This window comes from Scytonema sp. NUACC21 (assembly GCF_054684315.1).
The window spans coordinates 1-57,671 of record NZ_BAAFZH010000073.1 but is presented as its reverse complement, the minus strand read 5'-3'; the positions used below and the strand labels follow the sequence as shown (position 1 = coordinate 57,671).

Annotated in this window: 42 protein-coding genes, 3 pseudogenes and 1 CRISPR repeat array (1 of these 46 running past the window's edge); of the genes and pseudogenes, 16 read left to right on the top strand and 29 right to left on the bottom strand. The window is 41.9% G+C overall.

Translation table 11 applies throughout. The features are described from left to right. The 4 genes from ACYRY3_RS14315 to ACYRY3_RS14300 all read right to left on the bottom strand — a co-directional run. Positions 1-321, bottom strand: the 5' portion of a protein-coding gene (locus ACYRY3_RS14315) for a PEP-CTERM sorting domain-containing protein (RefSeq protein ID WP_460202317.1). It extends 342 nt beyond the left edge of the window; 321 of the gene's 663 nt are visible here — the first part of the coding sequence; its start codon is at positions 319-321; its stop codon lies off the left edge, out of view. Between the two features lie 87 nt (positions 322-408). Then, the gene (locus ACYRY3_RS14310; protein WP_460202316.1) at positions 409-3,588 is read right to left on the bottom strand and encodes a Calx-beta domain-containing protein; all 3,180 of its coding nucleotides are present in this window, start codon (positions 3,586-3,588) and stop codon (positions 409-411) included. A gap of 398 nt (positions 3,589-3,986) precedes the next feature. Beyond that, positions 3,987-4,724 (bottom strand): class I SAM-dependent methyltransferase, encoded by a 738-nt coding sequence (locus ACYRY3_RS14305; RefSeq protein WP_460202315.1) that lies wholly within the window; start codon positions 4,722-4,724, stop codon positions 3,987-3,989. Between the two features lie 59 nt (positions 4,725-4,783). Continuing rightward, positions 4,784-5,479: a glutathione S-transferase family protein gene (locus ACYRY3_RS14300; protein WP_460202314.1), complete on the bottom strand. Its 696-nt coding sequence runs from the start codon at positions 5,477-5,479 to the stop codon at positions 4,784-4,786. 566 nt (positions 5,480-6,045) lie between these two features. Here ACYRY3_RS14300 and ACYRY3_RS14295 point away from each other — a divergent pair. After that, the gene (locus ACYRY3_RS14295) at positions 6,046-7,443 is read left to right on the top strand and encodes an SUMF1/EgtB/PvdO family nonheme iron enzyme (protein WP_460202313.1); all 1,398 of its coding nucleotides are present in this window, start codon (positions 6,046-6,048) and stop codon (positions 7,441-7,443) included. Between the two features lie 94 nt (positions 7,444-7,537). Here the strand turns inward: ACYRY3_RS14295 and ACYRY3_RS14290 are convergent. Beyond that, positions 7,538-7,891 (bottom strand): annotated as a pseudogene (locus ACYRY3_RS14290) (AMIN domain-containing protein); the annotation flags it as partial. Here ACYRY3_RS14290 and ACYRY3_RS14285 point away from each other — a divergent pair. Next, entirely contained in the window at positions 7,859-8,023 is a 165-nt protein-coding gene (locus tag ACYRY3_RS14285; protein ID WP_460202361.1) for a hypothetical protein, read from the top strand. The pseudogene ACYRY3_RS14290 and the gene ACYRY3_RS14285 overlap by 33 nt on opposite strands. Here ACYRY3_RS14285 and ACYRY3_RS14280 read toward each other — a convergent pair. The 3 genes from ACYRY3_RS14280 to ACYRY3_RS14270 all read right to left on the bottom strand — a co-directional run bounded on the left by ACYRY3_RS14280 (position 8,020) and on the right by ACYRY3_RS14270 (position 12,544). After that, positions 8,020-8,553 (bottom strand): hypothetical protein, encoded by a 534-nt coding sequence (locus ACYRY3_RS14280; protein ID WP_460202312.1) that lies wholly within the window; start codon positions 8,551-8,553, stop codon positions 8,020-8,022. The two genes, ACYRY3_RS14285 and ACYRY3_RS14280, sit on opposite strands and share 4 nt — an antisense overlap. Before the next feature lie 15 nt (positions 8,554-8,568). Continuing rightward, positions 8,569-10,743, bottom strand: coding sequence for a cation:proton antiporter (locus tag ACYRY3_RS14275; protein WP_460202311.1), 2,175 nt, complete (start codon positions 10,741-10,743; stop codon positions 8,569-8,571). A gap of 520 nt (positions 10,744-11,263) precedes the next feature. Further along, entirely contained in the window at positions 11,264-12,544 is a 1,281-nt protein-coding gene (locus ACYRY3_RS14270) for a cation:proton antiporter (protein WP_460202310.1), read from the bottom strand. A 286-nt stretch (positions 12,545-12,830) separates the two neighbouring features. Here ACYRY3_RS14270 and ACYRY3_RS14265 point away from each other — a divergent pair, with 286 nt between their 5' ends. Together ACYRY3_RS14265 and ACYRY3_RS14260 are read left to right on the top strand one after the other, a co-directional pair. Next, positions 12,831-13,445, top strand: a complete 615-nt coding sequence (locus tag ACYRY3_RS14265) for an FHA domain-containing protein (RefSeq protein WP_460202309.1) — start codon at positions 12,831-12,833, stop codon at positions 13,443-13,445. 288 nt (positions 13,446-13,733) lie between these two features. Further along, positions 13,734-13,922 (top strand): hypothetical protein, encoded by a 189-nt coding sequence (locus ACYRY3_RS14260; protein WP_460202308.1) that lies wholly within the window; start codon positions 13,734-13,736, stop codon positions 13,920-13,922. Here the strand turns inward: ACYRY3_RS14260 and ACYRY3_RS14255 are convergent. The 4 genes from ACYRY3_RS14255 to ACYRY3_RS14240 form a co-directional block, all read right to left on the bottom strand. Further along, on the bottom strand, positions 13,910-14,344 hold the full coding sequence (locus ACYRY3_RS14255) for a hypothetical protein (protein WP_460202307.1): 435 nt from the start codon (positions 14,342-14,344) through the stop codon (positions 13,910-13,912). The two genes, ACYRY3_RS14260 and ACYRY3_RS14255, sit on opposite strands and share 13 nt — an antisense overlap. 135 nt (positions 14,345-14,479) lie before the next feature. Continuing rightward, a complete protein-coding gene (locus ACYRY3_RS14250) occupies positions 14,480-15,214 on the bottom strand; it encodes a GDSL-type esterase/lipase family protein (protein WP_460202306.1) in 735 nt (244 codons plus the stop codon). Between the two features lie 151 nt (positions 15,215-15,365). After that, positions 15,366-17,327 (bottom strand): FHA domain-containing protein, encoded by a 1,962-nt coding sequence (locus ACYRY3_RS14245; protein WP_460202357.1) that lies wholly within the window; start codon positions 17,325-17,327, stop codon positions 15,366-15,368. An 85-nt stretch (positions 17,328-17,412) separates the two neighbouring features. Continuing rightward, positions 17,413-18,771: direct repeats of the CRISPR family, unit length 37 nt; unit sequence GTTTCAATCCCTGATAGGGATTCAAAGTAATTGTAAC. Positions 18,772-18,983: 212 nt separating this feature from the next. Continuing rightward, positions 18,984-19,679: a TetR/AcrR family transcriptional regulator gene (locus ACYRY3_RS14240; protein ID WP_460202305.1), complete on the bottom strand. Its 696-nt coding sequence runs from the start codon at positions 19,677-19,679 to the stop codon at positions 18,984-18,986. A gap of 150 nt (positions 19,680-19,829) precedes the next feature. Between ACYRY3_RS14240 and ACYRY3_RS14235 the strand changes: the two genes are divergently transcribed. Next, positions 19,830-20,729: an SDR family oxidoreductase gene (locus ACYRY3_RS14235; protein ID WP_460202304.1), complete on the top strand. Its 900-nt coding sequence runs from the start codon at positions 19,830-19,832 to the stop codon at positions 20,727-20,729. 49 nt (positions 20,730-20,778) lie between these two features. Here ACYRY3_RS14235 and ACYRY3_RS14230 read toward each other — a convergent pair whose 3' ends face one another. Then, complete coding sequence (locus ACYRY3_RS14230) at positions 20,779-21,807, bottom strand: ParA family protein (protein WP_460202303.1); 1,029 nt, start codon at positions 21,805-21,807, stop codon at positions 20,779-20,781. Next, the gene (locus ACYRY3_RS14225) at positions 21,804-22,997 is read right to left on the bottom strand and encodes an ATP-binding protein (protein ID WP_460202302.1); all 1,194 of its coding nucleotides are present in this window, start codon (positions 22,995-22,997) and stop codon (positions 21,804-21,806) included. The genes ACYRY3_RS14230 and ACYRY3_RS14225 overlap by 4 nt, the downstream gene beginning before the upstream one ends. Positions 22,998-23,157: 160 nt before the next feature. On the opposite strand from ACYRY3_RS14225, the gene ACYRY3_RS14220 reads away from it, so the two are divergent. The 3 genes from ACYRY3_RS14220 (at position 23,158) to ACYRY3_RS14210 (ending at position 27,061) form a co-directional block, all read left to right on the top strand. Next, a complete protein-coding gene (locus tag ACYRY3_RS14220; RefSeq protein ID WP_460202301.1) occupies positions 23,158-23,487 on the top strand; it encodes a hypothetical protein in 330 nt (109 codons plus the stop codon). Between the two features lie 466 nt (positions 23,488-23,953). Further along, complete coding sequence (locus ACYRY3_RS14215; protein WP_460202300.1) at positions 23,954-25,882, top strand: hypothetical protein; 1,929 nt, start codon at positions 23,954-23,956, stop codon at positions 25,880-25,882. Between the two features lie 33 nt (positions 25,883-25,915). After that, positions 25,916-27,061: a ferritin-like domain-containing protein gene (locus ACYRY3_RS14210; protein WP_460202299.1), complete on the top strand. Its 1,146-nt coding sequence runs from the start codon at positions 25,916-25,918 to the stop codon at positions 27,059-27,061. Between the two features lie 207 nt (positions 27,062-27,268). On the opposite strand, the pseudogene ACYRY3_RS14205 reads toward ACYRY3_RS14210, so the two are convergent. From ACYRY3_RS14205 to ACYRY3_RS14155, 11 genes and pseudogenes are all read right to left on the bottom strand, one after another. Next, positions 27,269-27,454: pseudogene (locus ACYRY3_RS14205) on the bottom strand (hypothetical protein); the annotation flags it as partial. After that, positions 27,455-27,604, bottom strand: coding sequence for a hypothetical protein (locus tag ACYRY3_RS14200; RefSeq protein ID WP_460202298.1), 150 nt, complete (start codon positions 27,602-27,604; stop codon positions 27,455-27,457). A gap of 65 nt (positions 27,605-27,669) precedes the next feature. Next, on the bottom strand, positions 27,670-28,842 hold the full coding sequence (locus ACYRY3_RS14195; RefSeq protein ID WP_460202297.1) for a hypothetical protein: 1,173 nt from the start codon (positions 28,840-28,842) through the stop codon (positions 27,670-27,672). A gap of 484 nt (positions 28,843-29,326) precedes the next feature. Further along, positions 29,327-29,821, bottom strand: a complete 495-nt coding sequence (locus ACYRY3_RS14190) for a class I SAM-dependent methyltransferase (protein ID WP_460202296.1) — start codon at positions 29,819-29,821, stop codon at positions 29,327-29,329. 123 nt (positions 29,822-29,944) lie between these two features. Further along, positions 29,945-31,066 carry a UDP-galactopyranose mutase gene (gene glf / locus ACYRY3_RS14185; RefSeq protein WP_460202295.1) on the bottom strand — a complete coding sequence of 374 codons (1,122 nt, stop codon included), beginning with the start codon at positions 31,064-31,066 and terminating at the stop codon, positions 29,945-29,947. Positions 31,067-31,114: 48 nt separating this feature from the next. Next, a complete protein-coding gene (locus tag ACYRY3_RS14180) occupies positions 31,115-32,938 on the bottom strand; it encodes a glycosyltransferase (protein ID WP_460202294.1) in 1,824 nt (607 codons plus the stop codon). Positions 32,939-33,065: 127 nt separating this feature from the next. Beyond that, positions 33,066-34,031 carry a glycosyltransferase family 2 protein gene (locus ACYRY3_RS14175; RefSeq protein ID WP_460202293.1) on the bottom strand — a complete coding sequence of 322 codons (966 nt, stop codon included), beginning with the start codon at positions 34,029-34,031 and terminating at the stop codon, positions 33,066-33,068. A gap of 250 nt (positions 34,032-34,281) precedes the next feature. Further along, complete coding sequence (locus ACYRY3_RS14170) at positions 34,282-35,640, bottom strand: glycosyltransferase (RefSeq protein ID WP_460202292.1); 1,359 nt, start codon at positions 35,638-35,640, stop codon at positions 34,282-34,284. Positions 35,641-35,732: 92 nt separating this feature from the next. Then, entirely contained in the window at positions 35,733-36,992 is a 1,260-nt protein-coding gene (locus ACYRY3_RS14165) for an ABC transporter ATP-binding protein (RefSeq protein ID WP_460202291.1), read from the bottom strand. 26 nt (positions 36,993-37,018) lie between these two features. Further along, a pseudogene (locus tag ACYRY3_RS14160) lies at positions 37,019-37,555 on the bottom strand (ABC transporter permease); the annotation flags it as partial. Positions 37,556-37,592: 37 nt separating this feature from the next. Further along, positions 37,593-38,444 carry a prohibitin family protein gene (locus ACYRY3_RS14155; protein WP_460202290.1) on the bottom strand — a complete coding sequence of 284 codons (852 nt, stop codon included), beginning with the start codon at positions 38,442-38,444 and terminating at the stop codon, positions 37,593-37,595. Between the two features lie 100 nt (positions 38,445-38,544). On the opposite strand from ACYRY3_RS14155, the gene ACYRY3_RS14150 reads away from it, so the two are divergent. Further along, positions 38,545-40,365, top strand: a complete 1,821-nt coding sequence (locus tag ACYRY3_RS14150; protein WP_460202289.1) for an ABC transporter ATP-binding protein — start codon at positions 38,545-38,547, stop codon at positions 40,363-40,365. A gap of 254 nt (positions 40,366-40,619) precedes the next feature. Further along, the gene (ccmS, locus tag ACYRY3_RS14145) at positions 40,620-41,048 is read left to right on the top strand and encodes a beta-carboxysome assembly chaperone CcmS (RefSeq protein WP_460202288.1); all 429 of its coding nucleotides are present in this window, start codon (positions 40,620-40,622) and stop codon (positions 41,046-41,048) included. Between the two features lie 76 nt (positions 41,049-41,124). On the opposite strand, the gene ACYRY3_RS14140 is transcribed toward ccmS, so the two are convergent. Beyond that, the gene (locus ACYRY3_RS14140) at positions 41,125-41,394 is read right to left on the bottom strand and encodes a GlsB/YeaQ/YmgE family stress response membrane protein (protein ID WP_460202287.1); all 270 of its coding nucleotides are present in this window, start codon (positions 41,392-41,394) and stop codon (positions 41,125-41,127) included. 330 nt (positions 41,395-41,724) lie between these two features. On the opposite strand from ACYRY3_RS14140, the gene ACYRY3_RS14135 reads away from it, so the two are divergent. The 4 genes from ACYRY3_RS14135 (at position 41,725) to ACYRY3_RS14120 (ending at position 44,348) form a co-directional block, all read left to right on the top strand. Further along, on the top strand, positions 41,725-42,237 hold the full coding sequence (locus tag ACYRY3_RS14135; protein ID WP_460202286.1) for a hypothetical protein: 513 nt from the start codon (positions 41,725-41,727) through the stop codon (positions 42,235-42,237). Positions 42,238-42,317: 80 nt separating this feature from the next. Then, complete coding sequence (locus tag ACYRY3_RS14130; RefSeq protein WP_460202285.1) at positions 42,318-43,244, top strand: EndoU domain-containing protein; 927 nt, start codon at positions 42,318-42,320, stop codon at positions 43,242-43,244. A 330-nt stretch (positions 43,245-43,574) separates the two neighbouring features. Next, positions 43,575-44,084 carry a DUF4168 domain-containing protein gene (locus tag ACYRY3_RS14125; protein ID WP_460202284.1) on the top strand — a complete coding sequence of 170 codons (510 nt, stop codon included), beginning with the start codon at positions 43,575-43,577 and terminating at the stop codon, positions 44,082-44,084. 102 nt (positions 44,085-44,186) lie between these two features. Next, positions 44,187-44,348 carry a hypothetical protein gene (locus ACYRY3_RS14120; RefSeq protein WP_460202283.1) on the top strand — a complete coding sequence of 54 codons (162 nt, stop codon included), beginning with the start codon at positions 44,187-44,189 and terminating at the stop codon, positions 44,346-44,348. On the opposite strand, the gene ACYRY3_RS14115 is transcribed toward ACYRY3_RS14120, so the two are convergent. Together ACYRY3_RS14115 and ACYRY3_RS14110 are read right to left on the bottom strand one after the other, a co-directional pair. Beyond that, complete coding sequence (locus ACYRY3_RS14115; RefSeq protein WP_460202282.1) at positions 44,339-44,656, bottom strand: MGMT family protein; 318 nt, start codon at positions 44,654-44,656, stop codon at positions 44,339-44,341. The genes ACYRY3_RS14120 and ACYRY3_RS14115 overlap by 10 nt on opposite strands. A 237-nt stretch (positions 44,657-44,893) precedes the next feature. Next, a complete protein-coding gene (locus tag ACYRY3_RS14110; RefSeq protein WP_460202281.1) occupies positions 44,894-45,679 on the bottom strand; it encodes an MGMT family protein in 786 nt (261 codons plus the stop codon). Positions 45,680-46,302: 623 nt separating this feature from the next. Here ACYRY3_RS14110 and ACYRY3_RS14105 point away from each other — a divergent pair. Together ACYRY3_RS14105 and ACYRY3_RS14100 are read left to right on the top strand one after the other, a co-directional pair. Beyond that, the gene (locus tag ACYRY3_RS14105) at positions 46,303-46,926 is read left to right on the top strand and encodes a hypothetical protein (RefSeq protein ID WP_460202280.1); all 624 of its coding nucleotides are present in this window, start codon (positions 46,303-46,305) and stop codon (positions 46,924-46,926) included. A 3-nt stretch (positions 46,927-46,929) separates the two neighbouring features. Next, positions 46,930-47,220, top strand: coding sequence for a hypothetical protein (locus ACYRY3_RS14100; protein WP_460202279.1), 291 nt, complete (start codon positions 46,930-46,932; stop codon positions 47,218-47,220). Positions 47,221-47,590: 370 nt separating this feature from the next. Here ACYRY3_RS14100 and ACYRY3_RS14095 read toward each other — a convergent pair whose 3' ends face one another. Continuing rightward, entirely contained in the window at positions 47,591-57,634 is a 10,044-nt protein-coding gene (locus tag ACYRY3_RS14095) for a DNA/RNA non-specific endonuclease (protein ID WP_460202278.1), read from the bottom strand. Between the last annotated feature and the right edge of the window lie 37 nt (positions 57,635-57,671).

Sequence of the window (57,671 nt, the reverse complement as noted above, 5' to 3'; positions counted from 1 at the left end):
GGCAGAACCTTCTGTAGCATCAAGACCAAGCGTTCCCTGACTAACACCCAAAAAAGTCTCTAAATTGCTAATTCCGCTTGGGTTATTGCCAGAAACATTGTAGTTGATGACATCATCACTACCATCTGCTGAGGCATTGGTTAGTGTAGCTTGACCAGCAGTTTGAGAAACATCACCCGATCTTGCCCAACTACCAACATCAAGACTAGCAGCAAAAGAGGGGGAAGCAATACTGAAGCTACCCAAGCTAAATAAACTGAATGCTACAATTTTGTGAGATGAACGCTTGAGTAAAGATTTGAGCAAAGTTTTGCCTGACATTTAGAACTCCTTGAGTTGTGTCGAAGAAGTAAAGAATGAGTTGGTAGATGCTAGCTTGTCATTCGTCTAAAAAACTTGGTATCACGTTTAGAAAATAAAGTTGCTAGAGCTATTAAGGGTATCTGCACCAACTGTGTTCACAGTGATGAACGGTCTGAAGATATCCGCAACTCCGGAAGCATCAGAGTCAACTTCCACGCTAAAGTTATTAGAATTGCTGCCTTGCACAACTCTCACGTAACCGTCAGCAATGGCATTAGTCCCACCGTAGCCTTCGGGAATTAGACTGCCAAGTAGTTGGGTGAAGACGAGTTTATCGTTGCCTACCTCGAAGTCACTGATTGTGTCACCGCGATCGCGAATATTAGTGTATACAAAGCGGTCATTGCCAACACCGCCAGTAAGGGCATCTCCTCCCGAGCCACCAATGATAGTGTCATTTCCAGAACCCCCACTGAGAGTATCGCGACCTGATGTACCCCTGATAGATGGTAAATTGAATCGAGATACGATAGGGTCATGGTCACTGAGTTGGTCGGTAAACTCTGAGTTGATGTGTACTACATCATACCCATTTAGGTTATTGAATAAATTCTCACTAACCAGAATGTGATCCAGCGCTTGAGCATTGCCATCAAAGTAATAGGTGTAGCGCTCATTCACAGGTAGCGTATCAGTCAAGTTAGTAAGTACGGGCTGTTCGCCATTCACATTACCTTTAAGAATTTGCAGTGCGGGGAAGAACTGAAATTCGTTAAAGTCACCCAAAACAGCAACATTAGCGTTGGAATCTGCCGCCAAAACTCGATCCACAAAGTTATTTACTATTGCAGCTTGGGATTCGCGTTGATCCTGACCGCCCTGGGTTGGCGGTTGGTTGCGCCCGAAAAGAGGTTGACTCCCTCCCCGAGAAGTGAAGTGGTTTCCAATAGCAAATACAGTGTGACCGTTGAAAATAAATTCACCAACTAAAGGTTTACGGCTGCTATTGAAGGCGGAGTTAGTGGGGTCAATCAAACCGGGGCTGTCTGAAAGGAGGGGAGCTCCACTGGCGTTGGTGACTGTTGTGTTAGTTGTAGAGCTACCACCCGGACGATCGACGAAACTGACTCGGTTAGGATTAAACAGGAAGCCTACCCGGATATTACCACCAGGTTCTCCGCCGTTGGTGTCGTCTACTGGGTTAATTTGGCGAAATTGATATGTGGGACCGCCAGCTGCAGCGATCGCATCAATCAATGTTTGGAAGGTTTGGCTAGCATCAACAACACTGTCATTTGTTGCTCCGTTGTTGTCCTGAATCTCTTCCAAGCTGATAATGTCTGGTGACTGGAGGTTGCTAACAATAGCATTAGCGAGGGCGTTGAACCTGGTTGCACCATCGCCAGGGTCAAGATTTTCTACGTTGAAGGTAGCGATCGTGAGTTGGTCGCTTCCAGAAGTTAGCCCAGTGACTTCCTTGGTGAGGGGACTAGATATCGCAACAGTAGGTGATGTTGTAGGCAATACCTCGTAGCTACCAAAATCATAGTTTACTACCCCAACAATAGTATCCAGTTGAGTACCGACATTCACATTGGGAACAGTAATGCCACCAGGATTCAGGCTATCATCAATCTGAATGCGCTCTGGGTTAAAATCGCTGTTAGTAACCGCATTGCCGACATTTGTCTCGTTGTTACCACTAATAGTGATACCACCTCGAGAATTTTGACCTGTGACCCCTGCATCACTGTCAGGTATCACATAAAGCTCCTCAAAATTAGTTCTGAGACCGGTTGTCACTGGGTTATTGATTTGTACCCGCATCCCCTCTAAGCTTTCGTAAAAGTCAATTCCGTCCTGAGATGGGTCGAATAACGAACCTTCTACATCACCGTTCACCGCATCATTATTAATGACTTGGGTGGGGATGGTTCGGACATTATTGCCAGATGCGGCACTAATGACAGTGGGACTTGGGAGAGAATTATTAGACGATAGCGTGGTTATAGACGGCGTAATAATTTGAGTGGTAGAGAGGTTATTATTATTACCACCGGGGCGAAACTCGTTAACCGTACCGCTAATTAATACAGAGTCTCCAACAGCAACGGTTGGTGCAGAACTGGTGAAAACAAAAATACCTTCCGAGGTAGCATCATTGTTATCTGGGTTGGGATCTTCTAAGTAAAAGCCATTGTTCCGTACCACTGTCACGGTACCGGGGACATTAGTTACACTTTGACCGTTGAGTGGCGAGACATGAGCAGCACCTTGAATGTCATGGATGCGGATAGTAGGAGCAATTTCGTTGTCTGCAATAGTTACAGTTGCCGTGCTAGAATTACCCAAGTCGTAATCAGCAGTATCAGCCAGCGTGAGTGTGACTGTTTCATTGCCTTCTACTGCACTATCATCAACAGGTGTAATTGTGATATCTACAAAAGATTGACCTGCTGCGATGGAGGCAGTGCCAGTTAAGTTAGGTGTGTAATCAGTGCCATTTGTTGCCGTACCAGCAACAGAGTAATTGACAGATAGGGCAGCACTTGTGTCACCTGTGCGCGTGATTCTGAAAGTTCCCGGTTCGCTTAGAGCTTCTGCTGCGGCTGCGTTTGTGGCTTGAATCGTGACAGTTGGAATTGGAGGTGGAGTCACTCCTGTTGTGATACTAAAGTCATCAATCCCCAAACCGTGGTCGTTGTTTGCGTCATTTACGTCTTGCCAGCGAAGCCATATTTCTTGACCGGGAGCAAGGTTTATACCACTCAAAGTAGAAGACAAATTGACGCGATTTGCTGCTAAATTTCCATCTAAGGCGGTAGAAGTTGTTGTACCGAAAACGGGGCTGGTAAAGTCAAGTGTGTCGAAATCAACCCAAGTCCCTGAAGTTAAATTGGTTGCACCAATTTGATATTGAAAATCTAATTTTTGAGCAACACTTGGAGTGCTATTACTGCTACCGCCATTTCTCCATTGTTCACCCGTGTAACCGAGATTAAGGGAGGTAATAGTGCTGGTGGTATCGTTAACAAAGCGAGCTCCATAGTAAATTGTGTTTGTGCCGCCAGATGCTACAGATCCTAAAGCTCTCTCTGAACTTCCAGAACTACCAAAGCTGTAAAGCGTCCCTGTATTGTTTGAGCCAGTACCTGCTATATAGGATGGTCTGGTGGAGTACCAGCCAGAAATAGTGAAGTCATCAGTCCAGGTATTAGCAGTACCTGTACTGGCTAACAAATCAAAATTTTGAGTATAAGGACTGCTCAGATTTATTGCGGGCATGAAAGCACCTCATTATTTGCTGTAAAGGAAAAAACGAGTAGTTTCGGTTTGTCAAGTATCTATGTATGCAATCAAAACGTCTCAATCCACTCTTTTTTACTGCCCCGGTGTGATGTATATATTACTATATACTTTACCTGTGGAATTTGCTGAGTCTGATTAATTTTATAAACTCTTGGTAAATGCAAAATAGTTCTGTAAAGAGAATTAGACGTTGTTATTTATACAACTAAAAATAGTAATGATTGAAGATAAAGACAAAGTTAAGTTCTTTTTAAAAGTAGATTATAGAAATAGTTAATGAAGCAAATGGACGGGTGTACTGCTTTGCTAGCATCGCCTTTGCTATTCTCCCCATACTGAAGCGACTTGGGGAGTTACTCCATTGAAAAAGTGAATTATGGCAACTGCATTAGGTAAAAGACATATCCGTACCAGTCGGAATACTTGCGATAGAATTCTATTTCTAATAAAGAATTATCTAATTCCCGATTCATTGCTTCGTTATCTTTGTATTGCTCGCGTAAAAGCCCTATCCTCTTCTCTAAAGGTGTATAGTAGTTATCCCACCATCCCGACTCGGGAAGAACAAAGAGTCCTATTTTCCTGTAGCCTAAATCTTCCACCATCCTGAGATTGCTTTCAATTGATTTTATGCCGGGGTAATTAGCTTCCCAATATTTCTGGACTTCGGTAGGGGGATTGGACTTCAACCAAGAGATTTCTGACACAACTAAATGCCCTTTATCTTTTAAAAGAGGTCGCCAAGTTTGAAGACCCTTTTCAAAGCCTATGATATAAATAGCGCCTTCTGACCAAATAACGTCAAAACTCTTAGCTTCAAACTTCAGAGAAAACATGGATGCATTAGCTGTAACAACTTTCTCTGCCAACCCTTCAGCAAGTATCTGGCTATTTAACTGTTCTAAATAGGGTGAATGGTTATCTACAGCAGCGATCGTTCCATCCGTCAGTTTGGCTAATTCAAGGGTTTGCATACCCGATCCGCAACCAATGTCTAGAAGGGATGGTTTTGGTGGTAGGTCGGTTAGTAGTGAAAAAACTTTTCGGGTTGATTCATTGTTACCCGGACCCTGTCTGGGAAGGTCTTTATAAATCTCAAAAAAAATATCCATGCGGTTATAGTTTCGTTATTGTCAATATATAATTACGTGTCGAGCAAAGTTTTACAATATTAGTTGCGATAGCTTCGCTCCTGACTGCAGGACAGATCGCTATAAATCTCTTCAGCAGGAATAATTTCCGTTTCCAGTGAAGCAGCCTCCAGCCACTCCTGCATAGCAGGTAGCGCCAACACAGCTTCAACATATGTCGTGCAAACAGCATCTAATTCCACACCATAGGTTATGAAGCGTGAAACGACAGGAGCATACATAGCATCAGCAATAGTAAAGTTGCCAAACAGCATATCTCCAGCTGCTCCAAAATTTTGACGGCATTCTCTCCAGATATTGGTAATTCTATCAATATCCTTGAGCACTTCAGAAGTCATTCCCTTGCCAGGAAATCGACTCCGACAATTCATAGGCATCTTTTGCCGCAAGCTTGGAAAACCCGAATGCATTTCAGCACTGATACAACGGGCTATTGCTCGTGCAGCTTTTTCTTTAGGCCACCAGTGCAGATTGGGATGCTCTTCAGCCAGATATTCACAGATAGCAAGAGAATCCCATATAGTCAAATCTCCATGCAACAACACTGGAACTCTTCTTGTTGGAGAGTATTTCTGCATTTGTGCTGCAGTCTCTGATGTGTCAAGAGGAATGCGAATTTCGTTAAACTCTAATCCCAATTGCCTCATTGCCAACCAGGGACGCAATGACCAAGATGAATAGTTTTTGTTGCCAATGATAAGAGTCAGTTGTGCCATATCAGCAATCTACAAGCACCCTATGTAGAAACTTATTACTACAGGAAAGAACAAAGCATCCTGTTCTCTAGTCATCATAGCGGATAGTGCGTGTAGAACAATGGGTTACGGTTTCATAATCAACACGGTCGGGAACACTATGTGTCTGACCGGAAAATTCCTCACCAAAGTGACCATCTTCAAACCCGCGAGCAAATTCACCACCAGAGGTACGTGGTTTGTGTGCCTCCCCTTTCCGGGCACTAGCACACCCTTGGCGATAACCGTCAGCGTAAGCGCGAGGGTGATAAGCAGTGTCTCTGGAAACTCGTTTTTGATTTACGGGATAGCAATAACTTTCCTGACGTTCGCGGCGATCGCGTTTTCCTGCCTGGGCTGTCTCACTGAAAAATAAATTCGTAGGTAGGGTTATACCGCACGCCTCCTACTACTTCTGGGTATGCAAGATATCAGGAATCTTGTACCGAGAAGGGAGGAATGGGAAACAGTGTCTATCAGACTTAACAGTGACTGGTTTATTGAAATAATATAGAATTCAACAGCCTCCAATTACAGGAGTGGTGAACTTGTCTGTTCAGCTATCTCATCCTGATTTCCAACGCTTAACACAAATTGTACAGAAGTTACCAGATTTTTCTAATGTACGCGATCGCCGTCGTTTAATAGCGGGTGCATTAGAAGGTCTAACCGAAGCAGATGCTATCCTGGCTCAACTGGATTTAGATGGTAAACCGCAGGCTGTCTCTGTAGAGGTGGTAAGTTTTTTGTACAAATTTAGACAGGTAGCTAACGGTCAAGAAGTTTTATGGATTTTTCTCAACTACATTCAGTCCTTGACTGGTGATGAAGATACTGCCTTCATCCAGAATTTATTTCAAAAATATTCCACAGGTAAACCAGCTAGTTCCAACCCACAGATTGACTGCGATCCACTCGGCATTCTTGACCGCATTGTCGCAGGAAATTACACAGAATCTGACCTGAAACAGTTACGTCGGCTACTGTCTCCTAGTGGCAATCATAACGTGGTGCAGTTAGGCAAGTATAATGTCAACATTGGACAGGGACAGGGAGACATCCACATTGGCGATCGCATTTACCAAGGCCCTGATGCGGAAACAATACTCAATAAATTGCAACAAATAATAAATTTCCTTGAAAAGACATATCCGGAGAATGTCAAAGGTGGAAGTTCGGCTAGCTTTTCTCCTAATGCCATCAATGAAAATTCAGGAATAACGAGTTTTTTAAAAACACAAGAACCTGTACCACCCCCAGTTATTAAACCTTTTCAGTTTGAAGTAGTCACCGTAGATCTCCAAGGAAAAATTATTCAACGTTCTAATAAGCAAGCAGATTACTTCGAGGAAAATTTAGGTGATGGTATTGTACTGGAAATGGTTTCCATCCCTGGTGGTAAATTTCAAATCGGAGCACCTCAAAATGAACATGGAACAGTTGAGGATGAACGTCCCCAATGTATAGTCAATGTCACTCCTTTCTTTATGGGTAAATATCCTATCACCCAAATGCAATGGAGGGCAGTTTCAAACCTCCCAAGAATCCAACATCATCTTGATGAAGAACCATCCAGTTTTCAGGGAAATAAATTACCGATAGAGTCTATTTCTTTCTTTGAAGCACGGGAATTCTGTGCAAGACTGTCGCAAAAAACAGGACGAAAGTATAGATTACCAAGTGAAGCGGAATGGGAGTATGCTGGGGAGGATAAACACCAAGCGGTAAGTTACCCGATGGTTGGGGAGGATAAACACCAGGCGGTAAGTTACCCGATGGTTGGGGAGGATAAACACCAAGCGGTAAGTTACCCGATGGTTGGGGAGGATAAACACCAGGCGGTAAGTTACCCGATGGCTGGGGAGGATAAACACCAGGCGGTAAGTTACCCGATGGTTGGGGAGGATAAACACCAAGTGGTAGATTTTCTGGAAATGATGGACTAACGGTTGTTGGTGGGAAATTTCCAGGTGATAGTGGTAAGTTGCCCGGTGGTACGTAAGTATTATTAGAGATTGCAGGACGTAATACCCAACGAGTGGTATCTTGCTGAGAAATAGGTTGCAATCGCACTGCTGTTGGATCTATAAAAGTTCCTGCCGCTAAGTCCAAGACAATACGAGTTACCTGTGCGTTTAATTGGGACACACGGATGCTTTGGATTGCCCCATAATAATTTTGTTGAGTAGAAACCTTACCTAGTTTGGTATCAGGCAAATCTACGACAATACGAGGGGGTTGGCTAAGGTAGAATTGGCGGGGTTGTGAGGCGGCTGAGAGAAAAATTTCTAGCTGTAAAGTATCAGGATCGAAGCGCCAATCTTCAAGCCTTGCTATTGGCTGTGCGTAACTACTACCAGCATGAAGAGCGATCGCTGCATACGAGCTAAGCAAGCTAATTTGAAACAGATGCTTGCAGTCATGGAACGGTTGCCTATACTTGCCCATACACCTATTGCTCCTTTCTTTGACCTAATAGTAGGGTGGTTGATTGACCACTCTAATATGACATCAGTTGGTTCTTAATGGGGATTCAAGTGTTCGGTTTTTTCAGTGTTTTTTTCAGGGATTGCTGTTAAGTTCATAGCTTCAGAAATGGCATCCATATTGAGCGTTCCTACTAAATCCCGTTTATCCATCAGTTGGGCTTGTATTTTCACTAGACTCAAAGGATTATTTTGTGGTGTTGCAGAATTAGGAGTATGGCAAAGACTAGCTCTAGAAACTTTTCCTGATAGACTCACTTGTTGATAATTAAGTAACTTACCAGTGAGAGAAGGGAGGCTTTTACTTGCCGCAGTGCTTTTGTCGTTGGGGTTTGTTGATTGTATAGACCCATTCAAATAAACTCCTGACTGCTGAATGTTTAAGAATATGGCATCTGATTGTTTGCAAAGGTGCAAGTTGTCATTAAGTACTAGACGGTATCGACTGTTAAGCGTTGGAGCAGCCTTAAGATGAGTTTCGCCATAGGCGGTAACAACTTTAAACAAAAGCAGCACAGAACTTATTGCTATTCCGTAGAAAGCTAGGGATTTGAAGTTGAAATGGTGCATAATATTCGGGAGTAATTAAATCTTAACTTCGGTGGTTAGTATAGATGTGAAGTGAGAAGTGACTTGACTGTAACGACGGGTAATAAGCAGTGATGAACGGCACTCAATAGCTAATTCATCTGTGTATCTTCCCAATGTTTGACGTTCGATCCCCCAGGAACGGGTCGTACCTGCAATAGTAAGGTCAACACTCTCGGATGCTTCTACAACGGCGCGAATTGGTTCTGCGGCTTCAACAATCTTGATATCAATGCGATCGCTAACAGTATGAGGCAATTGCTCAATAATGGTGCGAAGTTCGTCAGTTAATTCGTTTTTAGCTCGATCCTTCTCCACTACCTGTAATATCAGCAAGCGACGAGTATCACTGCTGACTAGTAGTCTCAGAGCAAGTATCAGTGCTAGGTCATCATGAATATTTCCTGAATATGGCACCAATAAAGTTTCGAGGCGCTCTTCTCCGCGATCGACAAATATCGCAACATCAACGGGCGCAGTTGAAAGAATTTGACCTACTCTTCCACCCAAGCGATTTTTGCTAAAAGCAGGGCGGTGCCATCCCACTAAAATTAGATTAGCCTGCTCAAGTAAGGCGATTTGTGATGTTTCTCTCGCGACATTACTTGATACACGAACAATGGGATGGACATAGGAACGGGATATCGGAGGTTCTAGACGTTCAATTAATTCTTCGAGCTCGTGGCGGCGCTGTGCAATTAACTTATCTGCTTCAACTGGGGTACTTTCAAAAGCATAGTCCTCTTGAAGTTCAATTAGACTGAGAGGATAAACAACAGCAGGTTGTCGGTCGTTAACTGCAATTGCTACAGCTAACTGTACTAAACCCTTTTGGCTGCTAGGATTTGCCACTGGTACCAAAACTCGATAGGAGCAACCACGAACATCTTCAGTAGCAATGGTAGTTACACCTGTCTCTTTTTCTGGTTCTGCTTCCAAGACATCTAACACGATCAACTTCTTGGGATAAACCATCTCTAGCAGTGGCGATGTCATAAATGTTGTCACCAATGCCATGATGACGAGCATGGTAAACAACAAAGGTGAAATCACCCCGAGACTGAGACCAATGTTGAGAACTATGAGTTCGGTTAAACCCCGAGTATTCATTAACCAACCGAGTGCAGAAGCTTCCCGGTTATTTATCCCACACACACGAGCCGCTGTGTAAGTTCCAACGTATTTACCTACGATCGCTACTCCCAAGACAGCTAGGCAAAGTAACCACAACTCTGGTTTGTTAAGTAGACCAATTTGCGTTCGCAAACCACTGTAAGCAAAAAACACTGGAAGCAGAAATATTAAAACAAAATCTTCTGTTTTTACTGCCAATTCTCTCACTAGGGCAGCATTTTTGGGCATAATAGCCCCTAGTAAAAATGCGCCAAAGATTAAGTGAATGCCAATCAGTTCGGTAATAAGAGCAGACGCAACGACTCCCATGTAAATCCAAGCAAGAACTAACTGGCTGAGGCGTCCAGTTCGGCGGTAGTAAATTGCAAGGCGTTCCATGAAAGCCCGCCCCAAAGTTACCATAAAACCTATGTAAACTAGGGAATACAAAATTGTAGGAATAGCTTTGCTGAAACTCCCAGTATGGGCTACTGCGATTGCGACTGCTAACAAACACCAAGCAGTTACGTCATCGACGGCTGCACAAGTTAACGCCAAAGTTCCCAGACGCGTTCCCTGTAAATTATTCTCAGTGATGATTCGTGCTAGTACGGGAAAGGCAGTAATTGACATCGCTGCTCCCAAAAATAGGGCAAAAGCGGTAAAAGAAACACTGCCGTTAGACACTAAAGGATAGAGGAGTACTGCAAGCAGCGTTCCCAAAGAAAACGGCACTAAAATACTAACGTGAGATGTTAAGATTGCTACTTCTAAATTCCCGCTGAGGTATTTGGGATTTAGCTCTAATCCAATCAGAAACATGAAAAAAATCAGCCCTACCTGAGACAGAACGTTGAGGAAGGGAACAGTTTCTGATGGAAACAAGGCAGCTGCTAACCCTGGAGCAACCAAACCAAAAAAAGATGGACCTAGAAGAATCCCAGCAACAATCTCGCCTATAACAAGCGGTTGGTTAATCCACCGGAAGGCAACTCCTACCAGTCTGGACAGCCCAATAACAATCAGTACCTCAACTAAAACGAGAACAACTGTCTGCATGGTTTCCTCTTCAAGTCGTGACAACCCGGTGTCTCTAAGATAATTCTTTATAACGCTGAAAAATGTCAACCTCTTTCAAAAACTCCAGGTTTATAGCGGTTCTCATTTGAACAAAACATACTATCTCGAATTACAGCAGATTGTAACGCGGAGGAGGTACAGATTGTTGTAAGGGCGAACGCGAGTGTGTGCCGACCAAGGTAGGCATAGAGCCGTTCGCCCCTACCGATATACTTCATTTACCTGAAATGTGCTGTATGTAGAAATTTTATGTTTAATATCTCTACTACCAAACATTTATTGATGTTAATTAATGATTTGTTTCACAAGTTGGCATGATACTTAAAGGGATTAGCGAGAGATAGGTGAATGGAAATAAAAGTGCATATGTTAAAGGTTATATATAAAGTAAATATTAAATTTCCAAATGCATTGTGTATGTTCGGTTTTATTTCTCAACCCCACGTTTAATAGAGTTGTTGGGTTTCGTTCCTCAACCCAACCTACGAGTGAAAAAGATTTACGAATCATATTTTGTTCCATGCAACAACAAGGCAACTAGTGGTGATGTCATCAATGTAGTCACAATAGCCATGATGACCATGATTGTAAATAAAGTTGGGGTGATTATGCCTTGTTCCAAACCAATATTAAGAATGATTAATTCCATCAAACCGCGTGCGTTCATTAAAGCACCAATAGTCGCTGACTGACGCCAATTTTCTCCTGCAAATTTTGCCGCCAGCATACAAGCTATACCTTTACCGATAATGGCAATCGCCACAATCAAAGCTGTAATTGACCACAAAATCGGTGTATTTACCAATCCAATTTGAGTATTAAGCCCAGAGAACACAAAAAATATGGGCAACAAAAGAGAAGTTGTGAGAAATTCAGTGCGATCGCGAAGTTGTTCTGCAAATTCACCTCGTGGCATTGCTGTACCCAAAATAAATGCACCAAATACTGCATAAATACCCACAGCATCAGTCACCCAAGAACTGAACATTAGGATCGCGAACACTAAAACCAGAGTTTGAATAGTCAAACCCCCATCGCGTTTTACCATCTGATTAAAGATAGTAAGTGCAGGTCTTCCTACAAACGTTGTAAATAATACGTAAGCAATACCACCTCCAATAGCAAAAGCAGCAATGCTTGTATTGGTATGAATACTTGCCAATACAATAGCTAGCAAACACCATGCTGTTGCATCATCTATAGAACCTGCTGCTAATGCTAAAGTTCCGAAACTGGTTTTAGCTATACCACGTTCGTACAGCATCCGCGCTAACATGGGGAAAGCTGTAATTGACATGGAAGCACCTAGGTATAGTGCTCCAGCCCAAGGGGTAACCCCTTGTTTAAATAAATCACCTCTGTTAATCAGGAACAAAGCGGCTAAACTACCCAAGCAAAATGGCGCAACTATGCCCGCCATAGAGACTAAAGCAGCGCTTTTAAGCCGTTTCTGAATCAGCCCAGTATTAAATTCCAAGCCAATTAAAAACATATAAATCACCAATCCAATCTGACTGATGGCAAAGAGAATTGACATTGATGGGTTGGGAATTTTTTCTCCCGTCGCAAGCAAAATGGGAATTTTGGGAAATAACCATTGTTGTATACCAGGTGCGATCGCTCCAAAAAGTGAGGGACCTAGCATCACACCTGCAATCATTTCACAGACAACATCGGTTTGCCCAAGGTAGCGCCGCCCGATAATCGTAACAATACGACAAGTGCCTAAAATAACTGTTAACTGCAGTAATAGCCTTAAAACCAGCTCAAAATTTGACATCCTGTTCCTGACTTGGAAGACTCGTACTATTCATCTACAAGTTAGCTTTCGACAAATCCAGAGATGAATATATGTGGCATTTCAATTCTTGATATATTTACGTAAATGTTGTAAGCGTAATAGCACGTAATTTACAATACCAGAAACAATTTTTTAAATACGGCAAGTCCAAGCAGTAGGGAAAGTGACCACCAGACGTTGATTCTATAGTTAGTAGTTAGTGGTTGGGAGTTACTAGCAGCTAACAACCTCTAACTAGCAGTTACTAACTATTAACGATTGACAGATGACTAATTTAGAAATTGTGGTGGGTGGACGGTTGTCTGTGGAAATCGCACCCGTGGCTGAGGTAAAACTGCTAGAACTCTTAGGAGTAGGTGGGTTTGGTTCAGCATGGAAAGTTGCTGACACTGCAACAAATAAACTCCACGTCCTTAAAATCATCCAAAATATTGAACCGGGCAGTCGGTTAGCTGAAAGAGTTCGTTTGGAAGCGGGAGTTTCTATTTCCTCAGAATATGTTGTCACTGTTTTTGGAATGAGGCAATGGAATCCAACAACCTATTTACTACTATTTGAGTATTGTCCTGGTAAATCTCTAGACAAAATTTTAGCAAGACAATCAACTAAGGTACCGGGAGTCATACGTATTGGGCGAGATACTCATCAATGCGACGTGGTTATTAAAGACCCTGCTAATAGAATTTCACGGTTGCACGCAGAAATATTTTTTAATTCTCATTTAAAGACTTTTAATCTTCGCAATTTAACTTGGAATCAAGCACAACCAAATTTAGTTTTAGTCGATGGAAAGCTAGTTGAAGAAGAAGTTTCTTTACAATTAGGAAGTGTAATTCATTTGCGAGAAATTCCCGTGACCGTAGCAAAGATTGAAGTATAAGGAGTAACTCTTGTTTCTCATCAAAAACCTTCACCGGAATTTCCACAAAATCAAAACACTCCACCAAAACTTATTTACAATCAATCCCTACAGCAAGTTCAACAAAATCAAAATACTCCACCAACACTTGTTTACAATCAATCCCTACAACAAGTTCAACAAAATCAAAGCACTTCACCAAAAATTTTTAACCAACAGTCACATGAATCTTCAAGTCAAGGTGACATCAAACTAGGCGCGACTCTTCTACGAAGAGCAAGTAAAGATGATTTTGATGCCATTGCCACTATGTTTAAGCAGTTTATTCCAGATGATGAGCAGGTTTACTTTGCTCGCTATCTTGGTATCCAAGGATTATGGGGTATAGGAACTCGTCAGTTTGCTTGTGTAACTGACCGTCGTGTAGCAGATATTACAGTTGGTCGGTTTGGAGAGGTTACTTATCAAGATGGCTATTTGGTAGCTTACAACCACTGACCCCCTCGGAAGCGCCAACGAACAAATACAATCCGCATTAGACTTTGGGAGGTCAGAAAAACTGCCAGCCACACCACACAGTAATGCAGTAGAAAGACGTGTGGAGGCAGTAGTTCTTTGGGCACAGGTATTGGTAAGAAGCCAAAAACTTTTACTCCACAAAAAACAAACACCAATTCCCAAATACCAGCAAAGAGTTGATATGCTGCAGGCCAATCTCTATCCCAACGGTACTTCTGAATTTGGTCATAAACGATGTCCCAGCCTAAGCCAAAAAGAGAGACATAAGCCAGTATCCAAAAATAAACTGTGCCATGATTAGAAGCTATTAAACCAGATGCAAAAGGTATGGATACCAGTACACCCGCAGTAGCAAGTAATAATAATCGAGTTTGCCAGCGACCAAATAATGTAGGAGTCATAAAAATATTCAGTCTTAATAGTAAAAACTTCAGGTCGTAAAAAACAGTGACAGAAAACGCCACTCACCAAGACTGTGGCGTTTTTCGCAAAAACCCGGAATACGATGTTTGAGACTTAAAGCAGTTATAGCCGAATTAGCGAGCAAGTTGGTAGCCAGAACTGGAATTATATTCGGTGAGTGCTTCCCAGTTCATGACATCTTCTAACAAAGCTTTATAACCTGTTGTGTTGGGATGAAGACCATCTGCGCCCAGGCGTTTCAGCCTCCATGCTTCACCCCGTTCCATCCATTTGTCAAAAATATCAAGATAGGGAATACCGCTTTTGGTGCAAACGGCTTTAGTCGCTTCTTTATAGCGGTACTGATCGGCATGATTGTAGTAAAAACAGTCTAGAAATGGCATCTTGGCTTCATCGACTGGCACCATTCCTACAAATAAAACCGGACAGAGTTGCCGCGCCCGGTTAAGTAAAGAAGCGATTTCTGATTCAAAAACGGCAAAATCTGTGAAGTTTCGTCCGTTAGGACGGCTTAACCGCGCTGAATCATTAACTCCTACTGATAAAATAATCAAGTCGGGAACTTGATTTCGCAGTTCACCCCGATGGCGAAATTCAATTTCCAGTCTTTGCGCTACTTGCTGGGTGCGATCGCCTCTCACTCCCAAGTTATAGAGTACGTGACCGACGCTGTCAGGTAACATCCAACACCGCCGCAGTCTCTCGACCCAACCGCCTCCTTCTGGGTCACCAAATCCATAGACTAAACTATCTCCCAGCGCTACTATTTTTAGAGGCTGGCTCTGTTTTGGTGTAACTGTAGGTACAACTGACAGATGCATTGGGGAACGTGCTTCAAATATCTGCATCTTAAAAGTTTACATTTTATATTTCTATAGAATTCTATACACTTCTATACCATTGATGGGTATTTTGAATTTTTTTCCATAACAGCTTTATGAAAATTCATCCTAACGGTATAAAAAGCGCTCTGTGTTTTTTCATACCAATCAACTTAGTTCAAGGTGACTGATTAAAGACCCACTTTAACCAATTCCCAAAGGAACTTATGGCGTTCAGGTGCTTGATTCCGGATGCACGGGCAGCTGCAAGACCATCAACAGCACACAAGCAGGCATACTGCAACCCCAGAAAGCTATCAACAGCTGCATAGGGACCCCCTAAGGTAATTGCTCCGGCTGCATACATTTGACCCTTGTCATTACGCATCTCGACGACTTCAAAGTTATTTGCCACAGACAACCGACCGAGGTAGTTTAACGGTAAGTTGTAATGTTTCACTAAATCGTCTAGTAGGGGATTTGCTTGTACTTTGGCATCAAGCCCAGTGGCATCAATAATAAAGTCAGCGTCTAAGGTTGTTTGCCCGAAACCCTTTTCTTGAATGTAAGTGACTGGTCGTTTCTGGGCATCTCGTTCTACTTTCTCGACTTCACCAAACTCGATTTTATACCAACCTTCTCTTAACCCTTCTTCGGTAATGCGCTGCCAGTCGTATCGATCGGCAGTGGTCGTCCCGCCCCAGTCTGTTAAAAAGCGCTTGCGTTCGTCGGGGCTTGCTTTTTCCAGCATCTCCCGTAGCTCTCCACCCCAACAGGCTTTAGGCCAGTTGAAGGGTTGGTATTCGTAATGATTCTTCACAAAGCGCTGTGCTTTCTCAAATTTATTGCCCACTGGTTTGGGCGATCGCATCAAGTGTAAAACTGTAATATTCCGATTGCGGCGACGAGCTTCATAAATACGTTGCACGATTCGGGAAGCTACAATTCCCCGCCCTCGAAGCAACACCTTACCTCCTTGTCGTTCCAGTTGTTCGTAGATGTGGTCGTGTTGTTCGTAAGCATTGACAACAGATTTAAAATCCTGATACTTCTCACGATAAGCTTGCAAATCGGGGAGAAATTGAATAGCGGGATAACCAGTTGCTAGGTGCAAATGACGGGCGACATGAAAAGCATGGCTTCCCGGTCCTTGGGAGTAGGCTACACAATACCTCCCATCATCAGTTTTGCGAATTGCCCGTACCCGCCCGTAACGGTAAATCTTATCCCAGCCTATGCGCTTTGCCTCCCGGTCTATAGAGTTGAAGACATTTCCTGCACGAGGCGTATAAGTTTCGGCAAAAGTTGGTTCACTAAAGACCTGCCACAAATACCGAAAACACTGGTCTAACCTCCCTTTAGAAAAGTCATGCCATGCTTCCCGCAAAGCATAACTAGGCCAACCCCAAATGTTATCAGGACAAGAATCAGAATTTGAACGCAAGCGTTCGTGCAAAGGGATTTGTGAATTTAGGCAGAGGCGTTTGTATCGGGCATATGGCTCTTTTTCCAATCCTAAAGCGACAATTTTCTCACTCCGGACACCAGACATCCTCAATAAATCGACCCAGATGTAACTACCAAGCCCTGCCCCAACTGCAAGATAATCACTCTCATCTACGGGCAAGCCTGTTGCGTGCAGTGCTTGCACGGAAACTTTTTCTTCCTGAAAGACAGGGGGTGGAAAATGACTACCAAGGGGAGTGACAACTTGAGGTGGAGGTAGAGTGGGGTCTGGGAGATTGGTATTGGGGTTAAATTGGATAGCAGAGTGAACGCTAGGGGTAGGTGCAGGCGCACGAGTAGCAGCAAAATTAATGGTGATTATGTATGGCCCTATTTGTACTGTATCCCCATTACCAAGAACACTGCGTGCCTGACGTTGACCATTTACAAACGTGCCATTCGTGCTATTTTGGTCAGTCACTACCAACTGATTTTGCTCCCAGTCAATCAGGACATGGAAACGAGAGACTTGACTGCTGTTAAGCAACATACGAGAGACACGCTGTCCTTTGAGTTCACCGGGCAATGCCGCAAAATCACGACCAAGGGCGATAGGTACACCTAAAAGAGGTTCTCGACGTTCCCCCGTTGTAGGATCGTCCCAACTTAATTGAATTTGTAAATTATTAGTCATTAGTTTTTTACTGCCATCAACTGCTTCCACTTCACTGCCATCGCCTCGGTAAAGTGACAAATTGTCATGGTTCAAAAAGTTTAATGTTTCAATCCCTGATAGGGATTCAAAGTAATTGTAACCGCATCTTCCAGTTAATATCGGGATTGTATCCCTTTGTTTCAATCCCTGATAGGGATTCAAAGTAATTGTAACCTTACCTATGTTGTCCGCCCCCGATTCCTCCAAGCAGTTTCAATCCCTGATAGGGATTCAAAGTAATTGTAACTTCTCGTCGCTTTAACCCCTCTTGGCGCGATGCTGTTTCAATCCCTGATAGGGATTCAAAGTAATTGTAACTTCCCACTACCTGCAACTTTCGCAGTGGGCACAACAAACTAGTTTCAATCCCTGATAGAGATTCAAAGTAATTGTAACTTGAAATATTAGCTAATGCCGCATGGGATGAGGTTGTTTCAATCCCTGATAGGGATTCAAAGTAATTGTAACCTACGCCAAGGGACTTAAACAATTAGATGAAATCAGTTTCAATCCCTGATAGGGATTCAAAGTAATTGTAACGGGAACTGCATTGTTGGTGTACAAGCTGCCAGAAAAGTTTCAATCCCTGATAGGGATTCAAAGTAATTGTAACGGGCGATCGCTTATCCCATCCCATGATGCATCTCAGCAACTTGTTTCAATCCCTGATAGGGATTCAAAGTAATTGTAACCTCGCGGTAAAAATCAAGTAGCAAAAGAGTTAGGTTTCAATCCCTGATAGGGATTCAAAGTAATTGTAACGTTTGCCGATGCAGGGGAACCACCGGGGACAGGGGTTTCAATCCCTGATAGGGATTCAAAGTAATTGTAACTTCCAGGCGATCGCACCCTCGAATTTGGGGCGGTACGTTTCAATCCCTGATAGGGATTCAAAGTAATTGTAACGAATACTGGGCTGTTGGGGCTGATAATAGCCCGGTCTGTTTCAATCCCTGATAGGGATTCAAAGTAATTGTAACCAAGCCAGCTATTCAAAGGATAAAGGTAAATAGCCAGTTTCAATCCCTGATAGGGATTCAAAGTAATTGTAACAAGCGATAGAGCCAGGATTTGAAGGAGGAGGAGGAGGAGGAGTTTCAATCCCTGATAGGGATTCAAAGTAATTGTAACGATGGAAAAACGCCATTATCTAGCAGCAAGCCTCAGTTTCAATCCCTGATAGGGATTCAAAGTAATTGTAACCTCGCTTATCTTGCCCTTCTCCATCAGCGAGTGGAAGTTTCAATCCCTGATAGGGATTCAAAGTAATTGTAACTCTAAGGCTGCTCTTTCAGCTTCGTCGCAAATAAAAATGTTTCAATCCCTGATAGGGATTCAAAGTAATTGTAACGTCTGCTGGTGTTCAGGGCTAAACCAGCCCTTTTTGTTTCAATCCCTGATAGGGATTCAAAGTAATTGTAACCCTGGGAACCTGAGACTTAGATAATATGAGATTTTCATTGTTCGGAATCGCGGATGGGTTAATCATAGCAAAAAAAATTTGGATTGAGGAGAGCGAAAATGGCTGAAATCCAGTCTGGGTAAGGAGCGCGGATGGGTGAGAGGGTACGATCGCCTGAAACCTTTGTTTCATAATCAGTTCAGCCATTTTGGAGTGAATAGCTTTTCCAACACCTACCCATCCGCGCTTTTGGCATAGAAAACAGTATTGTGGGTACTAGCTTCGATGCCTGCAAGAATGATGTCGATACCAGCTTCAAAGTTGGCAAACATTTCATTCTCTGTAAGACTGCTAAAGATATGATGCATTGACGGAAATTGCTCTGGTGGATGCTGCTGGAGTTGAGTCAAGAGTTCCTGACGTTCACCAGGTTGTCCCAAACGACCCGATCGCTCACCAAGGGCAAATCCATTTAAATAGTCTACTACTAAGTCTGCTGCCCGAACGACCATTCGCGGTGATAGTCCAGCAGAGATGAGTGCTGTGTAAAGAGCTTCGTTTGCCGCAAGTGCTGCAATTCCTGCTGACTCTGCATCTGAGACAAGGTACAGCACAAGATTGGGGTGTGTCTGGGTTAACTTACAGTAAGATTTTGCAAAAGTACGTACCTGGTTCTGCCACGTTGTGTCCGGGATTTGTGGTAACTGCAATTCATTAAAAACCCGCTCGATAACACTAGTCAAAACAGCACGCTTGTTAGGCAGATGGTAATAAATTGCCATTGGATCTACTCCTAACTCGCTTGCAAGGCGTCTCATACTGAATGCTTCCACCCCCTCTCGATCGATTAACTGAAGCGCAATGTTGAGAATGCGTTCGCGTGAGAGTGTCTCTTGACCTGCTTTTGGTCTTCCAAGCTTGCGTCCCATACTCCATAACCTTTTGAACAGATACTCTTGTCAAAATTCTACAGGGTAGATTATTATCATGAAAATCTACAATGTAGAATTTATTTAACCAAGGGCTTTCTCGTGCCAAAATTTCAGGCGTGTTATGCATAAAATCAAGGAGAAAGTAGAATGCAACCACTACAGGGCAAAATAGCAGTTGTCGCTGGGGCTACTCGCGGTGCAGGACGGGGTATTGCTTGTATGTTGGGAGAGGCGGGTGCAACAGTCTATTGCACTGGTCGAAGCACTCGTGCAATGCGTCCAAAGCGACAAGACACTCATTCTCCATTCAACTTGCCGTACCGTCCTGAAACTATTGAAGAGACAGCGGAGATGGTGGAGGCACATGGTGGTATTGGCATTCCCGTTCGAGTGGATCACACTGTTGAAGAAGAGGTGCAAGCACTGTTTGAACGAGTTCGGGTAGAACAGGGACAGCTAGACATTCTAGTAAATGATGTTTGGGGAGGTGATGAGTTGACGGAGTGGGGAAAGCCATTCTGGGAACTCTCCATTGCTAAGGGGTTACTGATGCAGGAACGGGCTGTACATACCCACATCATCACCAGTCGTTATGCTGCTCCATTGATGATTGCACGCGGTCAAGGGTTGATTGTAGAAATTACTGATGGCGATAAGTTGGACTATCGCGGTAATTTCTTTTATGATTTGGCAAAGGTCTGTGGGATTCGCCTAGCATATGCTCAAGCTCAAGAACTTCGCCCTTATGGTGTGACTGTGCTGGCTGTAACGCCTGGGTTCCTGCGGTCTGAAGCGATGCTAGAGCACTTTTGTGTAACGGAGTCTAATTGGCAAGAGGGGGCGCTGAAAGATCCTCATTTTATTGCATCGGAGACTCCTTACTATATTGGAAGGGCGATCGCAGCATTGGCAGCCGATCCAAATGTAGCTTATAAGTCAGGAGGTGTTTTCAGTTCTTGGGGGCTTTCAGAAGAATACGGTTTTACCGATATTGATGGTCAGCAACCCAATTGGGGTAGGTATTTTGCGGAAAATTTGGTGAAGTAAAGTAGACAGACTTTTTACAAGGGCTCTCTCGACTCGTGGTTTAGCAATTTTAAGCACGCTGAGACAACTTAATTATCCCTGTTCTTTTTGCGATAGCATTAGCTAAGCTTTCAAAATCCTGGTAAACATTTCTTACAGCTTTCATGTAAGAGCCAAGAGCACCATCAGCTGGTTTCAGATGAAACATAGGCTTATTAGCTTCCTGAGCCATGTGTATTAAGCCGGGATAAGTTTTCAATAGAGCTAAACAATTGACATCGTTGCCAAGAGAGATATTACTATCTTGTGGCTGATTTAATATCGCTTCTCGATAAACCTTTGGGATATCGGTTATTAAATTTTGGTAAGTTTTCACGGGGCGATCCAACCGCACTGGGTATTGTGTTACAACATACCCAATTGGTTCCATAGTCCCGAGGGGAAGCTTTATATCTGTTATAAAATTCTTTTTTTCTAGTATTTCTTGCCACTGTTTGCGCCAACATTGCAATGTCATTCCAAGGTGAGGTAGGGCTGTGAGAGAAACGAAGTCTAAGCCAAGTGGAATAACAATGTAATCGGTTGCAATTAATGCTGTATGATTAATAGCTCCTATACTGGGAGCTAAATCTATTAATATAAAATCCGCTTCGTGAGCTATAGCTACCTTTTGCATAATTTTCCAAAAGGTAGATATAAATTGAAAGGCTAGTTTTTGTCGATTATTATCTTTTACATCATATAACCAGGTAGACCAACATTCCATCAAATTGCTCTCTAACTGAAAAAGATTGATATTGCCTGTTAAAAGAGCTAGGGTATCGCTAACAAACTCTAAATGTGGCTCTGATATATTGCCTAATCCCTGTAGTAGAGGTAACATACTAGCAAAAATAGTATTGCGCTGATTTTCTTCCAGCCAAACCTCTTCGAGGCGATCCTCACCCAGCAACATCATGGATAGAGTGGCTTGGGGATCTAAATCGACTGCTACTACTCTATATCCCAGTTCGCTATACATCCATGCTAAATGATAAGCTAGAGTAGTTTTACCAACTCCACCTTTGTTATTGAAAAACGCGATAGTTGTAGTATTCATAATCTTTTTCTAAGCGTGGCTATCACATAGCTATCATCTACAACAAATTCTAGTGTTGGGTTGCCATTTTTTTGTAGTTGCTGGCGTGCAAGTTGAATTCCTACTCCAAAGCGTTGAACATAGCCAAGATTTTTCATTGCTTCAGCTAGGTGAGGATTGCGATAATCTGTTATGCCTGGTTGCCCAAAGTTTTGACGATTAACTTGACCGAAGGGACCACCTGGACTTTGAATTTCAATGCGGTCATTGAACCAAGTAATTCTTACTGGCGCATTTGTCCCTTCATAAGTACGGTGCATAACAGCATTTCTTGCCAGCTGTTGCAGAGCAACTATTGGGTAATCCGGATGCTGAATTTCAACAGGATTAGTAGTGATATCTGTCACAACTGAGATATGAGCTTGAAGAGTTTCATCTAATATTCTCAGCAAACTAGGAAGTGAACCACTAATTTCTTTTTGGTCTTTAATTGGGTCAGTAAACTCACTACCATCAATACGAAGAAATTGAATGTAGGCACAAGGAACGAATTGTCTTGGCTCTTTACCCACTACTAGTAAACCTAGAAGAGTTGGTTTTGATAATGACTCAACTGTCGCAAATCTTAACGCTGTAAGTTGTTGCTCAACGGAACGTTGATTTTCTTCCAGAATTTCAGTAGCTAAGGATGAGGGCAAATAAACTTGATGAAATAAGTCTAAATCTAAGTTGTGCAAACTTGCAGATGCCAAGGATTGAAGGTCAAAAGGCAAGTCTTTCGCTCGTCGTTTCTCTGCTAAACGGCGTTCTTCCTCGGATGTAGCAGTGGCTCTGCGAGGACCAACCCGCAGCCAAACACGCCCATTAAAGCGCACAGGAGGAGCATCGGATGGTTCTACAATCACAACAGCCAGTTCGCATCCGCAGATAATTCGTTTTTGAACAATCATTGTGGGAAAAGGCAAAATGTTTCCGTCCGATCTCATACCTGAAAGCGTCAGCAACAACTTATCGTCGATGAGAAGATTGGCGCAGTTACCATCATCCTTGACACCAATAAACAAGACTCCTGGTTTTTGATGGTTTGGCAAGTCATTTGCAAATGCACAAACTGCCTCACACAGCTTACCTTTATCAGAAATCGAAGCCTTACGTTCTACCCGATCTGATTCTAGGTCTTTCAGGAGAACTTCCAACTCCCGATCGTCCATTTGGCTCCTTTGCAGTACCCACTAGCCTAACTACATATTTTTTATAGTACTTGCCTCTGGTGATTACTGCTGTAATACCTGCTAGACGTAAAGCTTTAGACAAAATTTAGATTTGTGACTGCGATCCTAGTTTTGCTGTGTTACTGTCAGTTGATTTTTTATGTATATTTTAATATTATTATATATAAATTTTTATATTAAACAGCCTAAAGGGAATAAGAAACATGTCAAAAGAAAGTTCAAAGGTCAAACAGAGATACGTTTGTTAAAGGCTAGAAAAACTCCTAATGGTGTTGCTGCTCGTGCAATTATGAGAAGTGGTAGCGGTCATAAAGGCGCAAATAAGGCTACCATTGTAAATCGTTGTAAATGTTGCAGTATAAGCCTGTTACTTTCATCCAAATGCTTTTATACTTCTCCTCAAAAGACGCTAGGCGAACAGCCTGACTGCGATCGCACCTTTGGTGTGGTATTAACAGTTAATTTTTAAGAATTGTTTAATGTAGACCTAGTACAAGTCGGCGTAAATAAGGCAACCATTGTAAATTGCTCCAAAGTTTACAGTGTAAGCCTTTTAATTTCATCCTTTATCCTTGATACTTCAGCCTTTCTGTACTAGCTACTTTGTCTAATTTTACCTGTTATTTGTCGATGCTACACCCCTACCTTTTCTTTATTTTAGTCTAAAGTCCATTGATAAATTTTAATTTTTGTATTGTTCTTCATTGTTTCTGATATTTTGATAGAATTTGATGCTAGACTTTTGCATTAAAGAAAATTAATTACGTAGTGAAGCCTTTTATAACCATCATAATTAAGTTGTGAGAAAACACGAATACTAAAAGTTGGTGCTTATAAGCATTACAGCTTTTATCTTTTCTCAAGAATGTTCCAGAATTCTATCATTTACTCGATAGTCAAAGCTCTCGACAAAAAATCCGAGCAAAGGAATAATAATGAGTTATCTAAATAATTTACGGCTTGTGTTCGCGGGTGATTTTCAAGCAGATGTGTCAACTGTAAACAACGATGTTAGACACTTTGACAATGCAACGTTTGAGAAGCGCTTTCAAGAGTTACAAACGCCAGATGCTGCCAATGGTGGGTGGAACCCAATGGGTTCGGGAGCATACCGTTTAATCAACTGTAAAGTTCAATCTGTCGCCGTCAATGACGAAAAGGTAGAGGATTCCGCTGTCGGTCTTTTCATTGATGGTTCTAACAACCGAGTGGGAGGCAAGATAGTGGATCTTGACCCACAATTTCAATTGGCCTCTGCAATTTGGGGTCTGACCATCCGGTTAACAGACGGTCAGCGGGATTTTCTGGTGGGAAAATTCGAGCCAGCTTCGTTCCGGGACATTCTGTTTAGTCGCCGTCAGGGATCGCGTGGATCTCCAGCAGCCTCTGCTGTTTTTCAGTCAGTACTGACCGACCTGCACTGGGGGGATGATTTACGGGGATCTCCCTGTTTAGAGGCACTAAGGGCTGCATCAGCAAATGGGAAATTGTCGATCCGGTTCACAACCTTTGGCTATAGCACGAACAGGACTCAGGAGCGGTTTACCCTTGGTACAGTGATTGGGGCAATCGGTCCTTACTACGAGAATGAGCCTCGCTCGTTTGTTTTGGGGCGACGGATGGTACCGAATTTGAATGGACAGGGATCTCTTAGCAACGGAATCAACTTTTTTGATTGCTGGGTCGATGAACAAAAAAACTCTGTCTTGGTTGATTTGGGCAATGCCCTACCCTTGACTTTTGAGTTGGGACTGCAAGATGTTGGTGACCTCCAGTTGGCAGTTCTTAAAGATGTAAAAACTCAGGAGTCTGAAACGCTGTCCAAAGGCGATGGGTTTGTTGCATTAGGTACCCTAATTCCCTATCGAACACCAAACTGGTTGTACAAAACATCTGGAATTTGGGCTGCACCTTTGCTTGCCGAGCAACTGGATCTCATAGGCGAACATCCTTTGGCGCTGATTCAGATGCTTGATGGCAACACAGGGAAAGTCTTGGTTCGAGAGAGTATTGACGGGTTATTGGTTCGCGCTGATAATTTTGTGCAACGAGTTGAGCCAACAGAAACAGCTGAGATCGAACTTTTTGCAAGTCGTTACGGCAAACCACTGCCCAATGCCTCAGTGAGTATTGCTTTCAGTCCTCAGGATAATGATACTGGCGCTCAGCAAAACGATCCCAACGATCCCAAGGCTACAATCCCTCCTACAGACACGCCCACGGCTGCACTCACAAACTTACCACTGACGCCGATCACAGATGCGGCTGGTAAAGCAAAGTTGTTAATTGAAACGCAAGATCCTGGTAATCCCCGTGGTTACATTGATGGGCAAATCTATACACTCCAATATTCTCTGCAAGGGCAAGCAAACAGTCAAAAACAGCCGCTTGATGCCATATACGTTTTGCTCTTTGACAGCTATCCAATTCCCGATCGCCCTACCTGGTTTGAACATATTTACCCCATTTTCCAACAGTACGGCAACCTTTATCCAATTATGAGTAAGCGCCTGGTGGACTTGGGAGACTACGATTCAGTACGGGAGAATCGTGACATTTTAGAGTTGGCTTTTTCGCTAGATATTCATGACCCCAATTCCATGCCGGTTACTCGTGACCTCTCTCGTGCAAAGCGAGTCACCATTCTGCGATGGTTGGGTGAGCGAAACGCCGATGGCAGCTATGTTATGCGGCTTGGACAACAGAAACCGCCGTTTGTGGAAGAGTCACAAGCAATTCAGGAAAGATCTGTCACATCATTTGCACCACAGCCTGAAGCACTGGCACTAGAAGAAGACGAGAGTAGGGTTCACGGCTACCAAGATTTCCAAATCGCCCTGCGGCAAAATCAATCCAACTCATAACATAAAAGCGCTCTGCACTATAAGGAGAGGTATATGCTCAAAGTTCCCGTTCGCATTATTCAGGAAATCTACAACGCCAAAGAAACTTCAGATCTTTACAAACATCTCCAAGCGGCGATCGAGCTAGAACACTCAACCATTCCGCTTTACCTAACGGCGCTGTATTCCATCCAACCTAACTCGAATCAAGCAGCTGCCGAAATCCTCTTCTCAGTGGTGCGGGAAGAAATGCTGCACATGGTAATTGCTGCCAATGTTTTGAATGCGATCGGTGGTAGACCCCAAGTCAACAATGCTGAATTTATTCCCAGCTACCCCGGATATTTACCAATGGTGCAACCGGATCTCATCGTGGGGCTTGCACCTCTCTCGATAGATTTAATTGCCAAGACCTTTATGCAAATTGAAACCTCTGTAGACCCAGAAGATTACCCAGCCAAACCCGTTCCTCCCGCACCAAGAGCACCAGTAGAGGAGGAGTATAAGACGATTGGAGAGTTCTATGAAGCAATTATTAATAAAATTAGAGAGTTACATCATCAGGGAACGTTAACCATTAAACCGCGCAATCAGGTTGTTAATGAACAATGGTTTCCAAAAACGGAACTATTTGAGATTACAACCGTTGAAAGGGCAACCTCAGCCTTAAACCTGATTATTGTGCAGGGCGAAGGAACGACGACAGTGCGAGAAACTAGGGTACGCTCTCTTAACGGCAAGGGTGTAAACCAGCTCGCGAAGAAATTTAGCCCCTTCGATCCAGAAAATCAGCCCGCTCATTACTATCGCTTTGCTCAAATTGTCAAAGGTGGTCGCCTAGTACCAGACCCAGAAAACCCAGGTGGATTTGTTTACGATCTCAATCAACCAATCAATTTCGACGAGGACAAGATTTATCCACTCGTAGAAAATTCTAAAGTTGAGATGTATCCCGAAGGCAGTCGGGCACGTCGCTTAGTCAATCAGTTCAACTACTCTTACACCAGCCTGTTGAACGGCTTGCATAAGACTTTCAATGGTCATTCGGATTACCTGAACACAACAATCGGGGTGATGTTTGAACTAAAGTTGCAAGCTCAGGAGATGGCAGAGGTGGAAATTAAAGAAGGACCTAATGCTGGGAAGCGTGTTGCACCTTCATTTGAATATCAATTGTTAGCAGCAGAAACAGCAGCCTAGTTCCCTTGTTTGAGAGGAATATTAGATGTAGGGTGGGCAGTGCCCACCGTCGGCTGCTGGTGGGCACTGCCCACCCTACAAAAATAATCAAATCCTGGGATGAAATGTTGGGTTTGGTTTGGCAATTAAATCCGGCGATGAAATGTTGGATTTGTTTCCTCAATCAAATCCGGCGATGAAATGTTGGGTTTCGTTCCTCAACCCAACCTACGGGTGCAACACCTGCTTCAAATACTGCCCGGTATATGATTTGGGGTTCTCCGCCACTTCCTCTGGTGTACCTACTGCAATCACTTCTCCTCCTTTGTCGCCGCCTTCTGGGCCTAAATCTATCACCCAATCTGCACAACGTATTACGTCTAAGTTGTGTTCAATGACTAAAATTGAATTGCCTCAACATAGGTGAGCAGCGCGTTGGGCGGGTTCCCCGACTTGAAGCGACTGCTCACCCGTAGGGTCGGGGGGCGCGACTTGATTGCCCCAAAATTCATGAGGACAGTCGCGTGCTCCGGTTTCCTCCGTTGAGCGAACTGTCCGTCCCACACTGCCACTTCGGGATCGGATGTGGGGCTTATGCTTGGATTAAGCTAAGGATAGTCAATCTGCTTTTAATTTCCAATTGGTGGTGCTAAAGGTTGGCGCGGTGTACCACCTCCACCAATGCTATTCGGTCCATTGTTGTCCACGACTTTCAAGGCACCAATAATCTTAGTGAGGTCAGCTTGAAGCTCTTTATCATCATTGAAGTGGCGTCCTGTGACTGCCTCGTATTCCTCCTCTGCACTGCGATCGAGGCAGATGTAGTTAAAGTCCCAACCAGAATCATCAACGACGTAAGCACCGTAGTCTTGCATCGCCTGGAAAATCTTTTTGCCTGCTTTGGTGGTCAGTCCCAGGCTTTCTGCAGAAACATGGGGTGGAACCGCTAACAAAGAACCCATGACCAGCGCCGGGTTGGTACCCTGGTATTGACTTGGCGCGCCACCATCAGCGAGACGGGCGGGCCAGCGACGACCGGGGGTAGGGGATGCGGGATTGTAGTACAGCCACTTGCCCCAAATATCTATTTTGAGTGCGTGACGAATAGGATTGTTATCTAACAACTCGCCTTTACGAATACTACCGCCAACGCTGGACATCCCCGAACCACCATGTCCACCATCGATACCATCGCCGTAGATATCCTGCTCTCCAAACCAATTACCGTAAAGCGGAGCACCTGGCTCACACCGGGTGGCTACATTAAAGGACACGAGAGTTTTGCCATCTGGCTTCAGAAACGCTGCTGAGTTATTTGGCGTAAAATTCTCCCTCGCATCTGGAATAATCAGATCGTAGGGAACCTTCAACAGCTCGGCAGCTTTGGGATGCCATTGCGCCTGCTGCTGGGGTATGGTGCCGGTGCAACGACCTTTGCCCCAAGCCCCTGGCATATAAGTTGGCACGGCTGGGTCGCTCTCTTTTGTCGTGATATACCAGTCGGTATCCACTCCAGCACCCTTTGAACCAATATAGGCATCAACGTATTTAGCATCCGATCCAATGGGCATATTCCAAATGCTGTCGCAAGCAAACGGCCATATATTTTTGTCGCGTGGTTGACCGGGACCACACTTGTTTGTGCCAGAGACCGAGGTTGGAGCAGTGCTTTGGGCTATCAAACTATTGTAACCGTTGTTGAGATTCAAGCTTGATTGATTTTGAGTGCTAACGCTGATTACAGAAGCACTATTGAGAGCATAGCTAATAGCACTCAAGGTAATGGGGTCGAAAATCATCATTTGCCTCTTTTGTTTTGAATCATGGTCGGTTGAAGCTCACACATGGTGAGTCTTCGTACTTCAACTGTGGCAGAGGCTAAACCCTGAAAAATCAATTTGACAGGATATACGCGCTGTATTAAAGAGCTTAAGTCAGACAAACTAAACAATTGTTTGCCTCAGGGAACACAGCTTTACTAGCCTTGGTATACGTTAAAGGCGAGCGAGGATTAGCACAACCGTAATTACCGATGAAATAGTTAACACATTTTAAATTAGGCGTTCGGAGTTTATGCTATTCGAGTAAATTTACATAGTCATAAGCAGTTGGGCTTTCTGTTTTTCGGAAGCCCAACAGATGTTTTGGTAAAGAGCAGTGTCAAATATCTTTATAAGCAACGATTGAGTCTGCTAAAAGGGGGATTAATCTTGAAATTGATTCAAACCCAGGCTTCCAAGGAGCAACAAGTTTTTCTAAAAGCAAACCGGGATACTTCGTCCATTTTCACAAACCACGACCCACTACTTTATATCCACGACGACGGAAATCATTACGGGATACATAACTTAAGTGGGCTTCAAAATCATTAAACCCTACTACAGTATCCGCTCCTTCTCTAAAAGATGGATAATTAGGTGTTGAAATTATCACTCTTTTCTTGGCAGCATTCTCCAAAATATTTAGGAAGTCTTCAACTGTTTCTTGTTCAATATGTTCAATAATTTCACATGCTAAAACTGTATCCCATTTGCCCTCTAGAGGTGATGGCAATACCTGATACCACACATTACGATAGCATTTCTGTTGAGAACAATATTCTACATTTGCTTGAAATGCATCAATGCCATCAACCAATGGAGGTTTGTCTAATTGAGCTTCCCAAAAATTACTTTGAATTAAATTACCCCATCGTCCCAAACCACACCCAACATCTAGCACTGTTTTTCCCCTAATCAAAGGCACAACTATTGGATCGAGACAAACTGGAGAAGAACTCATAATTACCCAAAAAATTGAAAACTCAGAATTTGGAATACTAAAAGAATGTGTTTTTATGGTGGTAAAGGTTGTTCTGTAAGAATCCCTATCAGGGTGAAATAATCTACAGCCTAACCCGCTCACTCACTGCGTCACTTCTTTCTCAAACAAGCTCAAAGCTCTTAATGCTGCCTGATCCATGTCATAGTACTTATATTCAGCAAGCCGTCCGGCAAAGATGACTGTACCGTTCAATTTTTGAACCTCTTTGAGATAGAGGTCATAACGCTCGCGGTTTTCCTCACGTGGAATGGGGTAGTAAGGATCGTTTTTACCAGGTACATAGGCTTGAGGATACTCCATAACCAATGTGGTTTTCGGTGAAGTTTGCCCCGATAAATACTTTTGTTCGGTAATACGAGTAATATCATAATCGTTGGGGTAGTTAACTGTACCTACTTCTTGGTAGTGCTCTCGATCCAGCGTCTCAAAGTGAAAGCGTAGGCTGCGGTAAGGTAGTTCGCCATACATATAGTCAAAGAAGGTATCAATCGGTCCTGTGTAAACCATGCGGTTGAACTTGATGTCGTTAATGACTTCTCGATAGTCTGCATTTAGAAGAACCTTAATGTTGGGGTGAGAGAGCATCCGGCGAAACATTTCGGTATAACCGTACTTTGGCATTGCTTGGTAAGGATCTTGGAAGTAGCGATTATCTCGGCTGATATAGACTGGAACGCGCCCTGTGACGCCACGATCTAGCTCCTCTGGTTTGAGTTCCCACTGCTTGGCTGTATAACGGACGAAAACGTTTTCATAGATGTAATTAGCTAAAAACTCTAAATCTCCAATGGCACTTTCACGCAACTTGAGAATTGGTACTTTAACTCCAAAACCAAAGTGTTCTAAAAGCTGTTCTTCAAGCTTTTCGGCGTAGCGGGGAGGAAAGAGAGCGTAGAGGGTGTTCAGATTGAATGGTATAGGAACTTTCTTGCCTTCCACAACACCAAGCACGTGGTGATAATAAGGTCGCCATTCCGTGAATTGGGATAAGTAATCCCAGACTTTTTTGGATTTGGTGTGGAAAATATGAGGTCCGTACTTGTGTACTAAAATGCCGTGCTCGTTGTAGTAATCATAGGCATTACCGCCGATATGATCTCGCCTTTCTACAATGAGCACTCGTTGTGCCAGTTCGGTCGCGATCCGTTCCGCTAAAATACATGCAGAATATCCAGCCCCTACAATCAGCCAATCTACTCTCATAAAGCTTTTCCTTATTTGTTTGATGTAATTTGGATATTGCGATCGCTCTTACTTCTGAGGCTCAAGGTAATGCTGCCAAAATTGCATAGTGGTCAAACTGTTGAACGCTTTTTTCCACTCTGCATTGACACTTGACCATTTCCAATAATTTTTAATTACAGAGCTAACCCAGGTAAATAAAATATTAATACCAGCTTTTTGCTTCAATTCGTATTGATAAGAGTTAGGGCTTTCCTCTATAACATAAAGAATTCTTTTTTTAGCTAAACCTTTACAAATAGAATCGCTTTCTGTGAGGCTAAATCGAATGACTACGCTCTCATCAGCAATTAGAAATTGCGGGAGTAAATGACCATTAAGCGTTAACAAACTAACCAGCTTGTGTATTTTTCCCACTTTAGTAATCTGATACTTCTCCCCATCTGAAACAGAATTAGCCAGTATAGTTTGGTTTTTATAACTTCTACTTGATTCAAAAATTTTGGAATGCAGAATCTCTGGGTCGTTGCCTGCGATAACATTGGGACCTTGCATATAATCTTCAAAACCTTTGATTACCATTTGTGCCGAGTTGTAATCAAAGATAAACAAATAATATATTATACAATCGGTAAAATTTTTAACTGTCTTCACATATTCTAATGAACTGTGAATGGCATTGGCTATTAAATGATTGCGAATGTAATAGTAGAAATCCCAAACAGGTCTTTTAGCATAAAAGGGTTCGTGCCACACAGCTACAGACGGAAAAGCCACTATTGCATTTCCAAAGTTTTCGTTGATTCTTAAACCAAATTCCATGTCATCTATTTTGATAAAAAAGGGAAATGGTAAACCAATTCTTTCAACAATTTCTTTAGAAAAAGCAAAAAACCAAAATCCACCATAATCAATATCGTCTTCTAACAAAAGTGAGTTAAGTGAGGTGGTGTTTTGTAGATTCAAATTCTTCTTTAGAGGAAAACCTGTAAATTTATCCTGCTTGATATTTCCTTTACTATCGATGGATTTGTTATAGATTGCTCCTGCTTCATACAAAACGTGTTTTTTGTATAAATCTAGCATACTGCCAGCTACGGCAAATTCTTGCTTCCCATACTCATACAAAGAAAAAAGTCTGTAGATAGCTTCACTATCTAAGTCTATATCATCATCCATGAACAAGAAGTGCGTATAAACCCCTTCCTGCAATGCCTCAATCAGCCCCTTAGTAAAACCGCCAGTTCCACCTACATTTCGATTAGAGATTAGCTTAACCCTAAAATCTGTAAAATCACTGTCATTTAGAGTTTTGCCATTGTCTACTACAAAAATTTTAAACTTTTTATCCTTTAAGAAACTGTCTTGCAAAATAGTATTAACTGTCTTTTTTACATAGGCTTCTTTTTTGAAGGTACAAGTGATGATAGCTAATGACACCTCCCTAGGTTTTTCTTGTTCGGTTGCAACCAATCCTTCTGCAAACAAACCCTTTTCACTAAGGCAAGTTATTTCCAAATAAATTCGACCGGATTCTTGGCTTTGCCGGAGTTCTGGCAATATTATTTTTGCATAATTTGATAGTTGACATTGCTCAATTTTTTTCTGCAAAATTCGTTCTTTTCCATTCTTCTCGGTTTCTCTATAAGCACAAACTTCAAAATCCCCTTCAAGCTTTAATAAATAGTACAATGAGCTAAAACTTGTGTATTTTGTGTAGAATTTTTCGTAGATTGAGTTGAAGTAAGTATTCAAAGATAGGATGGTACCTCGCTTCAAAATAATTTGGTTGTCCCTTGCATGAGAATCTTTGGATGTACTTGCATCAAACTTGAAGTATAAGGCAGATGTTTCAACACTCTGAGGAAATTGAACTCGGCTGACGACTTGCATGTGCTTCCTACCTTTTAGGTGTGTTTTCTTTGAAAAACTTGAGAGTTGTCTGGCTGTCGTTAATGCGTGTTTGAAATCTGAAATTTAGCGATCGCTAGTAGAAAAATGTAAAAACATCTAAATTTTTTTAGATGCTAGCTCGATCTTGAGAAAAGTTGACCTTAGAACGATAAAAAAGGTAATATTTTATAATGCCAGGTAGTCTTTTCCATAGAGCTGGAAAGAAATGAGGGTTTAGTACAGCCTTTGTAAATGCAGTTAAAAACGCTCCTTCTTTCAGTGCCTGTCTAACTCGATAGAAGGCTCTAGTTTGCTGCATTTTTATCAGGCGTTGTGATAAAGTACGCTTGAGTTGCAAATTTTTTTGAGTAAACTCCTGCTCTAAAAGATATAGATTTGTTTTGCAAGCTTGTTCGTAAAAATCAACATACTCCTTCATTAAGGAACGAATACGTATTTGGTAGAAATAATACGCTTCTGGTACGACAATAAAGCGTGCCCCATTTAATAGACACAATAGGAAGAGGACAAAGTCTTCTTCATACTTCAAGGATTCATTAAATTCAAGATTATGCTGAAACAAAAAGCTAAGCTTGATGAGAGGCTTTGTTATACTAAGATAGTGTTCTACGAAGTCAACAGGATCGATTGCTTTGGGCTTGCTTAAGTGCATTTTATGTTGTTCAAAGAGTGTCATATTCCAAGGAGAATTTTCACCCTCTGGGATGAAATACATATCGTCAGCAATAAGGTCAGCGTTTTCTCTTTCAGCCACCTGCAAAAGCCTTTCTAATCTTTTTGGTGTATACCAATCATCTGAGTCCAGTAGAGCAATCCATTCACTCTTCGCTTCTTTAAATCCACGGTTTCGTGAATAGCTTGGTCCTTTATTAACTTCATTAACTAAAAGTTTAATGCGAGGGTCGTAAAAACTATTAACAATTTCTACGGTATTGTCAGTGGAAGCATCATCCACTACAATCACTTCAAAATTCTGCTCGGTCTGCGCTAACACAGATTCTATTGCTCTTTTGATATATCTGCTGGTGTTGTAAGCAGGAATAATGACAGATACTTTAGGTTGGCTCGACATAAGTTATTCGTTGCTATAATAACCTCAAAATTTATGATTTGGCTCAATCTGTGAATCTGTAAGTCACTTTTTCAACTTATAAATTAAGGGAAAAAGTATATCTTAGGTGCATTGCATACTGTCTTATATGATATTTAAACCTCCATTGCAAATGTTTGCGCTCGAGAAGTTAGCTTGTCAATTAAGCTTGTGACTAACCTAACTTCCTGCATACCTTAACTAGGGTGGAACGAGGTAATTCTTTTCATCATTACAACTCTGTTGGCTTTAAAAGTTTTTGATAAATACTATATCTAAGGTCACAAGTTACAGATTGAGAGCAGCTTTGCCTGATGATATTTTGTGCATTCTTGCAAATCATAAATGTGCGGTTTAAGTCCGCTAAAAGATATTCTAAAGCCCAGCAAAATGAATCTGTCTCATCAGCAATCATGACACTTTCCAAATGCTTGGCATTTATGCCTTGAATTGCAAAACTTGTAGTTATAACCGGAATACCTTGAGCCATAGCCAACATTATTTTAGTTTTTAAACCACCTCCTATTCTTACTGGAGCAATGCTAATACTACCCTTAGAAAACTCATAGATATCTTCAATAAAGCCCGTAAATTGAACTTGGCTTGGATGATTCTTATACTTTCTAACTGTATCTGGTCTCCATTTGCCTACTACATAAAGTCTTAAGCCAAATCTCCTGAAAACTTCTACTGCTGTTTCCTCAAGAAACCACTTGACTGCTTCTTTATTTGGATAATGATGTTCTGCTCCTACAAATATCAACTTATTTGGGAGGATAAATTTTTCTCTGTCTATTTCTTGAAAATCTCGATCCAGAATAGGGAAAGGAGATATAAAAAACTGATTCTTTTGATTTTTCTCTTCAGAAGCACTTTTTAAAATTTCATGTTCGAGATTGTTAAAGGTCAAAACGGCATCTACCTTTTCAAGTAAAGATATCTCAATTGATTTGTAAAAATTGATAAGATAATCAGCATAAGGTGAGTGAATTTTTCTAGCTTCTCTGTGAGATTTAATTCTTAAAAATATACATTCATGTTCTACAAAAACTTTTTTTATATGTGGAGGGATTACTGATACTAAATTTAAATTATCCACATATTCTAATTGAACAAGTTCTATTTTATCTTGTAAAATTATCTCATTCAATTTTTCAACATACTGATTGCTGTGAGCATAAAATGGATTCCATGACGAGTACATATCAAAAAAGTCTACTTCCCAAATACTTCCCTCAAAATTATCTCGTAATCCAATACTTTTATAAAGATTTGTTACTTTAAATAAGTATTTCAAGAAAGCCTTGACCTTCATTTTGGCTTTCCATAGAGATATGTGAATAAAATTCAATATGGTTAAAGCAATATTCTTTTTCTTGACTTGGATTTGACTATCTAAAGCATAAACTTTGACTTTTGGTAACAATTGCTTGAGTTCGGTAAATTGTTGCTCCGTAATAGTACTATCTTCAGGAATTAATAAACTTATATTACATAGGTTGCTTAAGTATTCAATCATTCCAAATTGAGAGATACTAGCACCAGTTTCCAAAGGATAAATTTGATGGAATGTAATAATAAGTATGTTCATAATTTTGGTATTTTCTAACTATGAATTTAGTTGTGTATTTTTCTTCCATTAAGATTTTTCTGACTGCGGAACTAGAAAAAGACAGTCAGAGGTTATCTTGATAGTTTTGGGACTAATACTTTGACAGGTAAACGACAGCCCCCATAACCCCGATCTCCAACTAAGTCTGTAGGACCTGAAGCCACTTCCCAGGTGATTGTATTGGGAACAAAATCTAAGAGCCGCGCATTTGACATAATAGCTACGCTAACTGAATATACACCTGGATGGAGTGGATTTTTATCCAATTGAAGATGGATTTCATGAGTGCCGGGTGACATTTGTAAAGGAGGTTGGTTGTGGTCGGAATCGAGGGTCATAACTCTGTTACCATCTAAAGTCTCAAATCCAATTCCGATTGCTAAATCAGATATTTCTTGGAAACAGTGAATGGTAAATATTAACTCTAAAGGTTCGCCATAACTGAAATTCCATCGAGGATCTAGCCGAAGACTAAGCAAACGTGCTTTGTCGCCAAATCCACTACTTCTACGTATATTGTCTAGGTTAATATCAAAGGCTGACATAGATAATTGAGCTGAATAGCGTTGGATTGCGTCTTCAACACTGTTGACTTTCTTGGTGACTCCACGTTCAAGGTAAATTGCTTGAGAACACAAGCGCCTGATAGCTTGCATATTGTGGCTCACGAACAGTACAGTCCGACCACCTGCTGCTACGTCTCCCATTTTGCCAATACACTTCTTCTGAAACTGGGCATCTCCTACTGCCAATACCTCGTCTACAATCAAAATTTCTGGTTCCAAATGAGCAGCCACAGCAAATGCCAATCGCACGTACATACCAGAAGAGTAGCGCTTCACTGGGGTATCTAAAAATTTTTCAATTTCTGCAAACTCAACAATCTCATCAAATTTGCGTTGAATTTCTACCCTACTCATCCCCAAAATGGCACCATTAAGAAAAATATTTTCCCTTCCCGTCAACTCTGGGTGAAAACCCGTTCCTACTTCCAATAAACTAGCAACTCTTCCCTTAATATGGATACGTCCTCTTGTTGGTTCGGTGATTCTGCTGAGAATTTTTAGCAGTGTTGATTTTCCAGCCCCATTTCGACCAATAATGCCAACCCTCTCTCCCTGCTTAATTTCAAACGACACATCGGTTAGCGCCCAAAATTCTTGGCTTTTATTTGCAGCTGTTTTGACACGGGGATTGAAGGCATTGGCAAGGGATTTTGCCATATTTGTCATTGCCCCGCGAAAAGTCTTGTAAGTATAAACCCCTTGTTCTTCATGTCCGAGAATGTACTTCTTACTTAAGTTCTCTACCCGGATAACACTATCTGACATCTCCCAATCTCCTACTTAAACCACTCTTAAATCACGTCAGCAAAAGTACGCTCCATCCTGCGGAAGTACCAAATACCACTTAAGAGAAGCAAAACTACAATAACTAGAGACAGTGCAAATCCAGGTAAATATATCTGCGATTCACCGCCTAAAATTGCCCAGCGGAAACCGTCGATGACTCCTACCATTGGGTTAAGTGAATACAGCAGACGCCACTGTTCGGGAACAATCTTACTGCTAAAACCTACCGGGGAAACGTACAAACCAAACTGCACGATAAACGGCACGACATAGCGAAAATCCCGGTACTCTACAGTCAAAGACGCTAGCCACAATCCCGCTCCCATTGATGCTGCAAAGGCTATTAGAATAAATAGTGGTAGTGTCAAAATGCGCCAATCAGGGACAAAGTTATACCATGCCATCAGCGCCAGCAAAATTATCCCAGAAATCATAAAGTCTACAAAGCTAACAATGACAGCACTCGTTGGCACAATCAGACGCGGAAAGTAGACCTTAGAAAGTAGGTTGGCGTTGACCACTAAACTATTACTGCATTCATTTGTCATTTGTCATTTGTCATTTGTCATTTGTCATTGGTTACTGGTCGTTGTTCAATGAATTTCCTAAGTTAAATAGAAATGGTACGTTACTCTTTGAGTTCCCATCCATAACCAGGACTTTTGGCATTTGAGCACCGCCACTTTTCCAGGCTTCAATAGCTTCTTTCTGCAAAACTAACTGTCCCCCTTGGGCTTTCAAAGTTTCGGCTAAAAGTCTTTGAGCTTCGGCTTTACCCTTGGCGCGATTGATTTCTGCTTGTGCTTCTTGTTCTGCTTCCCGCGCCACATAGACCGCTCTTTGTGCTCGCTGTTCTGCAATTTGCTTTTCTTCAACTGCTCTAGCAAATTCTGGAGAGAATGTTAGGTCTACTACGCTAGTGTCTAAAACTATTATCCCATATTTATCCAGCCTCTGCTCCAAAGCTGTGTCAAAGTCTTCTTTCAATTCACTTCTTTTGGTAATTGCTTCCTCAACCGTTCTTCTGGCGGCGGCAATTTTGAAAGATTCCTGTGTTTGTGGTGCAATAATTTTGGCAACGATATTTTCTAACGTTCCTTGTTTTCTCCTAATCTCAACGACCTGTATGGGATCGATGCGAAAGTTAATAGCGAATCTTGCTGTTAAGGTTTGCAAATCCTTTGTAGAACTCTCTGCTGGAACTTCAAATTTTTGTACCGTTAAATCGTACACATCGACTACTGAAATGAAAGGTGGTATGAGGTGTATACCTTCTACCAAAGCTCCATCTCTCGCTTTACCCAAGATACTCAATACCCCCGCTTGTCCTGGATTAATAATGATAAAGGAATTGAGGCTTAAAGTCACAAGCACTGCCGCCACAATTCCCACAATTGTGATTTGCCAATTTGCTAATTGTTGATTTTTCAATTCGCTGTCTCCTTATTTTTCCCTGTAAAACAACTCTTGATGGTATTACCAAGCTGTTGGTGCTGTGGTAGTATTCAGATCCAAGCATCTACAAACGATTGTGGCTAAGATATCTAAGTCTTATCGAAAATCGAGACGGCGAACGTCTTCAACCCATCCCCTTAAGCGACTGCTTAACTATGGGCACCAGTATCGCAAACAAATTTGGCTGGCGACAATTTGTTCGATTCTTAACAAACTTTTTGACTTAGCACCACCAGGGTTAATTGGCATCGCGGTGGATGTAGTGGTAAAGCAGCAAGATTCTATCATTGCTCAGTTAGGGGTGAAAGATATCTTTGGGCAATTTTTAATTCTTTCATTCTTGACTGTCATTGTCTGGGTGCTGGAATCTCTTTTTGAATACGCTTATGCTAGGCTTTGGCGCAACTTAGCGCAAAATATCCAGCACGATTTACGTCTGGATGCTTACCAACACTTGCAAGAGTTAGAACTGGCATATTTTGAAGAACGCAGTACAGGTGGTTTGATGTCCATACTCAGCGATGATATCAATCAACTGGAACGTTTTTTGGATGTGGGAGCAAACGATCTTCTCCAAGTGGCTACTACCGTTGTCATTATTGGCTCTGCTTTCTTTATTTTGGCTCCCGATGTTGCTTGGATGTCAATGTTGCCGATCCCCTTTATTCTCTGGGGTTCGTTTGCATATCAGGATTTGCTTGCACCTCGTTATGCTGATGTCCGGGAAAAAGTAGGTCTTCTCAACTCGCGTTTGGCAAATAATTTAAGTGGTATTACTACTATTAAGAGTTTTACCTCCGAAGATTATGAAGTTTCGCGGTTAGGAGAAGAAAGTCAGGCGTACCGTCGCAGTAACACCAAAGCCATCAAATTATCTGCAGCATTTATTCCTTTGATTCGGATATTGATTTTAGGTGGTTTCACGGCATTGCTGTTGTTTGGTGGTCTGTCTGCTGTCAATGGCAAAATGTCTGTTGGCACCTACAGTGTTCTGGTGTTCTTAATCCAGCGCTTGCTTTGGCCCCTAACAAGCTTGGGTGCAACTTTTGACCAGTACCAACGGGCAATGGCTTCTACTAATCGCGTCATGGATTTGTTAGATACTCCTATCGCTATTTCTACGGGAGACATCGCGTTACCTATTGAGACAGTACGTGGTGAGTTGGAGTTAAAAGAGGTGACGTTCAGTTATAAAGATAGGTTACCAGTTATTGAAAATTTATCTTTACATATTCCAGCCGGGAAAACAGTTGCCATTGTTGGTTCTACTGGTTCGGGTAAAAGTACTCTGATTAAACTTTTACTGCGATTGTATGAAGTGCAATCAGGAACAATTACTCTTGATGGCATTGATATACAAAAGTTAAAACTGCGTGACTTACGCCGCTCCATTGGTTTGGTCAGTCAAGATGTATTCTTGTTTCATGGTAGTGTAGCAGAAAATATCGCCTATGGCAGTTTTAACGCAAAAAATGATGACATTGTCAAGGCATCTCAGGTGGCAGAAGCTCATGAATTTATTATGAGATTGCCTCAAGGATACGAAACAATCGTAGGAGAACGGGGTCAAAAGTTATCTGGAGGTCAACGACAGCGTATTGCGATCGCTCGCGCTATTCTGAAAAATCCACCCATTCTGATTTTAGACGAGGCAACCTCAGCCGTAGATAATGAGACAGAAGCAGCAATTCAACGCTCCCTCGAACATATCACCGCAAATAGAACAACGATTGCGATCGCACACCGTCTTTCCACAATTCGTAACGCCGACCAAATTTATGTCATGGAATATGGAAAATTTGTAGAATCCGGTACTCACGAACAACTCCTAGAGCAAAACGGAGTTTATACCAATCTTTGGCGCGTACAATCTGGTTTGGCAACCCAAGGAAGATGAGTGTAAAAGATAAGATAAGTGGATCGGTACAAATACAGTTAAGTGGTTTTGGTCGTCATTTGTAAGGGTGATGGCGGCGTTTACGTTCCTTAACAAATTGCTTTTCCTTCAGCCGACCTACTTATCTGTAAGACACAAGATATCTCATCCGCTTAACATCCACACAATCCTTTGCTAACTCTGTGTCTTTTTGTGAGATTATTCTTTTTATAAGAAAGACAGCTGAAACACCTTATACATAATCCGTTGCCAATATGATGTTTGGTACTAACCAACCCGAATCAACCAACGCCCTATGGCGTCACCAGTTAAATAGATTTGTGAAAGAACATCAACAAGAATTAGCAGCGCTGTCTTGGGGTTTGTGGTTAGAAAATGGCAACAGCCAAGGCATAATTGGTATTGACTTACAACCTGCGCCACATTTTGTTTATTGCCCGAAAGAAGCTCTAGAAAAATTAAATAACAATGTAGAAAACAGACTTCAGGAAGTTTTAGGAATTGAGGAGCATCACAACCCCGAAGTCGAAGTTTTCATGATAGGAATTGCTCGCGACCAAATCAAATTAATTTATTTTCAGCCCGAAACCCCGCCGCCAACGTGTTACGAACACGTTGGTAAAGATGTCAATACCTTACTAGACGAGTTAGAAGCGGGTTTGAGCAAGGTAATTGAAGTGTAGACTTGACTCGTGACAAAAATATGTAGGGAACGGGCATCTCGCCCGTTCCACAAGAAAATCAGACACTCCTGAGACATTAGTATGCTCTGCGGGAGAATTTGTAGTACAAGAAAATAGCGATTATAGCACCCAATACAGCTACAAACAAACCAGGAATACTTAGGGTTGCAGAAGTTAGAGTAAAAGTTCCTGTTTGCAATAAATTAACCAATGTTCCACCAACGAAAGCACCAACAATTCCCAGAAGTAAGGTACCTAAAATCCCACCACTTTGATAACCGGGATAGATAGCCTTGGCTATAGCGCCAGCTAGAAGACCTAAAACGACCCAAGCAATAAGGTTCATCTTTTCAATTCCTTATTTTTATCTTTCAACTATCACCATTTAAGCTCGTGCTTTAGTTTTTATTCATCTTTCATCAGAGACAATTTAACTTTTTCCCAAGAAATAGAATACAAGTGCTACAAGTTACAATTAATTAAGCCTAAGTTAGATAGGTATAGCTCCAAAGTTATACTCATTTCATCAATTCTTGATAAGTTGAACCCTCATGCGATCTGCCGAAGGCAGTAGCGAAGCTATCGCTAAACCATTCTTAAAGAATCTTTAACTAACGTAGGGTGGGCACTGCCCATCATATCCCAATCTACATACCTTTCAAAAACCAAATAACACATGGTAAACCTGAATTTAGAATCCGACAATTCCGAGAATATTGAAGAACTGAAAACAGAAATTGTATCAAAGCGCAATCAGGGAGAAGTCCTGTTTGAAATCACAAAAATCATCCCCAAACCTTCTGCAGCCAGTCGCTCTATCCAACCCTCAGAAGATGAAGACATTGCGGCAGTAATCGATTCATTTATAAGACAACAAGGCTGTTACAATATCGGAGATCGATGGAGAGAAATTAGCAAAGAAGAAGCCGAACAAATTCTAAAGTTTATCATGATCAAAGATTTGGCTTATTCTGTAGAACTCATGACACCTCAAGAAGCCCAGCAAATTTCTTCTAAATTATTAAGTATATTTACAGGCAATTGTAAATTTTTTACTAATGCATCATTTGTGGACAATTACTCTGGAATGAGTGAATGGGATTCAATTACAGAATCAACATTTGATACCGGAGTGATTATTGTAAGCCCTGACAGAATTGGTATGCTTTGGGTGAAAGATGAAGATTAAGTAAAAGTCATTAAACGCAGCTTATAACCCATAAATTCTCATGCTAAAAATAACTAATCAACTATTAAATCCAGTTTATTATGCCTCAATTAGTTCCGCCTTTAAAAATAGTAGGGGGAGCAATTTTCTTACTTTCATTTTTTAGTTTTCAAGCAAATAGTACCGCAATTGGAACTGCAACCAGAATCAACACTGTTGATATTATTAGCAATTTTAGCTCTTTGGCTTCTCCCGATCCGTCTACTTCTTCTTCAGCATCTAATTCGGCTTCTATTTCTCTAGCTTCCGATTTTTTGCCATTCTTTGACGATATCAACAATCCCGTGCCTGGTATAAAACCTAGTGGTTCAGCAGATGTGACACCACCACCCCCAACTTTGAATAGTTTTGACAAAGCAGTCAATAATATTTGCGGGGCACCAGGTACAGTTGTCAATCCCTCTAGCTTCCAAGTAATGATGAGAAGTAATCCTACCGTTTTATCAAATATCAAGCGATTTGTAGGAGGATTTCTCATTTCAGGTCGCACTTCAGATGCAGATTTCTTAAACGACTTGACTGATATTTGGTTTAAGGCAAAGGGGTTTGACCACGTTTTCTGCGGAGAACCCGTTCCAGGTCGTTCAATTGGCGGGATGCACTTTGTAGGTCGTTATTTGGAACTTCAACAGAAAGGTTTAGGTGGTCGGTTACCGAATAATACATCCAGAGAAGAGGTGATTCCCGGTGTCATCTATACAATCGGTGTCATCATGAAAGTAGGCAATGGAACTGCTCGATCTCCTGTTAAAGGTTATGCTTATACTCTCAATGCTCAAGAAATTCTATCGATCGCATCTTTAGCATATAAGAACAACCCCAATAACAACTCCACAACCAAAGCTTGTCATTTAACTGTTACGGACCAAGGCAAAACATTTACAACGGTATTTGTCACCAAGAATGGTGCCGTCCGCACATTCTTCCCTGATGCAACTCCCGGTAATAACCGCAGGTGCAAGCAGTAGTGGTCTTGTAAGTTTCAAAGCTAGGAGATTGCGATCGTGAAAGCCATGTTGCCTGAAAGCACGAGTTGCAGATTGCGATCTAAAGTAGCCAAACGGGGGAAGTGCCACCTTTCACAGTCAATGCTAACTGCATTTAGTTAATATGTATGAAGCCGTACCACGATGGTGCATACCTGGAGTCGTGAGCGATAGACACAAGTTAATCTTTCCTTGCTGTTTAAGTGCTGCCTTGGGATATGCCCTACACATCGATGGAAGTTGACGAGCTGGTCAAAGAAGTCCAATACCTTCTCTCACCTGGGGCAGGTAATCTCTAAGGAGGAACTCAACGTGTTCAAGCAATTTCTGACAGGTAGCTGTATTTCTCTTTTCTTGGTGGTCGGCAACCTGTCGGCTCAAGCACAGCAAAAACCAACATCTCCAACCCCTCAAACTCAGCCTCCAGCGTCCAATACTTCAACTAACACCCAAGTTAGTTCAGAAGAACTGCAAAAATTTGCACGCACGATTAAACAGTTAATCACAATTGAGCAGGGGGCAAATCAAGAGATGACGCAAGTCATTGCTAAGTCAGGTTTGAGCCAACCACGATTTATGTCGATATACAAGGCACAGCGAACCCCATCAGAGCAGCCCAAACAAGCAATCACCCCACAGGAAAAACAACAATTTGAGAAGGCTTTCGCAAGTTTGAGGGAAATTCAGCAACAGGCAGAAACCAAGATGCAGCAAGTCTTACAGACTGAAGGTCTAAGACCCGAGCGCTTTAATCAAATTGAAGCAGTTGTCAGACAAGACCCGGCACTACAGAAAAAAGTGCGGGAAATGATTAAGGGCTAGCTGCTGGTTAGTTTGTTAGAGCAGCCTACGGGTATCAGCAAGCTTTTCATAAAATTTTAATTAATTAGGGGACTTCCAGATATAAAAATATCCAACTTTCTCTTGTGGTACGGGCTTCCAGCCCGCCATTGGTATAGCATGGGCAAAGACGCCCGTCCCACGAGATGGATAACTTATTTCTTGGACATCCCTAGTGCGATCGCTTTCAGTTTTGGAGAAAACAAGATTGGAGCGATCGTACTTTTTTTAGCAAGTTATCCTTGAGGTTGCCAGAGATACTCGCGCAAATTTATTTTTCCGTCTGGACTAAATTTTATTCCTTCCTCTTCCAAGAGTAGCCGCTGCTTGTAGTCTGTGCCATGTCTTAATGGTGAGTGAGATATTCCCCCCTTTGCATTGACTACGCGATGCCAGGGAACATCGGATAAGCTCAAATCCACACGATAGAGAGCATATCCCACCAAACGCGCTTTACCATACAGATGAGCCAAGTCTGCCACTTGACCATAAGTTGCCACCCGACCTGAGGGAATTTGGCGCACGATCGCGTAGATGTTATCGTAAGTAGACACTAGTACATGAAGGCTGAAGTATCAAGGATAAAGGATGAAAGTAACAGACTTATACTGCAAACTTTACAACGATTTTCAATTGTGCTTCCTGATTATATAACTATTCTACTAAGTAAGTTGGTGTGAATAAACAGAAATACGTTACAAAATGTAAATGCATCTGAAACTTTTACAAATGACCATTGACAAATGACTAAGGACGGTCTTTATCAGTTAAGTTTTTTCTTACCGACTTACTTACTCTAGATAAATAGTTTGGTCTTCCCATGCATATTCTTTAAGGTTGACAAAAGACTTATTTGGTTTTCCAAATGAATCTGTTTGATACAAAACCTGAATGCCTTCAGTTTCTAGCTTACTTTGTTGAGCATCAATATACGGTATTAAATAGCCCTCAGAGTTTAAAATTCTGTGTATGGGGTAATCAGCAGCAGAGGTTTTTTTCAGGTATGTAGGAATAGCTCGCATATAGCTATTATCTACTCCTATTCCCTGGATAATCTGTTTGTAGGTTACTACTTTTCCACGTGGTACTTTTATCAGGAAAGATAGAAAACGTTCATATGGATTTTCAGATAATGCTGCAAATCGATTTTGGTGAACCTGAAAGCGATCGCCAACTTGAATTGTACCTGCTGTGATAATAACACCCAAAATTCCTCTTTTTCCTTGAATATTTTTCAGAGAATCTACTAAATGTGCTACTCTCTTACATGGCTCGCAGTGAAAAGTGAGACGCACTGCAGCACTGCTTTCAAAAATGAGTAGAGAACCAGGCACAAATAGTTCAGAGGTAATACCTGTAATAACAATATTCTCTCGTAATTCCCCTGGTGGGATAGACAATTCCAAAATATCTTCCTGCCTGACAATCAAAACTTGCCTGGGGCTCATGGGATTGGCATTTACATCACCTTCTATGCCATGACCAACTTTTAAAGTTAATTTTATCAATTCTACCATTGGTGAACCGGATTTTGGCTTAGTAAAAAGGTGTAGTATAGAACTGTTTTCAACAGGCATTTCTTATTCCTTTAAGTAAAAAAATTATAGAAAGTAAAAATGAGAAATCTAGTAAATCGCTAATTGACTCCCCTGCAGTATTGGCAAAAAAAGTCAAAATCGTGGACGAAAAACTAAATTTTTCGCGACCGCACGTTGAAACCGCAACTGGTTACAAGTTCAACATCGTTGTCGGGAAATTGTACCGTGACGGACAAGATTTAATTAGCTAGTGCATTGATACGCTCGATCTCGCAAGTATGCAAGTGGCGTATAATGTGAGTAGCAAGTTGAAACAGCACTAATGCTCAAATTTTAGAGGTTAATTTATCCTCTGAAGCAGAGGTTGACACCGGAGAAAAGTGGACTATTGCAAGATTGATAAGTTTCGCGAAGTTCATGGCGATCGCAGGCTTGGATTTTGATAGTAAATTTAATACAGTATTTCTCAGCTAAATGAAGTAGATTGGTTGGAGCGAACGGTCGTATGCCTCCTTTGTCGGCGTGCTGCGCGTTGGTGTAGTCTGTCCGCAGAGAAAGAGTATCTTACGTAAAAAATATTATACAGTCTTGAAAGACTGATTTCGATATTTTTATGTCTTTTATAGAAGAAGCCTTTTTAGAGTCATAGCAAGGGTAACAACATGAACAAAACCACATGGGGAGATGCCCGTCTAAAGGTTGTCCAAAACTCTGATAATATTTCAATTTCCAGAACAGCAGAGCAAGTTTACTCTGTTTCAACTACCTATGCCAAGTGTATTGCTCCTATTATAGCAGCTTCAAAAGCCGCTTTAAAGTTCTTATCCTCTAATGGCGTTTACGTTATGCAAGACTCCTCGTTATTTATCGATACGCGCAAGCAACAAGTTTTTGACTGGCGAAAAAATACTAATGCCTATCAAAGAATTATTCACTTGTCAGATTTGGAAGATAAGTGGGATGGTTATGATGCTCCTAAATTTTCTAAAGAACAGATTGATTTAGCTCTAAGCCTCTACGCTTATTTCCGTACTTACTGTATTAATAGAGGGCTTGATTTTTCAAAAATTGAGCCGTTTATTGCCCCATGCTCTGATGGTAAAATTTTATTTGAATGGGCTGGAAAACGTTTCTCTTCGAGACAGTTAGAAATTTACATTCCCTTAGAAGCAGAGGATAAACTTGAGTACTTGAAGACTGAGGGCAATTCGGACATTGAAGAAGAATGCCATATAGAGGAGTTGTATTCTATACTAGATTGGCTATTATTTAGATTCGACTGTTAATAAATGGCTGAACCCTATCAAATAAAGCCCTCTGATAAGTTGCTGAGGTGGCTGCATCCAGGTCAATTTAACTGGGAGGAAAACAGACCAACCTCAGCAGCTTTTAGAGACTCTGAGATGTCTGTTGATATACTTTCTCTAACAACAATAGAAGAAAGCTATATCAGAGCTAAAAAAATAGGTAAAAATGCTGTTGTATCTATAAAAGCTCAATTGGTCATAGAAAAAGGCTTAGAGGTTTGCCATGAGCCAATTGAGGGTAATGATGCTCATGCTGCACCCGTGACAGGTTAAGAAAAAGTGTATTTTGTCAATCAGCTAAAATACTCAAAAAACCGTTTACGAAAATGATAATCTTAGCTGGGGGTGGGGGAAGGAGGCGAGCGTTGCTCGCCTCCTTCCCCCAATATTTGATTATCATTATTAAGTAAGTTTTTGATAGGGCTAATCTTCTTCAAAACCAAGAGTGTTACAACAGAATAATTTTGTCAGCAGTGGGCAACGTTGTTATGTAAATTCAATGATTAATCTCGGTAATGAAAATTTTGGTCTACCGCTATGCCCAAGCGACAAAAACAAAATTCTGACCATGCACATAAACATAATACCCCTACTATAGATAATGAAGTAATTTCTCAGCAATTAAAGGCTTTACTAACTCCAGCTATCTTTGCTCAAGAAAAATACCGAGTAAATCAAAGTGAAGTGTTGCTGCTGTAAGAGGTTGTACTCCTGTGAGGTCAACTCTAAATGTTAGTGGTTGGTTGAGAGCAAGTGTGGTGCTGGGAGTGGTGTTAACTAATTTGACTTTGCTGCTGGTATAAGCTGTGCCGTCGTGTTGAATGTTGAGTAAGGAGTCAGTTTTGCTTAAGCCGGTGAGTGTGTTGACGAGAGATTGTTTGGTGAGTGCGTCGAGTAGTGCCACCTCAAATGCGTCACCTGGTGCGAGTGGAGTATCTTGACCCAAGTTGGTGTTTTTGAGAGTGAACTGTAGGTACTTGGCTCCTTCTGGAATAATAAACGATTGAGAGAAGTTGCTGTTAAAGGGTGAGTTTTCGCTCAGGACAGCTTCTTTATTTAAGATTGTTGCGGCACCACGTTTTGACCAGCCGAAGTCTTTGTGGTTAGGGTCATCAATGTTGAAATCGCCATTGGTAATTTCTGCCAATAGTATTGCAGTAAGTGGCGCAAGGTTAGTGTGAGTGCTTGGTGTAAGGGGTTGATTATACGCGGGTTGATAGTTAGTTGGGGTAATGGGGAGGAAGAATGGTTGAGGTGATGGGTTAGTTGAACGCTGTGGTATTGAAGCATTTATACCACGGATAGCATTGACTATTTGTAGGTTAAGTAGTGATGGCAATCTACGTACACCTGGTACCAACGTGTTATTCATCAAGTCGTCGGGATGTACTTTATAGTCGAGGTGGCTACCATCGCGGGTCAGGGTTGCATTAAAGTTGTCGCCAAAGAAGACCTTCGAGCCGTTGATAGTTTGTACGTAGCGGTCAAATCCTGGGTTGCCATTAATTATACCTGCCAAGTGCCCCATTTCGTGGAGGATGGTAGTGAGGAGGTCGTACTTAAGAGCTGCATCACCCATGGTGGCGCGGAAGGCTGTGTCAGTTAGGGTCTGAGTGAATTCGCTGTTTTCCCAAGGGGTGGTGTCGATAAACCAGCCTACACCGTTAGCGTCGGTGTCGATAGTGAGGATACCTCCGTTCGAGCGCCCGTATTGGTCGAATTTGGTGATTTGGGCTTCGGCTAGTTGCCCGGTGGGGAGGTCGGTGATTTGGAAGGTTAGGTCGAAGGGATTAGCAGGATCGAAGAAGGTAGACCAGAGATTGAGTGGGTTATCTTTATATACGTTAGGTAATATAGTTTTTTCATTATAGTTAATGACGAATGGGTAGAGTTTGACGAAGACTTGCCCAAGCCACCCTGCCTGAGGCGAATTGCTGTTGACAATTTGCTCAGAAGTTACAAGGCTGGAGAAAGGAATTTTAGTGGGTTGGAACTGCCAGCCAGAGAACCCTTCCTGAGTGACGCTTACCTGGTTGACATTAACTTGAGTGGAAGCAATCTCAGTTTTGTCAATTTGGCTCGTAGCCATCTGAATCATTCCAATCTGAGCAGTACTAACCCGAGCGGAGTTAAGTTCTTCTTTCTCCCCATAATGCGAGGTTTCTTCTGTAATACCACTATACCTAATGGAAACATCGTCGTTGATTCCTATTGTGTCCTTTAGATCTGATGTTAATTCTGTGCCTGCCAACAGAGATGTGGTCGGTGGCAAGATAGGTATTGGCAGCAAATATATTTGTCTCTTTATTTCTGTACGAATATCTTCGGAAACATTTGACAGAAAATTAATACTTTTACTACGAAGAACGCTTTCAAGTTCTTCAATAGAAACTAGCCAAGTATTCGGATCTCGCCACTCATCCCTATTCATAATACGAGCAACAGTTCGATTTAATTGCAAATTTGTAAGCTCATAAAATGGGTGTAATATTCCTTGTGTTCCTGCATTAATCCAGTCTTGTTTTGATGGTTCGGCTCTGTTAGGTGTTAGAAATGTGTAAACTTTTGTATTACTATTTACATCATTAATACCCAAACCCGGACGATCCAAAACAAGCATTGTTTTCCACGTCCAAGTTGGAATATTAATTCCGTTACTGTCTAAAGCTTGTGAATTTGTATTTCCTGAAAACCCAGATCTATCCGCAATAGCATTACTTCTTTTCTGAGGTTGCTGATTTCTACCAAAAGAACCTGCAACTATATATAGTTCATTACCTTGGTTTGCTAGTCGCTGCCCAAATTTTTCAATATTGAACCATGCAGATGCTTGTGTTGGGTCATTTGAACTTCCAAAGAACATATTATTATCAGCGTTTTGCGGAATTAAATTGGTGCCAACAAAAGTTGCTAAGTTGTCTTTTTCACTGTTTGTTCTATCTCCAGAAGGAATTGAATGGCCTTGGTTAAAACCATAACTAAGATTATAACTATTTGCATAGAAGGTATAATCAGTTGTGCTAACTCGTTTCCAATCCGGTGGAAGTTCAGGATCTTCAGCAAAGACAGTATCAGGACGCCCTACAGAGCCTAACCACGATTGATTTAATTGCCAACTAACCCAAACTGGATTTCTTGTATTGTTATCATACGCTACTGTATATTGAGGCTTTTCAATTATTAAATTTGAGCTATAGGGGTCGTTGACATTTTTAGATTCAGTGTATCTTGCTTCAGTTGGATTTCCAAATTTGAGGTGAATACTCTTGAAGAATACATCGTCCAAATAAACTGTATTACCGCCTTCTAATTCAAATCTTAATCTCGCTACCTGACCTCTAAACGGGTCAAGTAATTTGCTGTCTACATGGAAAGTTTCAAAGCCTCTTCTGCCGAAGTCAATTTTATAGATATCATTTTCATACGTACTTATTACTTGTCGCGTTTCTCTTCCATCATCATCCCTCGTTATCTTTATAGTATTATCATTATTTGTTGGAGGTGTTAGTAAATCTATTGTCGCTAACTTTCGCCGACCGCTACCAATAATTTTCGGATCCGTAGGTTCAGTTTCTAGATATACATGAAGCTTTCCATTCTGAGATGGCGCATGAAGGTTAAATCGCAAATCACCCCATTCTGGTACAACAAAATAGTTGTGTAATATTTTTGTTGTCTTGCCACCTCCTAATTGCAAGGCATAATTAGGTTGGTCTTGGTTATAACGCAATTGATTTAAATAATTCTGGTCTAAAGTAGTAATTTGATGCCACCTAGTCAAATTAGCTTGCGAACCTTCGTTTTCAGCATTGTAAAGAGACCAGCCAGGAATACTTTGTGAACTTACTTTTCCGGTAATTGCGTCAAAATTACCATTAAACAGCGTAGGTACAGCATAGTCACCGCGCATCCGATTTCCAATGCTTATATTTGTAGAACTGGTGTAAGTATTATCTTCGTATACTGAAACCCTATGATTTTCTATATATTCTTTAAAGTCTCCAAGTTCCTGTTTAGTCTTTTTCCCATCATCAAAATATGGACGTAGTTGAGAGCCACCACCCAAGATTGAGTTAAACCAGCCAGTGCTGATTCCCTCCCAAGGCGCATTACGGGCACCGTGTTCCAAATTAACTTTAGCGTGGTCAGGAGTATACCAAGTGGATGGAGTGGTAGGCTGATTGAGATTCCACTGAGACGCGTTTAAGTCGCCAAGACGACGATAAACTCCATCACTTTCGCTTAAATTAAGGGTTCCGGCATACCATGTTATAGCAGACCTATGAGGACCACCTGTACTTATGTCTTGGTCAAATCCTGCTAAACCTCCTAAATCTACATTCCAATCAGATGTAAAAATTATTTGCCCATTTAATGTTTGCTCATTTCCTTTTTCCTGAAAATAGTTGTCGGCATAGGTAACATTTTCCCATACCCTAATGTTGGGATCGAGGATGTTTCGGAATGCTCCTCGTGAGAAATTAACATCGTAGTCATGAGGGTCTACTGTTGTCATTTGTAAATCACGGTTCTCTTTACTAGTACCGCCCGCATTTGGGAAAAAGGTTCCCAAGCGCTGAATAATTTCGCTATTTACTACAGCCCCTTGACCAAACCCAATAAAATGTAATGGAGAGTTGAAAACAGATCCCTGATTGCGGATAAGGTTTCCATTGGGATAATACAGTTTAACAAGATTTCCTTTCGTATCTCTCTGTCCGACACTACCACCTTGTTGTTGATCTAGCTGCACCAATGATGCAAATAAAGAATCTGCTGCTGCCTCTGAAAAACCAGAATTGTATAGTGATTTTTGCTCGTTAATGTTTTTTGTCCAATCCGCTAATAAAACTAACGGTTTACCGTGTTCAGCAGGTCTGCTTAGCCCATTGTAAGTAACAGGATTCCACTTTCCAGACCGTGTATTGTATTCCAGTACCGAAGCTCCTTGGTTAAAAAGATGTTCTGCGAGCGCATTAATTTTGTTTTTCACCAAATCTCTATGGATATTACCCCCTGGTTCTACACCAGGAGTCAAAATAGTCACACTACTAAAAACATCGCCTTGAACTGATGGTAGTGAAGTTGTAAATTCACCTTTTTTGGGTTTTAAATTGTCAGCGCGAACATACCAATAATATTTTTGACCAGCCGTTAACATACGGTTATTAGGAAGTGTGAAGCTTTTATTAGATTTTTCATTACTGGCTAGAGTTCCATCTGCTAACTGCCATTGGTTATTTTCCCATGTAGCAGTGAGAATACGATTAGGATTGTAGTCTGGTCCTGAAGTTAAATTGTCCCAATAATCGGATGGCAGCAATCCTTTACCTTTATCAAAAACACTAACAAAAAGTTCCACTTTGCTAACATTTTTCTCTCTACCAGTTTCATCCTTAATTTCCCATGTAAAAGTAGGAGTCAGTTCACCTGTAACTGTAAGGGGACTAGTTAAACGCAACCAATCTGGTTGAGGTGAAGTCGCAGCTAAGTTAAAGACATAAGTGCCAATAGGACCAAAACTACTTTCAACCCATCCACCAAAACCATCAGCTACATCTAAGACTCCATAAGTAAACTGATTTCTTGGACGATCTTCAATGATAATCCCGTAGTCAGCCGTAACGCTAATGGCTGGATTAATATCATCAATTGGTACTTTTTCAAAATCGATATATTTAGCATTTCTGGCAGTATTGGGGTCGAAAAAGCGAGAACTTTCGCTTCTATCAAGTCCATCAATGATGAACCCTTCTGGGTGATTGAGGGTGTAGATAATTTCATCTATATCATAGGTCATTACGCCAATCCCATTGGGGTTTGCAACGTAGAGGTACTTATCATCTGGCGAAAGCAATAAGTCAGTTGCAAACCCGAGTGGAATTGGTCGAGTTGCGGCTACGAGTTGAGGATTGCGTCCTAATGGGTCTCGAATAATACCAATATTGCTACCAGCTTGTACCCCATCAACATCTTCTCGGAAACCTCCATTTTGCATGAAAGGACCGCCGTTGTTACCAACCACAAAGCCATACTCGCCATCGCGGGTAACAATTACCGAGATGCCGTTATTGACATCAAAATAATCGTCTATTGGACCGAGTTGCAACTCGGCATATCTAGTACTTGCGGCAAACTTACCAGGTTCATTCTGAGTAATCTCTAAAACACCATAACCTTTTTGGTCATTTTGACGGTTGGTAAATACCAATTTGTTGGGGTCATTGGTTACACTAATCCCTTCTACTCTACGGTCAGCTTCAACAGTACCAATTTGCTTGTGCCAATTATTTTTATTTTGGGCTGGATTAGTCGGACGGTCTTTGGGGTCTATGTTGATAACAAAAATCTGACTTTTTTGTTGAGGTATGGTGTTTGCAGATATACTGCTAGGTGCAGTGACAAACAACCTCCGACCATCGCTGCTAATAGCCATTTCCCGCAACCCGTATGGTGCTGGTGCCACTTGTATTTTCTCAACAACTTTATGGTATTGTGCCGAATTGGGATTCAGATCAAGTACATAAATAACTCCCATGTTGCTATCAGCGATATATGCAAAATCGTTACGCGCATCGATCGCAATCGAACGTGGAGATGCATCCGTACCTAAACTGATGGGGTCGAGCACCTCAGTTTTGGCATTAGTGTCAATTTGTTGCAACACCATTGGGTCAACTAAAGCAACGCGACCAGAGTTTTCCAGCGTTACGTAAGCACGGGTACCATCGCTAGTGACAGCAATATCTCGCGGTCGGTCAGAAATATCATTAGTACCAACAGGAATTCGACTCAGTAGAAGGTCAGCACTGCTATTCACGTTACTACTTGGGTCGGCAAATAAAGCTTTGGGGTCGCGTCCATCGATTACGGAAACTAAATCCGACAAGCGCTGAGTACCAAATATATACTCTCCAGTTGCTTCAAGCTGAATTTCATTACTATCGAGCTTGATTTCTCTCTTAATTGGCACAGTACCAACCCGGTCTACAACTTGGTTTTGCCGTCTAGTAATGCTGATATCCGACATACCCAAGACTACGGTGTTTGGCACTAAAACCGCTACCTTGAAGCGATTATTAGGTAAGCGCTCGCTTAAATCAGCTAAAACCTTAGCAGTAACAGTGGTTGAACCCATTTGGAAATTGACAATTAAATCTTCAAAGGAACTGCCTAATGGGTCATCACCATTATCTACCAGAATGTTGCTACCAGTTAGGAACAGTACTGGTTGGTTACTTGGGTAAGGTTGATTATTCTCATTCTTAAATCGTAATTGTGCCTGTTGCAATACTGGAGGTGCCGCAGGGCCAGATGTTTTTGGTGCCGGGATTCCTAAATTTACTTCAAAACTGGGGAGACCATTTGTATTCAGTTGCACACCAGTCGGGGTTATTTGTGGCAACCCGACTGTCGGTACTTTAATGACCTCTAAGGAGGAAATATCGTAACTAACTGATAAGAATGGTGCGGTATCCAGTAGTTGTATAATATTGCCTGCGGAATTGTAGGCTCTTAACGCATTACGCAAGCTTCCCATCTGGTCATCCAACTTACCCCTTCTTTCTTCAAGTGATTCTTTCTTTTGACGCTCTACTTTTAATTTTTCTTTAACTTGAGTTAATTTTTCTTCTTTTTGGACGATCACCACAAGGATTTCTTTTTGTAGTGCCTCTTTTTCTTCAGGAGTTTTTGGTGTTGGCACTGGTACTATTGGTCCTGCGGGTGCTGGTCCTGGGAATGGTTGCGTTGGTGTTGTTGGTTTTGTTGGTGTTTCTACTTCCAGTGCTGCACGTAATTCTCCTTTAAACATATCGTCTAAAATTTGATAGACACGTTCGAGTCGTTCAATATCCTCGGATAAAGAAGTTTCTTCCTTAGTTAATTCAAGAATTAACTCAATCAAATTGAGTACATCTTGTCTGATACCGCTAATTTCAACTGATATTTTCTCAAATTGAACTAACAGGCTTGAGTCAAAAACTTTGGCTGTTAGCTTTCCATCGCTAAGGTAGGCACTATTGTAATTATTGACTATAGCTACATTGCTATCTAAATTCCCGATGGATATTGAAGACAAACCATTAGTGACTGTGTAGCTTGCCGGGAAAAGACTAACCAACTGCGAAGGCATATTGTAGGTAGCCGTTAGCTTACCTTTGACTAGGGCTACACCACCAGGAAGGGTATCAATTGCCACTATATATTCGCCTTCTCTTACACCCTTCCACGGTGGTGAGGAAGTGCGAATCATACCATCCGCACCAACCACGGCTGATTCTGCAACCACCCAATTTTCTCGCCAGTTACCGCTTGCGTCTGGAACAAGGCTTTTCTCAAAGAAGTATGCTGTCTTACCGAAGAGCGATTCATCTGCCTTCAGGGAATGCGGTAATTCAATCGCCAATTGCACAGGTAACATTAGTGGGTCGTTACCAGCTTCTAACTTAAATCCTGATAAAAACTTGAAGTCATTTGGAGTCGCAAGCGATAAGAGTTGCTCATTTAATAATGGGGTGAAGCGTATATTGGTATCTCCAAATAGCGTACCAGGAGCAATCATTAATTGCATTGTGCGAAGTTCATTGTCAGCATCAAGTACTTCGACTTCGACAATTCCACCATTAGCGCCTAATTGTGCTTCTGCTGCGGCACTTGGAGCTACACTCAAAATGCGTGGAGTTTCTACCCGAACCGGAACTACAGATTCGGATGCACCGTGAATAACGGTAACATTAGTAATACCATTGTCAAGCGCGGTAATTAATCCATCTGCGCCGACTTTGATGATGTTTGGATTGTTGACAAAGTAACGAGTACCTGTAGCGCTAGCCTTAAGGTCCGGAGAATCATATATTCCTTCGATTCCAACAAGCAACTGCCGCGTGGAGCCTTTAGTCAGCATAACTGCTTGTGGGTAAACGTTCAAACCATTTTCTTCAGCAAGCTCGGTATTCAATTCTGCTTCAGACGTGGGCACTAACTCACCCACTCTTAGTGCGGTCACCGCGCTAATTCCATTGCGCGACGCACTGAGTACCGACACACCATCATTTAATCCAGTCACTACACCCATATTTGTAACGGATGCCACTGTGGACGTATCTGAAGCAAACTGCAAGTACGAGTAAGGTAGCACTACATCTTGTTGGTCAGCAAAATCACCAACTACTACTAACTCGGTGCTTTCACCCCGTTCGAGACGCAAACCGCGCCTAGCAAAATCAAGATGAATCAGCGCTGCATTGCTCACATTTACATCCACCTGAAATGGTGCCGAGGTACTATATCCGTCGTGGGCAACCAATGTTAAGCTAGCTGTCCCAAAATAATCATCATTAGGTGTAAACAGTACAGACGAACCGTCTGGTGTCAAGCTTGCCGTACCATTTTCTGCACTAATAATACGGAAGAATACCGCGTCTCCCTCTGGGTCAGTAGCCAATTTATTCAACGCAATCGTTGCATCTAAATCAACGTGAGTCAGTACACTCTGCTGTTTACCCACGGGTGCTCGATTTGCAGTAAAACCATAATTACTACCCAGAATCTGCACATCGGCGGCATTTAATACACCATCGCGGTTGAAGTCATAAGCTTGGTTATAGCGAAGAGCGCGAATTGCCGCATCCAGCAAGCTACTATCAACACCATCCACAGCCCCATCGCGGTTAATATCCCCTGCAACAGTGAGTTGTAAGTTATACCCGCCACTTCCTACAACTTCAACTAAATTCAATCCAGCTTTATCAATCGCATACAGGCCATAATTGCCGTTGCTGGCGACTGGTGTTAACCCATTGATCGCAGGCATTCTCAACACGCCATCCCCTTCGGCGTTAACACTCACAAGGACAATTCCTGTTGCGGTGGCAGAAATTTCAGTATCTCTCAAGCTGAATGTGTAGCGCTCAGTACCGACACCATTAATAACTTGACCATTCCACTGTACTGCACCACCCAAATCACCTCCGACGGTGAGTACTTGCGGTGTAGCACCATAACTAATGACACTACCGGGAGTACCGGGATTGCCGGTGGCTAGGGTGAGGAGGGAGGGAGTGTTTGAGGGAGGGAGGGAGGGAGAGGGGGAAGAATAGCCGTACCGGCTGACGTTACCTGTTGACAAGTTACGTGCAGCTACTAAATGGCTGCCCTCGTAGGTATATTTAACCAGTGTGCCATCAGGAGTGGTAATCTGTTCTAATCGACCTTGAGCATCCTGAACAAACCGAATCGTCTCACCTGTGGAGGAAGTAATACCGCTATCGCTGTAAACTAAACGAGTGCCATTGGTTGCAATTTGCTCAACGATACCTTTGTTGGTACTGAGATAGTAAACATTGCCACTACCATCAGTTAATTTATACTCGTAGCCATCCAACTCACCGCTTGCAGGGTTATAAGCCTCCCCAGTTTTCATGTCATAGAAGCTATTACCCGCAGCTGTGAGCTTGGCATCAACTGACTCTAACTGATAGCCAGCAACATCTGACACCCAAGCAGGAGTGTAATAGGTGACACCAGGAATCGTTACCTTCTGTGGTGCAAAGGTAAATCCAATTCTGTTACCATCCGGTGCGCTTAAGTACAACCGCGTCCCCATGCGGAATGGATTGTATACGCCTAGGTTCTCTCGAAGAGTCAGTGTGACGTTTGTTTGGATATCTGCATCAACGTTAGCCAAACTCCAACCATCACCAAAGGTAAGAGTTTCATCATTT

Bases quoted from the DNA above. Each gene is read 5' to 3' on its own strand.
- ACYRY3_RS14305 (WP_460202315.1), bottom strand. From the start codon at position 4,724: ATGGATATTTTTTTTGAGATTTATAAAGACCTTCCCAGACAGGGTCCG.
- ACYRY3_RS14110 (WP_460202281.1), bottom strand. From the start codon at position 45,679: ATGCCTGTTGAAAACAGTTCTATACTACACCTTTTTACTAAGCCAAAA.
- ACYRY3_RS14300 (WP_460202314.1), bottom strand. From the start codon at position 5,479: ATGGCACAACTGACTCTTATCATTGGCAACAAAAACTATTCATCTTGG.
- ACYRY3_RS14210 (WP_460202299.1), top strand. From the start codon at position 25,916: ATGCTCAAAGTTCCCGTTCGCATTATTCAGGAAATCTACAACGCCAAA.
- ACYRY3_RS14235 (WP_460202304.1), top strand. From the start codon at position 19,830: ATGCAACCACTACAGGGCAAAATAGCAGTTGTCGCTGGGGCTACTCGC.
- ACYRY3_RS14250 (WP_460202306.1), bottom strand. From the start codon at position 15,214: ATGCAGATATTTGAAGCACGTTCCCCAATGCATCTGTCAGTTGTACCT.
- ACYRY3_RS14135 (WP_460202286.1), top strand. From the start codon at position 41,725: ATGGTAAACCTGAATTTAGAATCCGACAATTCCGAGAATATTGAAGAA.
- ACYRY3_RS14240 (WP_460202305.1), bottom strand. From the start codon at position 19,679: ATGGGACGCAAGCTTGGAAGACCAAAAGCAGGTCAAGAGACACTCTCA.
- ACYRY3_RS14100 (WP_460202279.1), top strand. From the start codon at position 46,930: ATGGCTGAACCCTATCAAATAAAGCCCTCTGATAAGTTGCTGAGGTGG.
- ACYRY3_RS14270 (WP_460202310.1), bottom strand. From the start codon at position 12,544: ATGTCAAATTTTGAGCTGGTTTTAAGGCTATTACTGCAGTTAACAGTT.
- ACYRY3_RS14190 (WP_460202296.1), bottom strand. From the start codon at position 29,821: ATGAGTTCTTCTCCAGTTTGTCTCGATCCAATAGTTGTGCCTTTGATT.
- ACYRY3_RS14285 (WP_460202361.1), top strand. From the start codon at position 7,859: ATGAAGAGCGATCGCTGCATACGAGCTAAGCAAGCTAATTTGAAACAG.
- ACYRY3_RS14140 (WP_460202287.1), bottom strand. From the start codon at position 41,394: ATGAACCTTATTGCTTGGGTCGTTTTAGGTCTTCTAGCTGGCGCTATA.
- ACYRY3_RS14260 (WP_460202308.1), top strand. From the start codon at position 13,734: ATGTTTAAGCAGTTTATTCCAGATGATGAGCAGGTTTACTTTGCTCGC.
- ACYRY3_RS14275 (WP_460202311.1), bottom strand. From the start codon at position 10,743: ATGCAGACAGTTGTTCTCGTTTTAGTTGAGGTACTGATTGTTATTGGG.
- ccmS (WP_460202288.1), top strand. From the start codon at position 40,620: ATGATGTTTGGTACTAACCAACCCGAATCAACCAACGCCCTATGGCGT.
- ACYRY3_RS14280 (WP_460202312.1), bottom strand. From the start codon at position 8,553: ATGCACCATTTCAACTTCAAATCCCTAGCTTTCTACGGAATAGCAATA.
- ACYRY3_RS14195 (WP_460202297.1), bottom strand. From the start codon at position 28,842: ATGATGATTTTCGACCCCATTACCTTGAGTGCTATTAGCTATGCTCTC.
- ACYRY3_RS14175 (WP_460202293.1), bottom strand. From the start codon at position 34,031: ATGTCGAGCCAACCTAAAGTATCTGTCATTATTCCTGCTTACAACACC.
- ACYRY3_RS14230 (WP_460202303.1), bottom strand. From the start codon at position 21,807: ATGAATACTACAACTATCGCGTTTTTCAATAACAAAGGTGGAGTTGGT.
- ACYRY3_RS14265 (WP_460202309.1), top strand. From the start codon at position 12,831: ATGACTAATTTAGAAATTGTGGTGGGTGGACGGTTGTCTGTGGAAATC.
- glf (WP_460202295.1), bottom strand. From the start codon at position 31,066: ATGAGAGTAGATTGGCTGATTGTAGGGGCTGGATATTCTGCATGTATT.
- ACYRY3_RS14215 (WP_460202300.1), top strand. From the start codon at position 23,954: ATGAGTTATCTAAATAATTTACGGCTTGTGTTCGCGGGTGATTTTCAA.
- ACYRY3_RS14225 (WP_460202302.1), bottom strand. From the start codon at position 22,997: ATGGACGATCGGGAGTTGGAAGTTCTCCTGAAAGACCTAGAATCAGAT.
- ACYRY3_RS14255 (WP_460202307.1), bottom strand. From the start codon at position 14,344: ATGACTCCTACATTATTTGGTCGCTGGCAAACTCGATTATTATTACTT.
- ACYRY3_RS14105 (WP_460202280.1), top strand. From the start codon at position 46,303: ATGAACAAAACCACATGGGGAGATGCCCGTCTAAAGGTTGTCCAAAAC.
- ACYRY3_RS14170 (WP_460202292.1), bottom strand. From the start codon at position 35,640: ATGAACATACTTATTATTACATTCCATCAAATTTATCCTTTGGAAACT.
- ACYRY3_RS14165 (WP_460202291.1), bottom strand. From the start codon at position 36,992: ATGTCAGATAGTGTTATCCGGGTAGAGAACTTAAGTAAGAAGTACATT.
- ACYRY3_RS14180 (WP_460202294.1), bottom strand. From the start codon at position 32,938: ATGCAAGTCGTCAGCCGAGTTCAATTTCCTCAGAGTGTTGAAACATCT.
- ACYRY3_RS14220 (WP_460202301.1), top strand. From the start codon at position 23,158: ATGTATATTTTAATATTATTATATATAAATTTTTATATTAAACAGCCT.
- ACYRY3_RS14130 (WP_460202285.1), top strand. From the start codon at position 42,318: ATGCCTCAATTAGTTCCGCCTTTAAAAATAGTAGGGGGAGCAATTTTC.
- ACYRY3_RS14310 (WP_460202316.1), bottom strand. From the start codon at position 3,588: ATGCCCGCAATAAATCTGAGCAGTCCTTATACTCAAAATTTTGATTTG.
- ACYRY3_RS14245 (WP_460202357.1), bottom strand. From the start codon at position 17,327: ATGACTAATAATTTACAAATTCAATTAAGTTGGGACGATCCTACAACG.